Annotated in this window: 48 protein-coding genes and 2 tRNA genes (1 of these 50 running past the window's edge); 18 read left to right on the forward strand and 32 right to left on the reverse strand. The window is 71.7% G+C overall.

The features are described 5' to 3' along the window. Positions 1–409: the 5' end (the start) of an ATP-grasp domain-containing protein gene (locus ACFY6S_RS15525; protein WP_388817979.1), read on the reverse strand. It extends 1,046 nt beyond the left edge of the window; 409 of the gene's 1,455 nt are visible here — the first part of the coding sequence; it begins with the start codon at positions 407–409; the stop codon falls past the left edge of the window. Positions 410–611: 202 nt separating this feature from the next. On the opposite strand from ACFY6S_RS15525, the gene ACFY6S_RS15530 reads away from it, so the two are divergent. Beyond that, complete coding sequence (locus tag ACFY6S_RS15530; protein ID WP_388816386.1) at positions 612–1,910, forward strand: glycoside hydrolase family 26 protein; 1,299 nt, start codon at positions 612–614, stop codon at positions 1,908–1,910. Positions 1,911–1,979: 69 nt separating this feature from the next. Here ACFY6S_RS15530 and ACFY6S_RS15535 read toward each other — a convergent pair whose 3' ends face one another. The 9 genes from ACFY6S_RS15535 to ACFY6S_RS15575 form a co-directional block, all read right to left on the reverse strand. After that, on the reverse strand, positions 1,980–3,239 hold the full coding sequence (locus ACFY6S_RS15535; protein ID WP_388816389.1) for a GNAT family N-acetyltransferase: 1,260 nt from the start codon (positions 3,237–3,239) through the stop codon (positions 1,980–1,982). Further along, positions 3,239–3,943: a lipopolysaccharide biosynthesis protein gene (locus tag ACFY6S_RS15540; RefSeq protein ID WP_388816392.1), complete on the reverse strand. Its 705-nt coding sequence runs from the start codon at positions 3,941–3,943 to the stop codon at positions 3,239–3,241. The genes ACFY6S_RS15535 and ACFY6S_RS15540 overlap by 1 nt, the downstream gene beginning before the upstream one ends. After that, positions 3,940–5,136 (reverse strand): glycosyltransferase, encoded by a 1,197-nt coding sequence (locus ACFY6S_RS15545; protein WP_388816395.1) that lies wholly within the window; start codon positions 5,134–5,136, stop codon positions 3,940–3,942. The genes ACFY6S_RS15540 and ACFY6S_RS15545 overlap by 4 nt, the downstream gene beginning before the upstream one ends. Continuing rightward, entirely contained in the window at positions 5,133–5,921 is a 789-nt protein-coding gene (locus ACFY6S_RS15550) for a polysaccharide deacetylase family protein (protein ID WP_388816397.1), read from the reverse strand. Before ACFY6S_RS15550 ends, ACFY6S_RS15545 begins: the two co-directional genes overlap by 4 nt. Beyond that, complete coding sequence (locus ACFY6S_RS15555; protein WP_388816400.1) at positions 5,911–7,866, reverse strand: lipid II flippase MurJ; 1,956 nt, start codon at positions 7,864–7,866, stop codon at positions 5,911–5,913. The genes ACFY6S_RS15550 and ACFY6S_RS15555 overlap by 11 nt, the downstream gene beginning before the upstream one ends. Next, on the reverse strand, positions 7,863–9,284 hold the full coding sequence (locus ACFY6S_RS15560) for an O-antigen ligase family protein (RefSeq protein WP_388816403.1): 1,422 nt from the start codon (positions 9,282–9,284) through the stop codon (positions 7,863–7,865). The genes ACFY6S_RS15555 and ACFY6S_RS15560 overlap by 4 nt, the downstream gene beginning before the upstream one ends. Continuing rightward, entirely contained in the window at positions 9,284–10,975 is a 1,692-nt protein-coding gene (locus ACFY6S_RS15565) for a sugar transferase (protein WP_388816406.1), read from the reverse strand. Before ACFY6S_RS15565 ends, ACFY6S_RS15560 begins: the two co-directional genes overlap by 1 nt. Then, positions 10,972–12,282: a glycosyltransferase gene (locus ACFY6S_RS15570; protein WP_388816408.1), complete on the reverse strand. Its 1,311-nt coding sequence runs from the start codon at positions 12,280–12,282 to the stop codon at positions 10,972–10,974. Before ACFY6S_RS15570 ends, ACFY6S_RS15565 begins: the two co-directional genes overlap by 4 nt. An 80-nt stretch (positions 12,283–12,362) precedes the next feature. Further along, positions 12,363–13,466 carry a DUF3344 domain-containing protein gene (locus ACFY6S_RS15575; RefSeq protein ID WP_388816410.1) on the reverse strand — a complete coding sequence of 368 codons (1,104 nt, stop codon included), beginning with the start codon at positions 13,464–13,466 and terminating at the stop codon, positions 12,363–12,365. A 401-nt stretch (positions 13,467–13,867) separates the two neighbouring features. On the opposite strand from ACFY6S_RS15575, the gene ACFY6S_RS15580 reads away from it, so the two are divergent. Together ACFY6S_RS15580 and ACFY6S_RS15585 are read left to right on the forward strand one after the other, a co-directional pair. Further along, complete coding sequence (locus ACFY6S_RS15580) at positions 13,868–14,107, forward strand: chaplin (protein WP_114623804.1); 240 nt, start codon at positions 13,868–13,870, stop codon at positions 14,105–14,107. Between the two features lie 287 nt (positions 14,108–14,394). After that, a complete protein-coding gene (locus tag ACFY6S_RS15585) occupies positions 14,395–14,712 on the forward strand; it encodes a hypothetical protein (protein ID WP_388816413.1) in 318 nt (105 codons plus the stop codon). Between the two features lie 278 nt (positions 14,713–14,990). Here ACFY6S_RS15585 and ACFY6S_RS15590 read toward each other — a convergent pair whose 3' ends face one another. The 10 genes from ACFY6S_RS15590 to galU all read right to left on the reverse strand — a co-directional run bounded on the left by ACFY6S_RS15590 (position 14,991) and on the right by galU (position 25,878). Beyond that, positions 14,991–15,614, reverse strand: coding sequence for a vitamin K epoxide reductase family protein (locus tag ACFY6S_RS15590; protein WP_388817981.1), 624 nt, complete (start codon positions 15,612–15,614; stop codon positions 14,991–14,993). 109 nt (positions 15,615–15,723) lie between these two features. Further along, positions 15,724–16,230, reverse strand: a complete 507-nt coding sequence (locus ACFY6S_RS15595) for a DUF5949 family protein (RefSeq protein ID WP_388816416.1) — start codon at positions 16,228–16,230, stop codon at positions 15,724–15,726. 268 nt (positions 16,231–16,498) lie between these two features. After that, complete coding sequence (locus tag ACFY6S_RS15600) at positions 16,499–19,975, reverse strand: DUF4132 domain-containing protein (protein WP_388816419.1); 3,477 nt, start codon at positions 19,973–19,975, stop codon at positions 16,499–16,501. Between the two features lie 287 nt (positions 19,976–20,262). Further along, positions 20,263–20,336 (reverse strand) — tRNA-Ala (locus ACFY6S_RS15605). A gap of 105 nt (positions 20,337–20,441) precedes the next feature. After that, positions 20,442–21,602 (reverse strand): gephyrin-like molybdotransferase receptor GlpR, encoded by a 1,161-nt coding sequence (glpR, locus tag ACFY6S_RS15610; RefSeq protein WP_388816422.1) that lies wholly within the window; start codon positions 21,600–21,602, stop codon positions 20,442–20,444. A gap of 137 nt (positions 21,603–21,739) precedes the next feature. Continuing rightward, complete coding sequence (locus ACFY6S_RS15615; RefSeq protein ID WP_388816425.1) at positions 21,740–22,369, reverse strand: GNAT family N-acetyltransferase; 630 nt, start codon at positions 22,367–22,369, stop codon at positions 21,740–21,742. Next, positions 22,366–22,962, reverse strand: a complete 597-nt coding sequence (locus tag ACFY6S_RS15620; protein ID WP_388816428.1) for a molybdenum cofactor biosynthesis protein B — start codon at positions 22,960–22,962, stop codon at positions 22,366–22,368. The genes ACFY6S_RS15615 and ACFY6S_RS15620 overlap by 4 nt, the downstream gene beginning before the upstream one ends. After that, entirely contained in the window at positions 22,959–23,411 is a 453-nt protein-coding gene (gene moaC, locus ACFY6S_RS15625) for a cyclic pyranopterin monophosphate synthase MoaC (RefSeq protein WP_388817984.1), read from the reverse strand. Before moaC ends, ACFY6S_RS15620 begins: the two co-directional genes overlap by 4 nt. Positions 23,412–23,637: 226 nt before the next feature. Beyond that, positions 23,638–24,972, reverse strand: coding sequence for a gephyrin-like molybdotransferase Glp (glp, locus tag ACFY6S_RS15630; RefSeq protein ID WP_388816431.1), 1,335 nt, complete (start codon positions 24,970–24,972; stop codon positions 23,638–23,640). A gap of 3 nt (positions 24,973–24,975) precedes the next feature. Continuing rightward, a complete protein-coding gene (gene galU, locus ACFY6S_RS15635) occupies positions 24,976–25,878 on the reverse strand; it encodes a UTP--glucose-1-phosphate uridylyltransferase GalU (protein WP_388816434.1) in 903 nt (300 codons plus the stop codon). 117 nt (positions 25,879–25,995) lie between these two features. Between galU and ACFY6S_RS15640 the strand changes: the two genes are divergently transcribed. Next, positions 25,996–26,589 carry a 5-formyltetrahydrofolate cyclo-ligase gene (locus tag ACFY6S_RS15640; protein ID WP_388816437.1) on the forward strand — a complete coding sequence of 198 codons (594 nt, stop codon included), beginning with the start codon at positions 25,996–25,998 and terminating at the stop codon, positions 26,587–26,589. A 25-nt stretch (positions 26,590–26,614) separates the two neighbouring features. Here ACFY6S_RS15640 and ACFY6S_RS15645 read toward each other — a convergent pair whose 3' ends face one another. Then, positions 26,615–29,536: a penicillin acylase family protein gene (locus ACFY6S_RS15645; protein ID WP_388816440.1), complete on the reverse strand. Its 2,922-nt coding sequence runs from the start codon at positions 29,534–29,536 to the stop codon at positions 26,615–26,617. A gap of 305 nt (positions 29,537–29,841) precedes the next feature. Here ACFY6S_RS15645 and ACFY6S_RS15650 point away from each other — a divergent pair, with 305 nt between their 5' ends. The 6 genes from ACFY6S_RS15650 (at position 29,842) to mscL (ending at position 36,085) form a co-directional block, all read left to right on the forward strand. Beyond that, positions 29,842–31,464 (forward strand): potassium/proton antiporter, encoded by a 1,623-nt coding sequence (locus tag ACFY6S_RS15650; protein WP_388816443.1) that lies wholly within the window; start codon positions 29,842–29,844, stop codon positions 31,462–31,464. Between the two features lie 286 nt (positions 31,465–31,750). Then, positions 31,751–33,043 (forward strand): MFS transporter, encoded by a 1,293-nt coding sequence (locus tag ACFY6S_RS15655; protein WP_388817987.1) that lies wholly within the window; start codon positions 31,751–31,753, stop codon positions 33,041–33,043. A 208-nt stretch (positions 33,044–33,251) separates the two neighbouring features. Then, complete coding sequence (locus tag ACFY6S_RS15660; RefSeq protein ID WP_388816446.1) at positions 33,252–33,626, forward strand: FmdB family zinc ribbon protein; 375 nt, start codon at positions 33,252–33,254, stop codon at positions 33,624–33,626. A 126-nt stretch (positions 33,627–33,752) separates the two neighbouring features. After that, a complete protein-coding gene (locus tag ACFY6S_RS15665; protein ID WP_388816449.1) occupies positions 33,753–34,586 on the forward strand; it encodes an S-methyl-5'-thioadenosine phosphorylase in 834 nt (277 codons plus the stop codon). A 194-nt stretch (positions 34,587–34,780) separates the two neighbouring features. Continuing rightward, positions 34,781–35,407 (forward strand): hypothetical protein, encoded by a 627-nt coding sequence (locus tag ACFY6S_RS15670; protein ID WP_388817990.1) that lies wholly within the window; start codon positions 34,781–34,783, stop codon positions 35,405–35,407. A gap of 168 nt (positions 35,408–35,575) precedes the next feature. Next, positions 35,576–36,085: a large conductance mechanosensitive channel protein MscL gene (gene mscL / locus ACFY6S_RS15675; protein WP_388816452.1), complete on the forward strand. Its 510-nt coding sequence runs from the start codon at positions 35,576–35,578 to the stop codon at positions 36,083–36,085. Positions 36,086–36,137: 52 nt separating this feature from the next. On the opposite strand, the gene ACFY6S_RS15680 is transcribed toward mscL, so the two are convergent. After that, complete coding sequence (locus tag ACFY6S_RS15680) at positions 36,138–36,320, reverse strand: hypothetical protein (protein WP_388816455.1); 183 nt, start codon at positions 36,318–36,320, stop codon at positions 36,138–36,140. Between the two features lie 116 nt (positions 36,321–36,436). Here ACFY6S_RS15680 and ACFY6S_RS15685 point away from each other — a divergent pair, with 116 nt between their 5' ends. Then, positions 36,437–37,468 carry a P1 family peptidase gene (locus ACFY6S_RS15685; protein WP_388816458.1) on the forward strand — a complete coding sequence of 344 codons (1,032 nt, stop codon included), beginning with the start codon at positions 36,437–36,439 and terminating at the stop codon, positions 37,466–37,468. 146 nt (positions 37,469–37,614) lie between these two features. Then, positions 37,615–38,520, forward strand: coding sequence for a DUF6227 family protein (locus ACFY6S_RS15690; protein WP_388816461.1), 906 nt, complete (start codon positions 37,615–37,617; stop codon positions 38,518–38,520). Positions 38,521–38,642: 122 nt separating this feature from the next. Here ACFY6S_RS15690 and ACFY6S_RS15695 read toward each other — a convergent pair whose 3' ends face one another. The 3 genes from ACFY6S_RS15695 to ACFY6S_RS15705 form a co-directional block, all read right to left on the reverse strand. Beyond that, positions 38,643–40,922, reverse strand: a complete 2,280-nt coding sequence (locus tag ACFY6S_RS15695; RefSeq protein WP_388816464.1) for a fructose-specific PTS transporter subunit EIIC — start codon at positions 40,920–40,922, stop codon at positions 38,643–38,645. 103 nt (positions 40,923–41,025) lie between these two features. After that, positions 41,026–42,171, reverse strand: a complete 1,146-nt coding sequence (locus tag ACFY6S_RS15700; protein ID WP_388816467.1) for a 1-phosphofructokinase family hexose kinase — start codon at positions 42,169–42,171, stop codon at positions 41,026–41,028. A gap of 11 nt (positions 42,172–42,182) precedes the next feature. After that, positions 42,183–42,944, reverse strand: a complete 762-nt coding sequence (locus tag ACFY6S_RS15705) for a DeoR/GlpR family DNA-binding transcription regulator (RefSeq protein ID WP_388816470.1) — start codon at positions 42,942–42,944, stop codon at positions 42,183–42,185. Between the two features lie 256 nt (positions 42,945–43,200). Here ACFY6S_RS15705 and ACFY6S_RS15710 point away from each other — a divergent pair, with 256 nt between their 5' ends. Beyond that, positions 43,201–43,500 (forward strand): hypothetical protein, encoded by a 300-nt coding sequence (locus ACFY6S_RS15710; protein ID WP_388816475.1) that lies wholly within the window; start codon positions 43,201–43,203, stop codon positions 43,498–43,500. A 296-nt stretch (positions 43,501–43,796) separates the two neighbouring features. On the opposite strand, the gene ACFY6S_RS15715 is transcribed toward ACFY6S_RS15710, so the two are convergent. Next, positions 43,797–44,804 carry an RNA polymerase sigma factor RpoD/SigA gene (locus ACFY6S_RS15715; protein WP_388816478.1) on the reverse strand — a complete coding sequence of 336 codons (1,008 nt, stop codon included), beginning with the start codon at positions 44,802–44,804 and terminating at the stop codon, positions 43,797–43,799. Positions 44,805–44,951: 147 nt separating this feature from the next. On the opposite strand from ACFY6S_RS15715, the gene ACFY6S_RS15720 reads away from it, so the two are divergent. Then, on the forward strand, positions 44,952–45,482 hold the full coding sequence (locus tag ACFY6S_RS15720; RefSeq protein ID WP_388816481.1) for a GNAT family N-acetyltransferase: 531 nt from the start codon (positions 44,952–44,954) through the stop codon (positions 45,480–45,482). 140 nt (positions 45,483–45,622) lie between these two features. On the opposite strand, the gene ACFY6S_RS15725 is transcribed toward ACFY6S_RS15720, so the two are convergent. After that, complete coding sequence (locus tag ACFY6S_RS15725) at positions 45,623–46,405, reverse strand: dioxygenase (protein WP_388816485.1); 783 nt, start codon at positions 46,403–46,405, stop codon at positions 45,623–45,625. A 149-nt stretch (positions 46,406–46,554) separates the two neighbouring features. Here ACFY6S_RS15725 and ACFY6S_RS15730 point away from each other — a divergent pair, with 149 nt between their 5' ends. Further along, entirely contained in the window at positions 46,555–47,112 is a 558-nt protein-coding gene (locus tag ACFY6S_RS15730) for a MarR family winged helix-turn-helix transcriptional regulator (RefSeq protein WP_388817993.1), read from the forward strand. Positions 47,113–47,356: 244 nt separating this feature from the next. Here the strand turns inward: ACFY6S_RS15730 and ACFY6S_RS15735 are convergent, their stop codons facing one another. Together ACFY6S_RS15735 and ACFY6S_RS15740 are read right to left on the reverse strand one after the other, a co-directional pair. After that, entirely contained in the window at positions 47,357–48,898 is a 1,542-nt protein-coding gene (locus ACFY6S_RS15735; RefSeq protein ID WP_388816488.1) for an MFS transporter, read from the reverse strand. Positions 48,899–49,014: 116 nt separating this feature from the next. Next, on the reverse strand, positions 49,015–49,707 hold the full coding sequence (locus ACFY6S_RS15740; RefSeq protein ID WP_388816491.1) for a TetR/AcrR family transcriptional regulator: 693 nt from the start codon (positions 49,705–49,707) through the stop codon (positions 49,015–49,017). Between the two features lie 865 nt (positions 49,708–50,572). Between ACFY6S_RS15740 and ACFY6S_RS15745 the strand changes: the two genes are divergently transcribed. Further along, positions 50,573–51,652 (forward strand): M6 family metalloprotease domain-containing protein, encoded by a 1,080-nt coding sequence (locus tag ACFY6S_RS15745; RefSeq protein WP_388816494.1) that lies wholly within the window; start codon positions 50,573–50,575, stop codon positions 51,650–51,652. Positions 51,653–51,710: 58 nt separating this feature from the next. Here the strand turns inward: ACFY6S_RS15745 and ACFY6S_RS15750 are convergent, their stop codons facing one another. Genes ACFY6S_RS15750 through ACFY6S_RS15760 form a run of 3 tightly spaced genes read right to left on the reverse strand, consistent with a single transcriptional unit; the run spans position 51,711 to position 54,431 of the window. Continuing rightward, on the reverse strand, positions 51,711–52,718 hold the full coding sequence (locus tag ACFY6S_RS15750) for a hypothetical protein (protein WP_388816497.1): 1,008 nt from the start codon (positions 52,716–52,718) through the stop codon (positions 51,711–51,713). Then, entirely contained in the window at positions 52,700–54,115 is a 1,416-nt protein-coding gene (locus ACFY6S_RS15755; protein ID WP_388816500.1) for a hypothetical protein, read from the reverse strand. The genes ACFY6S_RS15750 and ACFY6S_RS15755 overlap by 19 nt, the downstream gene beginning before the upstream one ends. A gap of 1 nt (position 54,116) precedes the next feature. Continuing rightward, on the reverse strand, positions 54,117–54,431 hold the full coding sequence (locus ACFY6S_RS15760) for a chaplin family protein (RefSeq protein WP_388816503.1): 315 nt from the start codon (positions 54,429–54,431) through the stop codon (positions 54,117–54,119). 384 nt (positions 54,432–54,815) lie between these two features. Between ACFY6S_RS15760 and ACFY6S_RS15765 the strand changes: the two genes are divergently transcribed. Together ACFY6S_RS15765 and ACFY6S_RS15770 are read left to right on the forward strand one after the other, a co-directional pair. Next, positions 54,816–56,093, forward strand: coding sequence for a PLP-dependent cysteine synthase family protein (locus tag ACFY6S_RS15765; protein WP_388816506.1), 1,278 nt, complete (start codon positions 54,816–54,818; stop codon positions 56,091–56,093). Positions 56,094–56,372: 279 nt separating this feature from the next. Next, a tRNA-Arg gene (locus ACFY6S_RS15770) sits at positions 56,373–56,445 on the forward strand. Positions 56,446–57,156 lie beyond the last annotated feature (711 nt).

Below are 57,156 nucleotides of genomic sequence, written 5' to 3' on the forward strand. Positions count from 1 at the left end.
CGAGCCGGTCGCCGAGGCGGGCCACGGCGATCGCGCTGAGGTCGTCCATCGGCACGAGGACGGCCGGGGCGGTCAGCCCGCCCGCGATGTCGATCAGCAGCCGCGCGGTCTCCGCGAGATCCGGAACCCCGCCGGAACCCGGAGCGCTCGTCGGACGCGGAGGCGCCGTCAGATCCCGCGCTCCCGGCACATTCGGAGCCCCTGTCAGATACGGGGACGCCGTCAGATGCCGAGCCTCCGTCAGATCCGGCGCGGCGCACGGCCGTAGGTGGGCCCGGCTCAGATAGCGCGAGCGCATCACCGGACTGCGGCCCGCCTCGATCACCGCGTGGACCTCGATCCCGGCCCTGCCGAGGGACCGTACGGCTCCCAGCGTGCCGTGGTGGAAGGGGTTCCGGTCGAGCCTCATGAGGACGGCGGGGACGCGGGTGTCGTAGCTCGGCACGGTGAGGGTCCTTCAGATCGATAACCCAAGCGGGGGATGAAAATCACGGATGGACTACTGGAGCACCGGGCCAGGTTCCCGATCGGCTTATTAGAAATACTTTTAAGCTCACACGTGACTCCGAGTCGCGACCGCCGGAAACGGGTTCGAATCACGAGGAGCTGACATGTCCCCTAGACGTCGACGGCTGACGACCACCTGCCTGGGTGTGGTCACGGCCGGTCTCCTTGCCACCGGTGCCGTGCCGCCCGTTCCGCATCACGCGACCACCGGGAAATCCTCTCCGGAACCGGCGAAGGGCCCCGAAGGCGCCACCGAGAAGCCGAAACCGCCGGCGGCCACCGCGCCCGCAATCGGCGCGTATCTGGATTACGGCCCGAAAGGCGTGGAGCGCATCGCGGCCATGGAGAAATGGCTGGGGGGTACGGAGCTGCGTGTCGGTCATACCTATCTCCCCGGGGACGTGTGGTCCAACATCGAGGGCAGCCCGGGTTTCCTGGAGGACTGGGCCGCGTGGCGCAAGGCCGATGAGGACCGGATGTTCGTCCTCAATGTGCCCATGCTGGAGCGCAACGAGGAACAGGTCCCCGACCGGGACGTCCGCCGTGAGCTGCGCAGAGGCGCGGCCGGACAGTACGACGGCCACTTCACGACGCTCGCGCGCCGGCTGGTGGATCTCGGTGTTCCCGACACGGTGATCGTCCTCGGCTGGGAAATGAACGGCATCACGTACACATCTCGTTGCGGGCCCGATCCGCAGGCGTGGAAGAGATACTGGAGCCGCATCGTGACGGCGATGCGTGCGGTGCCAGGACAGAAATTCCGTTTCGACTTCGCTCCGAATCGGGGACGGGACGCCGTTCCGTGGACCATGTGCTATCCCGGCGACCGGGTCGTGGACATCATCGGCATGGATTCCTACGATCAGCCGCCGGGCCGGACTTTTGACGAACAGGTGAATGAGCCCTACGGGCTCCAGGAACACGTGGACTTCGCCGCTGCACACGGGAAGGTTATCTCTTATCCGGAGTGGGGCCTCTTCCGCAACGGTGACAACCCGGAATACATGCGGCGCATGCTCCAGTGGATGGACACGTACAAGCCGCTGTACAACACCGTCACCGACTACTGTCCGCACGGAATCTGGCTGTGCGAGGAGAATCCCGAGTCGTCGAAGGTGTTCCGCGCCGCGCTGTACGGGCGCCCGACCGAGCCGGTACCGACACCGACCCCCACTCCCACCCCCACACAGGAGCCGACACAGGAGCCGACCCCGGAGCCCACACAGGAGCCGACCCCGCAGCCCACTCAGGAGCCGACGCCCGCGCCGACCACGCCCGTACCCACACCCCGGCCCACGCGCCCGCAGGACTGCACCCCGGTCCCGCTCGGCCCCTGGGTCGAGAAGCTGCTCGGCGGCAGGGTCTGCGTCCGTCTCGACTGGTTCGGGCACCGGCCGAAGTGAGGGCACGCGCCGGTGGCTCATGTGACGTGACGCCACGTCACCGAGCGCGGCGGGGAAGGCGGCGGCTCGTCATCGCTTGTCGCCCCCTTCCCCGCCTTCCCTCCCGCGCAGCCGCTTGACGAGCGCCGCCACCCGCTCCCGTCCCGCCGCCCGCGCGAACAGCAGCCACAGGAGGGGCGCCAGCGCGGGCCCGGCGAGCAGCAGCCGCTGGTTGCGCAGCGTCTCCGGGCGCCAGTGGTGCTTGTACGGCTCGTTGCCCCGCAGCATGCTCAGCGTCGTACGGCCGTCCCCGCCGCTCTCCCGCGCCCCGCGGCGCAGCAGCATGGTGGCGACATCGACCTTGCGCGCGCGCAGCGCCGGGTCGGCCCCGTACAGATAGCCGCCCGCCAGCCCGCCGGACACCAGGGTGAGATCCGCGGCGACCACCGCGCCCGCGAGCCGGAACTCGGTGAGCCGGGCGTCGCCGGTGGCGACCATGGACCGCGCGGACCGGGTCAGATGCTCGGCGAAGCGCGCGCTGAGGTGCTCGGGGGTGATCCCGCGCCCCTCCCACTGGAGCCGGTGCAGCTCCAGCATGCGGCTCACGGCGGCGGGGACCTCGGCCGGGGGCACCGCCCGCTCCTCGATGCCGAGCGCGTCGAGCTTGCGCAGCTTCGCGCGGAACCGCTGGGCGCGTGCGGCGGGAAGCCTGGCGAGCAGCGCGTCCATCGGTACGGCGGGCAGTTCGAGGCAGGTCGAGTCGGCGAGCCGCCGCCGGGGCCCGGTCCAGCGGGCGCGGACGCGTTCGGCGGCGGCGCCCGGACGCACCTCGCGCAGGTCGATCACCGCCGTGCGGGCCAGCTCGGCGAGGGCGCGGGTCAGCGCGTCGGCGCAGGCGTCGGTCTCCTCCTCGGTGCGGCTGTCGTCCAGCAGGACGTCGGAGAAGTCGGAGATGGTGCCGCCGAGCGGCACGAGGACGGGGAAGGGCCGGCGGACCCGCATGAGGGCGGCCGCCGCGACCAGCTCCCCGCGTCTGCGTACGAGCACGACCCGCAGCCGGCCTGGCCCGCTCCCCCGCGCGCCCGTACGCCCGCCCGTGCCGTACGAGAGCCACCAGGAGTACAGCCACGCGTGGCTCTGGAACGGGGTGGCCGTCCGGGAGGCGCGGTGGAGGGCGTTCCACTCCGGGGCGATCGCCGAGAAGCGCGCGGTGTCCGTGCACAGCTCCGTCGTGAAGTCCGTGACGGCCCTGGATCTGGACGCGGTGAGCAGGGCAGGCACCGGTACGGACGACACCGGGGCGCGCAGGGGCCGGGCGCGCCCGGCCCGCGTCCGCGTGGGCGACGCCATCAGAACGTGTCCGACCACGGTGGGGCGGCGGAGGCCGCCGAGGCGGTGGCGGTGGCCGGTCCCGGTACGGTGCCGGTCGCGGCGGTCGCGGCGGTCTGCCCCTGGCCCGCTTCGGCGCGCCGGAGCTTCGGGCGCACCAGCAGCCCGAGTCCGCCGATCAGACCGCCGGCGCTGCCGCCGACGAGGGCGGCCAGCGAGGCGGAGGGGGTGACCGGATCGGTCGGCTCGATCGCCCGGGAGAACTGGAGCACCCGTACGTTCGTACTGCCTTGCAGGTGCGATCCGTTGACGACGAGGGCCCGCGCGACGCCGTTGGCCATGGTGACGGCGGTCGGCGCGTCGGGCGCGGTCGCGGTCACGGAGATCATCGGGGCGTCGGGCGAGGTCGCCGTCCGCACGTTCTTCTTGAGCGTGTCGGCGGACACCCCCGCCCAGGTCGGCGCGTCGCCGATCAGCGCGAGCTGCGGGGCGACCCGGCCGTACGCCGTCGCGAAGCCCAGCGCGGCGGCCGGCTCCGAGGTGTCCAGCGGGACGACGACGACGTAGCTGGTCGCCGCGTACTCCGGGGTGCGCAGCAGGCCGTACATGCCGCCGCTCAGCGCGCCGACCGCGACGGCCGCCGGCACGATCCACCGGACGGACAGGGTTTTCGGGGTGATCTTCGGGAGCCGGGCCCACCGGTTCCGAAGTCTGTGCTGGGTCATGGGCAACTCACTTCTCGGATGGGGACTTTCGTGCCTCGGGCGGCACGCTCGTAGACGGCCATCAGCTGTTCGGCGCTGTGGGAGATGTCGTAGTGGCGCACGGCGGACGCCACCGGCCGCAGGGTCCGCTCCCCGTCCGCCCCGTCGCCGGTCTCGCGGCGGCCCTCGCGGTGTCTCTCCTGGAACTGCCGCAGCTCGTCGACGAGTCCGGGCACGGAGCCGCTGATCCGGCGGGCGCCGGGCGCGGCCTCGGGGGGCAGGTCCTGGAGCGCGGGGCAGGTGACGTACAGCACCGGCAGCCCGGCCGCGAGGGCTTCGAGCGAGGCCAGTCCGAACGCCTCGTCGTGGGAGGTGGAGACGGAGACGTCCATGGCCGCGAGCAGCGCGGGCAGGTCGGGCAGGCCGCCGGTGCCGGCCGCCGGGGGCGGGTCCTGGCACGCGCCGGGCAGCAGCACCCGGCCGGCCGCGCCGCGCTCCTCGGCGAGCCGCAGCAGCCGCGCGCGCTCGGGACCGTCGCCGACCAGGAGCAGATGGGCATCGGGCAGTTCGGCGACGGCCCGCACCAGCCGGTCGAAGCGCTTGCCGCTGGTCAGCCGGCCCACCGCGCCGGCCACGAAGGCGTCCTGCGGCAGTCCCAGCCGGGCGCGGGCGGCGCGGCGCGCGGCCGGGTCGAAGGCGAAGCGCCCGGCCTCGATGCCGTTGGGGACGACATGGATGCGCTCGGGACGCACCCCCCAGCGCTCCAGCCGCCGTGCGACGGTGGCGGAGACGGCGACGGTCGCGGTGCCCAGGCGTTCCCCCGCGAGATAGAGGCCGCGGGCTCCGGCGGTCAGCGGCCGTCCCTCGATCTGGACGGCGCCGAGGGAGTGTTCGGTGGCGACGATGGACCGCACGCCCGCGAACCTGGCCGCGAACCGCCCGTACAGGCAGGCCCGGTAGAGGTGGGTGTGCACCAGGTCGTACCGCCCCTGCCGGACCAGCCGGGTGAGCCGGGGCAGCGCGCCGAGGTCACGGTTGCCGGTCATGGCGAGGTTTCGGACCGAGCCGCCGTCGGCGACGATGCCCTCGGCGACGGCGCCCGGGTCGGTGAGCGTGATGACATCGCTGTCCACCGGCAACTTCCGCAACAGCAGGCGCAGTTGCTGCTCGGCGCCACCGATGCCCAGCCCGGTGATGACATGGAGGACCTTCACCGGGTGCCCGCCCCCGCGCTGACGGCCGCGTACGCGGCGTACTCGGCGGCCGGTACGGGCTCGCGGCGCCAGCGGTGCAGCCGTCGCTTGAGGTGGAGCCGGGCGCCGGTGTCCCGCTCACCGATGTGGATACGGGGCAGGGCGAGGACGCCGGTGAGCGGGCCCGGGCTGATGGCGCAGGCGTACGCGTATCCGGCGGCCCGCACGGCCTCGACGGCGCGCGCGTCGACCGTTCCGTACGGATAGCAGTAGCCCGCCACCTCCTGGCCGGTCATGGCGCGCAGCAGGGCGCGGCTGTGCGCGGTGTCCCTGGCCAGCACGTCGTCGTCGGCGGTGGTGAGGTCGGTGTGCCACAGCCCGTGCGAGCCGATCTCCATTCCGGCGTCGGCGGCGGCCCGGACGCCGTCCTCCGTGAGGAGGGGCTTGCGGGGGCCGAGGCCGTCCCATTCGTTCGTCCCGCCGAGCCGGCCGGGCAGGACGAAGACCGTCGCCGTGAATCCGAACCGGTGGAGCAGCGGTACGGCGCTCTCCAGGAAGTCGGCGTAGCCGTCGTCGAAGGTCAGTCCCACGAGCCCGGCGCCCCGGCCTGCGGCGCGGGCGTGCAGCAGTTCCTCCATGGCCACGCCGGTGAGCCCGCGGCGGCGCAGCCAGCGCAGCTGCCGTTCGAGCCGGCCGGGCGAGACCGTCACCCGGTAGGGGTCGTCGGTGGGGTCGGCCACCGAGTGGTACATGAGGGCCCACAGGGGGCCGGGCGGGAGCGCGTCGGCGGGTGTGTCAGCGGGCATGCGCGAGCCTTCGTGAGACGGGGCGGAGGACGGTGTCGATCTCGGGCGCCCGCAGGGCGCCGGCGACGACGAGGAAGACCGCGACGATCACCTCGCAGGCACAGACGGCGCCCGCCACGGGTGAGTCGACGAGGGTGCCGCAGAGCCACCCGGCGCCGGCGGCGGTCGCGGCGGCGGCGCCGAGTCGGGCCAGCCCGCCGAGCATGAAGCGGGGGTCGAGGGCGATGGTGTGGCGGGCCAGGCCGTGCAGTATCAGGGCGGCGGTGGCGGTGATGCCGAGGGCGTTGGCCGCGGCGATGCCGAGCACCCCCCAGAACTGCACCAGGAGGGCGCCCGAGACGGTGGTCAGCGCCAGCCCGAAGACCATGGCGAGCGCCGGGAACCACAGCGGGCGCGCTGCCGAGAAGTAGCAGCGTACGAGCGTCCCGACCAGGGTGTGGCCGAGCAGCCCGAGCGCGTACACCCGCATCACGGCGGCGGTAGCGGCGGTGTCGGCGGCGGTGAACTGGCCGCGCTGGAAGAGGATTTCGATGAACTGGGGCGCGCAGGCGATGATCGCGGCGGCGCCCACCAGCACGATCATCGCGGCCAGCGCGAGGTCCCGCTCGACGCGCCGCCGCGCCCGGCCGGTCTCGCCGGCCGCCATGGCGCGGGCGACCACGGGGAAGGTGACCGTGCAGAGCATCAGGGAGAGCGTCATCGGGATCTGCGCGACCTTCTGCGCGTAGTTGAGGTGCGAGATGGCCCCGGCGGGCAGCGGCGCGGCGAGGAACCGTTCGATGAGGACCTGGGACTGGCGGCTGAGCGCGAAGGCGATGACGGGCGCCAGCAGCCCGAGGGCCACCGGGGCGACGCGGGCGGCGGCCACGTCGGTGGCGGTGTCCGGGGCCGGGTCGGGGTCGGGGTCGGTACGGTTCGCTGCCGCGCCCGGTTCCGCTCCGGGCCCCGGTCCCGTACGGTCCGGCCCGGATGCCGGGGCGGCCGTACGGCTCTCGCGCAGCCTGCGCCAGAGGGACGGCAGTTGGATCAGCACCATGAGGACGCCGCCGACACCGACCCCGGCCGCCGCGACCGTCACACCGCCCCGGTCGCGTACGGCGAGCATCGTGCCGATGATGCCGATGTTGGACGCGACGTAGATCGCGGCGGGTGCCACGAAGTTGCCGTGCGCGCGCAGTGCGGCGCTGAAGTAGCCGGCCAGACCGTAGGTGAAGACCGAGGTGGCCGTCAGCCGGGTGCACGCGACGGCGAGGTGGGTCTCCGGCAGCCCGGGGGCCAGGACGGCCACCGCCCAGGGCGCGGCCAGCGCCAGCAGGGCGGCGGCGGCGCTGAGGGCGAGGAACAGCCGGGGCAGCGTCGAGCGGGTCAACTGCCGTACGGGGTCGGGCTCCGGCGCGGACCGCGTGGCGCGCCGCGCCAGGGCCAGGCTGAACGCGGGTACGAGGATGAGCGCCATGGCGTCCTCGATGAGGAGCGTGGCGGACACCTCGGGGACGGTCCAGGCGACGAGGAAGGCGTCGGTGTCGGGCCCGGCGCCGTACAGGTGCGCGATGGTCTGGTCGCGGAGGAGGCCGAGGGCGGAACCGGCGGCGGTCAGCAGCGCGGTGAGGAGCGCGGCGCGGGCGAGGAAGCGCCCCGATGACGCCGACCCGGGGCCGGCTGCCGCTTCGGCGCCGGACTCCCCGGCATCGGGCTCCACGACTGCGGACTCCCCGGCACCGGGCTTCCCGGCACCGGGCTCCACGGCGCCGGGCTCCACGGCCGCGGACACCGCGGCACCGGGCTCCCCGGCACCGGACGCCGCCTCCGCCGGGGGCGGCGAGGTCGGCGGGGGCACCACCGGAAGCGCCGCCGGGGGCGGGGCCGGAGAGGACGGCGCCGGGTGCGGCGGGGGTACGGGTCCGGGCGGCGGTTGAGGGGGCGGCGGCTGCCTGGTATCGGTCATGTGGCGACGGACCCGCTCCCGGTACGGCCCGGCGCCAGCGCCCACCAGGCCGCGAGGCCGAGCATCACGGCCGTCAGCACGGTGGAGGGCCCGCCGATGTCCGCGTACCCGAAGTCCACCAGCTGCCAGACCAGCAGCCCGGTGACGACCAGCCCGCAGTCCGCGCCGGTGCCGCGCCCGAGGTGCCCGGCCCGCCAGGGACGTCCGTGGCCGGCACGCGCGGTCCGGGTGCGGCCGGCGCCCGCCTGCCCGCGCAGCGCGAGCACGAGCAGCGCGGCCCAGCTGCCCACCAGCGTGAGGACGCCGAGCAGACCCTGTTCGCTGAGCACGAGCAGATACATGTTGTGCGGGGAGAGCAGCGGCTGGCGCTGGAAGCCGAGTCCCGCGCCCGCCGTGTCGCTGCCCGAGGAGAGCGCGAGCGAGGCATGGCTGTCGCGGTGGGCGGGGAAGCCCTTCAGCCCGACGCCGGTGACCGGCCGCGTACGCCACATGTCGGTGGCGGCGGCCCACATCGTGTACCGGTCGGTGACGGACTGGTCAGGCGCGTCGGCGACCTCGGCGATGGAGCCGAGCCGGTCGGTGACCAGCTGCGAGCCGAGGCCGAGGCCGCCGACGAGGACGACCCCGAACGCCCCGGCGGTCAGCACGGCGACGGCCGCCCTGCGCGGCCCCGACAGCACCAGTTGGAGCGCGACGGCCGCCGCCGTGGCGATCCACGCGCCCCGGCTGAAGGAGAGCACCAGGGGTACGGTCAGCAGCCCGGCGCAGACCAGGCCCGTCGCCCGCTGTCCGCGCGGCGACCCGTCCGTGGCGCCCAGCGCGAAGCCGACGGCGAGGACCACTCCGTACGACACGACGGTGGCCATGCCCATCACATCGGTGGGCCCGAAGGTGCCCACCGCGCGGATGTTCTCGCCCCGGTACGAGGCGCCGGTGCCGGTCAGATACTGGACGGCGCCGATCGCCCCCTGGACCAGCGCGAGGGCCACCACGGACCCGGCGAGGAAGCGGAAGTCCCACCGGTCCCGTACGAGCAGCAGCAGCGCCGCCGGTACGAGGACGAAGATCTGGAGATAGCGCGCGGCCCCCGCCAGACCGGCCGCCGTGTCGTCCGAGCTGAGCACGGCGACGCCCACTCCGAGCACCGGCAGCCCGAGCACGAGCGCGGCCGTACGGGTCAACGGGCGGGCCCGCTCGCGCACGACGCGGACCAGGCAGTACAGGACGAGCAGCGCCGACGCCGCGTCGGCCACGCTCCCGGACCCGGCCGTACCGTCCCCGGCCGGTGCGGACGGTACGGCCAGCAGTGCGACGACCGCCACGGCGGGCAGCAGCGGCGCGGCCCTGCGCAGCGCGGCCCGCGCCGCCGCCGGCGGCGCCGGGTGCGGCCGGGCGCCGAGAGCCTCGGCGGTGGCCATCAGCTGCCCGCCGGGCGGACGAGGGAGAGGGCGGTACGTACCAGAATGCACACGTCCTGCCACAACGACCAGTGGTCGATGTAGTGATTGTCGAAGCGGGACCGCTCCTCGATGGAGGTGTCCCCGCGCAGCCCGTGGACCTGGGCGAGACCGGTGATGCCGACGGGCATCCGGTGGCGGGCCGCGTACCCGGAGTGGGTCCTGCTGAAGTTCGCGACGAAGAAGGGCCGTTCCGGCCGGGGGCCGACCAGGCTCATGTCGCCGCGCAGCACGTTCCACAGCTGCGGCAGTTCGTCCAGCGACGTACGGCGCAGGACGTTGCCGACCGGGCTCATCCGCAGGTCGCCCGCGATGTTCCAGCGGGTGGCCGACTCGTTCTCGTCGGACGGGCGCAGGGTGCGGAACTTCAGCAGGGTGAAGGGCCGGCCGTGCTGCCCGACGCGCTCCTGGCGGAACAGCACGCCCGGGCCGTCGCAGAGCCGGACCGCGAGCGCGCAGAGCAGCAGTACGGGGGAGACGGCCAGCAGGACCGGTGCCGCGATCAGCAGGTCGAGCAGCCGCTTGGCGAGAGCGCCCCGGTGGCGCCCTCCGGCGGCGGGCGGCGCGACCCGGTGGTAGGCGAACCCCCACAGGTGACGTTCCATGGGGGCGGGCGCGGCGGCGAGGCGCAGGGCCCGGGGGCCGGTGGAGACGAACCAGGTGGCGCAGCCGTACTCGTGGAACAGCGCGACGAGGTCGGTGGAGCCGGACCGGTCGGAGCGGGCGTCCGGGTAGCCGCCGCAGTCGATGAACAGGGCGTCCTGGACGCCGTTCTGGATGACGGCGCGGTGGATCTCCTCGGTGGTGGTCAGCACGGGCAGGGCGGGCGCCTCTGTACCGAGGCCGCCGTCCCCGGTCCCCTCCCTGGTGTCGCGCGCGTCCTCCGCCGCCTCGGTGTCCGGCGGGTCGGCGGCGGGGCCCGCCGCCGACCCGCCGGGGGCGAGCGCCGCCGGTGAGGCGACGCCGACGGGCCGCAGGCCGTACTCCGGGTGCTGGGCGAGCAGCGCGGTCAGCCGGGGCGCGGCCGTCGCCGTACCGACGACCAGGGCCGAGCGCAGGCGGTTACGGGCCGAGGCGCGGCGGCGGGCGTGGAGGAGGGAGCGGCAGCCGCAGGAGACGGCGAGCTGTACGGCGATCGCGCTCGCCAGGGCGGCGAAGCCCAGGGCGTGCGCCGGGGCCAGCGCGGCGAGGGCCGCAGCCGCCGCGCACCAGGCCGCCGTGATCCGGGCGGCGAGGACGGGCAGTTGGCCGAGCCCTGACAGGACGGCGCCGGGGCGGTAGAGACCCGCGAGCGCGTTGAGGGCGACGACGGAGAGGACGAGCGGTACGAGCAGCGCGGGGGTGCGCTGGGCGTCGGTGAGGGGGATGGTGGCCGGCAGCGCCGCCAGCGAGTCCGCCGCCACCAGCGGCAGTCCGAAGCGCGGCGCGCCGGCGGCCGGGCGCGGGCGGGCGGGCGACGTGACGCGGTCGGGGAGGTCGCGGGTGTCGCGGGGAGGCGCGATGGAGACGCGCCCCACTGCGGCCGTCGCCCGTACGGCCTGCTCCAGAGCCGTCTGCCCGGCGCCGGTCCCGCGCCCGGGGCGCCCCGGGGTGTGTCGCGCCGTCCTCGCGCGCCGGGACGGCGGAGGGACGCTGGTGCTTTCCGTGGTCACTGGAGAATCGGCTCCCTGCGCTCGGTGCGCGGCACGGCGGCGGCCACGCGGCCGGTCACCTCTCGGTACACATCCGCGACGGCCCGCGCGGTCTGCCGTACGTCATAGGTGCTGAGTACGTGGTGATGGCTCTCGCGCCCGATCGCCTCGCGCAGCGGGGCGTCGTTGAGCAGGACGCCCAGGGCGGCGGCCAGCGCGGCCGGGTCCCCCGGCGGGGTGAGACAGACGCTCTCGCGGCCCGGCGGCAGGGATTCCCGCGCGCCGTCCACATCGCTGAGGACGACGGCCCGGCCGCCGGCCATGGCCTCCAGCGGCGCCACCGCCATGCCTTCCCAACGGGAGGCCAGGACCACCAGGTCGGCCGCCCGGTACCAGGGCGCGGTGTCCGCCACGGCCCCGGCGAACAGCACGGAGTCGGGCGCCGTGCGGCGCAGCGCGGCGGCGTCGGGGCCGTCGCCGACGAGGACGAGCCGGGCGCCCGGCAGTTGCCGTACGACCTGCCGCCAGGCGCGCAGCAGGATGTCCTGCCCCTTCTGCCGGCACAGCCGGCCGACGCACACCACGACGGGGGTGGCGGGCGGGAGCGCGGCCAGCATCGGCAGCGCGGCGCGGGCCCGCGCGGTGTCGGCGAGCCCCTCCCCCGGCGCGTCGCCGAGGGAACTGGAGTACGAGCCGGCGTAGGTACCCGCGCACGCCTCCTCGAACGAGCCTTCGCACGAACCGTCGAACGGGGGTGGGAACAGAGCGGCGGCGGGGGCGAACCTCGCCGTCTCGACGCCGTTGCGGACGACCGACCAGCGGGCGTCGATCCCGGCACGCTCGCCGGTGCGGCGCTCGGCGTCACTGACGCAGATGACGCGGTCGGTCCAGCGGACCGCCAGTCGTTCCCAGCGCGTGGCCAGCCGCCCGGTCACGCCGCCGACCGCCTCGAACGACCAGGCGTGCGGCTGGAATACGGTCGGCACCCGGCCGCGTACCGCGAGGCGTCCGGCGAGTCCGGCCTTGGCGCTGTGGGCGTGGACCAGGTCGGGGCGTACCAGCCGGACCAGCCGGGCGGCCTGCCGTACCTCCCGCACCAGGGCGGGGCCGGGGGCGCGCGTGGCCCGCCAGTCGTGGACCTCGGCCCCCCGTCGGACCGCGGCCGGGGCGAGCGGCCCCTCCTCCGGACAGCCCACAACAACCCTTATTCCCGCGGCTACTTGTGCTCCGACGAGGTCGAGAACCACCTGAGCCACTCCACCGTCGACCGGCTGGACGAGGTGGAGCGCGGTGAAGCCGGACCCCGGCCGGTCCTGTCGTGGCTGCACGCGCGACTCTTTCCACTCGTGGACAAAGGAAAATTTAGGCAAGGAAATCAGGAGCGGGGGCACCCGGGGCACGCTCGCGCTCAGTACCGCGCATCCGCCTCTACGAACAGCACGCCCACCCGGAGGGGATCTTTCTCGGAGCTGATTCGAACAGTGAGGCGGCGGGCTCCGGAAGCCAGGGCACCACGCAAGTCGAAAACATCCGAGTCGTACCCGAGGGTGTTCGGGTAGGCGGGCTGCCGCTTGAGCGGCTCGGAATCGAACTCCGTGACGCTGGAATTCATCACATCGGTGGACGGGTTGCTCTTGTTGCCGAGGAGCACGCCTTTTCCGTTTCCGGTCTCCACCGCGATCGAGTCACCGGTGACGCCGCGGTGCCCGTTATACGCGACCACTCCCAGCCGGCCCGTGGCGTGTTCCGGAACACGCGGTCCACCCAACTCGACATTTTCTTCCATACGGCGCGCATCGAGCGTCTCGAATCCGTCCCAGATGGAAAGTCGGCGCAGCGGGGCATCGTCTTTCCGGTACGCGACGACCAGGGTCCAGCCGCCCCAGGCGCCCACGGCGGAGCGCCCCATCGCGACATTGATCTGCGCCACCGTGTACATCCCCGAGCCGCTGGCACGCACGAGCGGCGTCACATCCGCCGACGCCTGGAAGGCGTCCGCGCCCCCGCCCGCCCGGTGCCCGATCGGGGTGTCCGCCAGCACTTCCTTGTACCGTCCGCCCGGCTCGGCGAGGAGCACCCGGCCGCTGGCGGCCGGCGGTTTCTGCTCGCCGACGCGCAGGTTCGCGCCCCAGTACAGGCGCGCGTAATTGACGCGGGCGCGGTCGGGGAGGCGGAGTTCGGCCCGGGTGGAGTTGTAGGTGAGCGGGTCGTCGTCGACATCCGAATAGAACATGTCGAATTGCCGGCTGTCCGCTTTCCCGCCCGCCCGCGCCGCCGCGCACGCCGCGTCGCGGCGCGGCCCCTCGGCGCGGCAGCTGACGGCCGAGTTGGCCGCCCGCACGATGCCGCCGTGCTGCACGGCGTCGAAACGGATATCGAAGGGGATACGTGACCTCTCGGCACCGCTCGCCGGCGCAACGGCCGCCGACGGGTATACGGCGACGGACCACACGAGTGCGACCAGCACGCACAGCACACCGCGACGCGCGGCATGAAACGCCGAATTACCCATACGGACTCTCCGCCTCCAAAACCGAAACCAGAAGGCACCATTACAGAGCGCGGACTGAAAATCACGCCAGACGCGCTCAAACCTGTTGAAAGTACAGTTGGATGTATATGACGGACTGCCCGGTAAACGTTCAACTTGATTGCCCGTACTCCACCGTCCGCCAAGGGAATTGACCGGGAATCGCGGGGTGCGCGGGGCGACAGCGGGGTACGGGAACACGCCGCCACCACCGGCCGCGCCCGGCCTTCGCGGCCGAGTCCGGCCCTCTCCCGCAGTGACGCGAAGCGCGGATTCACCCGTTTGGGCCCGCAACCTACGGGCGTGCTGGCCGTTGATGCATGAGTCGGGGCAATCACGCCCGGCGCTCATGTCATCTTCATACGACCGAGGAGCCCTTCCCCATGTCGCGTATCGCCAAGGCCGTCGTTCTCTCCGCCGCGGCCGCCGCCGCCGTCGCCGGTGCCTCCGGCGCCGCCTTCGCCGACTCCGGCGCGGAGGCCGCGGCTGTCGGTTCCCCGGGTGTCCTGTCCGGCAACGTCGTCCAGGTCCCGCTGCACGTTCCGATCAACCTGTGCGGCAACACCATCGACGTCATCGGCATCCTGAACCCCGCCTTCGGCAACGTCTGCGTCAACAACTGACGTCATAGCCGTCGGCTTCACGCGAACGAGCCGTCCTGCCCTTCGGGGCGGGGCGGCTCTTTCCTGTCCGCTCACGCTTTCCCGTCTGCTCATTCGAGTGGCCTGCCCAGAATTCCCCCGGTACGGAGTTTCCGCCACGCCGAGAAATCGTTAGGGATGTCGAGGCCGGGCGGCAGGGAGACCTCCGTCAACGAGCCTGTGCGGGATCCGAGTTGTTCCCGTACCCACATGTCCGGGACGCCGAGACAGTCCCAGAGATCCGAGAGATCCGAGAGAAGGACGCACCGATGAAGACCACGAAGGTCGCCGCCACCGTCGTCGCCGCCGCCGGTTCCGTGCTGGCCCTGGGTGCCGCCGCCGCACCCGCGCTGGCCGCCGCACCCGCCCCGGCCGGCCAGCCGCCCCAGACCTCGATCAACCTGAACAACGGCGTGGACCAGCTGCTGCGCGAAGGTCTGCGCGACCCCAAGCCGCTGGACAGCAACATGCTCGACACCGAGCGCCCGGGCTCCGTCCTCCACGCGGTGAACCAGGTCACCAACGAGCTGAACAAGCCGAAGCCGGGCGGCGGTCAGCTCCTCGGCGGACTCCCGTTCGGCCAGTAGTCCCGCGTTCCTGGACTCCGGGAAGAACCGCCACCGCCCCTCACGGTCTCCTGATTCAGGGCCTTGAGGGGCGGGCGGGCGGCTGGAGCGTCGGACGCGCGGAGTGCGGGTTGTACGGCTGCCTCGCGCGACGCGCGTACCGCGATGGCTCGCCCGCGCGACACGCACGCCTCTTCAGTTGATTTCCGCAGCTGATTTCCGGTGCAGACCCAGCCAGTTGATTCCGCCCACTGATTCCGAGGGCTGATTCCGAGGGCTGATTCTGCCGGCTGATTCCGTCAGCTGGTCCAGAAGTCCCACCAGCGGGTCAGGATCAGCATCCCGATGATCCCGATGTGCAGCACCGGCAGCGTCCAGGTGAACTCGTCCAGGAATCCGCGCACCGCGCCAGGGGCGGGCAGCAGGCCGGCCCGGATGTTGTGGGACGTGACGTACCAGAACATGACGATCGTGCCGACCCACGCCAGACAGCACCACAGACACAGCGAATTGATGCTGTACAGCGACTGGTACTGGAGCCAGGCGCAGAACCCCACCCCGAACAGCGTCCCCGCGTTCAGCCCCAGCCAGAACCACCCCCGGTAACGCGCCCCCGCCAGCAGCCCCACCCCGATACAGACCACCACCCCGTAAGCCACCAGACCCAGCATCGGATTGGGAAACCCGAAGACCGACGCCTGAGCGCTCTTCATGATGTTCCCGCACGACACCACCGGATTCAGACTGCACCCCGGCGTGAAACCCGGATCCTCCAGCAACCTGAACTTGTCGATGGTGATCACCCAGGCGGCCAGCACCCCCGCCGCGCCCGTGATGATCAGCAACAGCGCGAACGCCCGGCTGCCGCCCCGTACACCGCCGACGCCGTCCGCGGTCTTCTCGGTTGACGCGTCCTCGACCAGAGTCGTTGCCACGACATCCGCTCCTCTCGCTGTTCTCGCCGCCTGAGCCGCTACCTGTGCCTGAGTCTGTGCGCCGCGTTCCTCGAACCCGGCGTCGACCGGCTGAGCCTCAGCCGCGCAGGCTGCGGACCGGCAGCAGGCAGTGCGCGGCGGCGGCGAGCATCTCCGGGTCGCCGGCGAAGGCGCGCAGCTGGTCCTCGGTGACCGGCTTGCCCGGCGTCGCCTCGGCCCACGGCCGGGTGGCGACCACGAAGTAGACCTTGCCGGTCTCCCGGGCGTCGCGCTCCCACTCCGGGGGTACGGGGCACTGCGCGTTGAGGTACGGCATCGTGAGCACGGCGCGGCCCGCCTCCACCAGCAGCTTGATCGACACACCGGGCGTCTCGGACGCGTCGACCAGCTCCTCGCCGGGCCGCAGCCCGACCTCGGCGAGAACGGCGCGCATGGTGTCCTCGACAACACCGGGGCCGCCCCGCCCGTCACCGAGCGAATAGGCGAGCAGATAAGGCGCGTTGCGTTCGCTTTCGCTCGGGTCGCTCGTCCAGGGGATCACCGAGAGAGTGCCCAACTGGGAAGCGTACTGGGCACTGTTCGAAGCGGTATTGGTAGTGGTCATGTTGGGGCACAGTAGTGGCCGATGGCGAATATCCGTGAGCCCGCGTCACTCGACCGGGTTATGGCGAAGACCACTTCCCGCTACACCTCCCCCATTTTCGCTTATCAGTGCGAAACATATTCAGGCGTCCGTATGATTTCGACCCGAATTCCCAGCGGGAGGACAGGGAGGAGGAACAGGGAAGAGGAACGGGGAGGGAGAGCAGCGGCCGTCGCTCCCGGCCCTCCCCGGGCTGTGCGCCGCGGTGGGGTGGGGCTTCTGGTCGTCATCAGCGCGCCACCAGCTCCGCAAGGTCGGAGAGCAGCTCGGACACGGCCACCGGGTCGAGTTCGGCGAAGGCGAGCCTGGCCGGCTCCCCGGGCTGGTCCCACGCGCTGGGCCGCACGGACAGCCCTATGTGAAGCAGCGACTGCTCGGCGGAGAGATCGACGGCGCCGATCTTGAACCCGTCCGACGGAATGACGATGACCCAGCGGTCCTTCGCGACCCGCTTGGACATCCAGCACTGCACCCCGGCGAACATCGGCTCGTCGCGCTCCCAGCCGCGCCGCTCCAGGCCGAGCAGTGCGGCGGTCGGCACGGTGACGTTCTCCCACCGCTCCAACCGGTCGCCGGCCGCCTCGTCGTCCGCGAGCCGGTGCACGGCACGGTCCAGCTGCGGGAAGGGCTGTCGGAACTCGTGGTCGGCGAACAGCTTCGCCCACGCCGTGAGTTCCCCGCCGAGGTGGAGCGGGTGTGCCAGCCGCACCGAGGCGTCCTCCGGCAACGTGAACTCCTCGCCCCGTACGTCGACGAAGGTGCGGTCCGCCCACACCCGGAACGCCGTCACCCCGCCGGTGCCGCTGAGCCCCGGGGTCTCGGACGGGGCCGTCTCGGCGGCTCCGGCCGGGACGCACAGCCACACCAGTCGCCGCACCGGATGCCCCAGCAGGGGATGGGAGACCAACAGCTCGCGGAACTCACCGGTGGTCCAGAGGCGGCCCGCGACCATCGCGTCCTCCAGTCGGCGTACCTGGTCCGAGGCCACCGCCCGCACGTCCTTCTTCAGCGCCGTGAACCGCTTTCGTTCCGCCGGGGCCAGCTCGGCGTCGTCGCGTGCGCCCGGCTTGGGCAGGTCCTTGCGCCGCTTGCCGTCCTGGTCCAGGACGTACGGGCGCAGTTGCTCGTCGAAGCACACGGTGAAGCGCCGGGGCCCGTAGTCCACGACGGTCGTGCCATCGGCGTCCAGCCCGAAGTCCGGCACCATCCGGTCGGCGAGCTGCTCGCCGGACAGCCCCAGATCGGCTGCCAGCTGCTCGACCTTCTCCTGGGCACGCGTCTTGAGGGCCTTGAATCTCACCCGCTGCGACACCCCGTGCAGCTGCGTCAGGGCCACGTCGCTGCCGATGGCCACCAGCACGTCCAGGCCCTCCACCGCCCGCTGGTGCGCTCCCTCGCCGGGCCAGCTTCGCAGGACCGGCGCCAGCCGACGCGCCGTCTCGTCGTCGCCGAGCCACCCCAGGGCATACAGCGCCCAGCTTTCCTTGGCCGGCATCCCGGACAGCCGCCACTGCTCGAACAGGGACCAGGCGAAGGAGGCCAGCGACTCGGGATCGCACGCCTCCTTCACCACCTCCACGCCCGTATAGACCGCGCCCGGCCGGGAGATGGCCAGCATGGTCAGCAGATGGCGCACGGACTCGGCCGACAGCGCCGAGGTCCGGCCGCGCAGCAGCACGCGCGGCAGCAAGCGGGGGGCCGCCCAGGCGGCGGGTTCCGGCATCCTCGACGGCAGCGCCAGCTCCAGACGACCGGCCGACAGCAGGTCACGGACGATCGCGACCGCCTCGGGACCGTGGCCGGCCGCCGCGTCGAGTACGGCCTCCTTGCCGTGGGTGACGGCGATGGCCCGCAGCGCGTGCTCGGCGCTGTGGCGGGCGGCGCCCGCCGGACCGGCCGCATCGGGCACCAGCAGCGCGGCGGCGTCCGCGCCGTGCCGGGCGAACCAGGCACGGGCCGTGGCCGCGACGGACTTCAACCGCACGAACCAGTCGGCCATCAGCCGCGCGACCTCCAGCTGCCGATAGGGCAGGAGCAGCCCGCCGGCCATGGCGGGCTGCCGCGTCGCGGCATGCAGCAGCGGCGGCAGCGCGTCCTCCTCCCACCGGGCGGCCACCGGCCTCAACTCCTCGACGATCTCCCACATGTGCTCGGGGGTCCACTGCGCCAGCAACGGGCGGTACGTGTCAGGGCCGTCGACGAACAGGGCCGCCAGCCGGTAGTTGTCGAGGTCGGCGAACTGCTCCCGCAGGGTTGGGACGTCGGGATACGGCTCGTTGTGCCAGCGCCGCGCCCGGCGCTCGGACTCCTCGACAGCGGCGGCCCATGCCTCGCGCTCACCGGGCTGCCACAGCACGCGGGTCTCCTCCCCGGCGGCGAGCCCCTTGACGGTCCTCGGCTTCGGCGCGGTCCGCCTGCCCGTCCACGGCGGGTTCACCAGCAGTTCGGGCAGCGCGTCGGCCGAGGCGTCGGCGACAGCCGGGTGCAGCAGCCCCCGCACCACCTCGGCGGCCCTGGGCGGGAACCGCGCGAGCCGCGATTCCAGCAGCTCGCCGTGCGTGGCGACGTGCGCGGTGAGCAACTGGCCCAGCAGGAAGGAGTTGCGGCCGGGGGCGGGCGCCGCCCGGCCGGCCAGCAGGCGAGCCGCGCGCACCGGATATCGCCGCACCGCCTCCAGCAGCGCGGGACGCACCTGCTTGTCGTCGGCGTGGGACATCAACAGCGCGAAAGCCTCGTCCGTCGGCAGCTCCGCCAGGATCGCCGCCTGTTCTTCCGCCGAAGCCCCGTTGGCAGGTGTACGGTGCCGCCAGATCTCCGCGATCAGCGCGGCGACGGCGGGCCCGACGCCCTCGGCGACCGTGGCCGCGGTGGAGAGTCTGCCGTTGTAGGCGGACACGCCGCCCGCCCGCAGCAGGGCTCGCAGCTGCTCCTCGTCGTTCAGCGACTCGAACAGCATGGCGCGTATGACGCGGTCCTCCCGCCCGCTCTCCCCGGGATCGGCACAGCACTCCGCGACCCAGTCGGTCTCGCCCGGGACCAGATACGACACCACGATGCGGCGCCGCGCACCACCGCGGTGCGCGGCCAGAGCCGCCACCACCTCGCGGTAGCGGTCCTCACCGACCGTGGACAGCAGCGTCCGCACCCGGTCGGCGGCGCCCCGGCGCAACCACAGCCGCTGCGGCGCGTCACCCTCGGGCAGGACGGCCAGCCTGGTGGTCCTGCCCTCGTCGCTGTCGTGGTCCAGCTCGAACAGCTCCACCGTGGCGCGGGCCGCGAAGACCCGCCCGTGCCGCAGATCCCAGGCGTCGACGACCTCGCTGTACACCAACTTCCCCCGGTCGGTGGCCACGGCCAGGACCGCCGCGCCGACCGGATCCGCCGTCCCCTCCAGATAGCGGCGTGCGGCGGCTGCCCGCTCAGGGTCGATGCCCGCGACGGCCCCGTCGAGGACCGGGCCGGTCCACTCCGCCTTCGCCGCCGCGAGCCGCCTGTCCCAGGAGTCGAGGGCCGACCCGTGGGGGTAGTGCGTGTTCCGGCTGACGCCGCCCCAGCGCGGCCGGAGCGTCTGCCGCCAGGCGGCGGGCAGCGTGAAGGAGTCCTCGTCGGGGGCCGCCACGGCATCCTCGGCCCTGCCGCCATCCCCGGCGTCCGGCATGCGACCGGCACCCACCGCCACGTATCCCTCGCGTCCCCTGTCCCGCACGGCCGCCCCTTCCCCGGACCACGCCGACCCCAGGTCGGCGCTCCTGTGACGAACTCCGCCCGCGACACGGGCGATCGACGGAACTCACAGTAGGTCCGACCACTGACAACGCCCGCTGACCTGCACCGAACCCGCCCCGGCGACGGCACGGCCCGGCGACGACACGGCCCGGCGACGACACGGCCCGTCGCCCGCCACGAGACGGCGTCCCGTCCGAGCAGCGCCGAAGTCCGAGCAACACCAAAAAGCCCCTACCGGGTTTCCCCGGTAGGGGCTTTGAGCTGCGGTGGACCTGAGGGGATTTGAACCCCTGACCCCCTCGATGCGAACGAGGTGCGCTACCAGTCTGCGCCACAGGCCCTTGCAACGAGTGAAACTTTAGCACCCCTGGGGCCGTGCTCAAAAATCCGTCCGTGGCTGGTCACAGGTGGAGCCGTGACGCCCCCGAGGACCCGGGGCCCGGATGTCACTCGTTGGCCGCGCGGGGGCGGTCGTCTTCGTCGTACTGGTCGAAAAGGGGGGTCCTGCCCCGGTCGCGGGCGCGGCGGGGGGCCGGAGGGGACGGGGCAGGGAGGGGTTCGGGGGCCGGCTCGGCGGTGGACGAGCGGGCCGCGCTCCAGGTCTCCGGGTCGGTCACGTCCACGCCGCCGGTGGCCCGTGGCGCGACCGGGGCGGTGACGTAGGTGGGCAGCGGGACCGGGACCGGTTCCCAGCTGTCGCCTCGGCCGGGACCGCGTTCGCGCTGCTGGTCGACCCACTCCGCGTGGTCGGTCTGCTCGACCAGGGCGCGGCGGCCCGCCTCCTGGGGCGAGACCGCGGGGGCGGGCTCCGGTTCGGGCTCGGGGTGGGGTTCGGGCTCCTGTTCCGGCTCGCCTACGGCGGCCGAAGCGGGCTGGTGGCGGCGCGGGCGGTTCTCGCGGAGGCGCTGGGCGGCGGCCTCGGCCCTGCGCCGGTCCATCGTGAACGCGAAGCGACGCCGTTCCTGACCGCGCAGATGCACGATGTACGTGCTCAGCAGGACGGCGGGAACCGCCGGCGCCCAGAGGAAGCCCAGTCCGCCGACCGCCGCGACGATCGCGCCGAGCGTGAAGGCGAGGAAGAGGACGACGGTGGTACGGCGTCGCCGTGCGAGGACCTGCGAGCGCTGCGCGCGCCGGGCGCGTTCCGCCGCCGTACCCGAGGGCCGCGCGCGCCTTTCACGCCGGGCGCGCCGTTCGGGTGACGGCTCGGGCGGGGCGACGCGCTCGGGACGCGCCGGAGATGCCTCGGGGCGTACCGGAGAGGGTTCGGGCGCGGGGCGGGGCACCGTACGCGAGGGCGGGTGGATCTCCATCCGTACCTCGGTGTGCTCCCGGGGCGCGGAGAAGGCCCGGACGTCCACGGAGCTGATCGATTCCGTGCGCCTGTCCGGTTCCGCGTCGGTCCCCGCCTCCTCGGCCCGTCCCTGAAGCTCCTTGGCGTAACGGCGCTCCATGGCCGCCCTTCCGGACAGCAGCCGGATGGCGGTGCTGAAGCGTTCCGTCGGACGCGCCTCATTGAGCTCGTCCTGCCTGCGGAGCCACATCGGCACCAAGTAGGCGGCCCAAGCCCCGACGATGACTGCGTAGATGAGGCCGCTGCTGCTCACGGTTCACACCGTAGAGGGGTTCGCACGGCGGCATCCGCCAATTGAGCCGGTGTGTCGCACGATCTGGCTGATATCACTGACTTTTTTTATGATGTTTCGGATCGTTTGATGTCCATATCGGAAAGAATATCGAACATTTATTTCATTTTCTGATTGTTCTCGGGTCGCCTCTGCCGCCACCGGTGGAGCAGCCCCTCCGGCACCTCTTCCGCCGTGAGCGCGTAGACGAGGTGATCCCGCCACGCACCGTCGATGTGGAGGTAGCGCGGGCGCAGCCCCTCCTCGCGGAATCCGAGCTTGTCGACCACCCGGCGGCTCGGCCCGTTCTCGGGCCGGATGCAGACCTCGACGCGGTGCAGCCCCACCGTCCGGAAACAGTGATCGACGGCGAGGGCGACGGCCGTCGGCATGACGCCGCGCCCCGCGACCTCGCGGTCCACCCAGTAGCCGACATGTCCCGAACACATCGAGCCCCAGGTGATCCCGGCGACCGTCAACTGCCCGACCAGCCGCCCCTGGTACTCGATGACGAACGGCAGCATCCGGCCGGCGGCGCCCTCGGCGCGCAGGTGGCGGACCATCTGGCGGTACGTGGGGCGCCGGGCACCGGGCGCGCCGGGGGGCGGCGGCGGAATCGTCGCCTCCCAGGGACGCAGCCAGTCGCGGTTGCGCCGGTTCACCTCGCGCCAGGCGGCCTGGTCGCGCAGCTTTATGGGGCGCAGAACGACATCGCCGTTCGCCAGGATCACGGGCCAGGCCGGGTTCATCCGGACGTACGGGGGTGATCGCCGCCGTGGATCTGGTCCACGGCATGCACGAGCAGCCGGTCGAGCACGGCGAGGCCGTCGCGCACGCCGCCGGTCGAGCCCGGCAGATTCACGATCAGCGTCCGCCCGGACACGCCCGCCGCGCCTCGGGACAGCGCGGCGGTGGGGACCTTGGGTACACCCTCGGCACGGATCGCCTCGGGGATGCCGGGGATCTCGTAGTCGACGACGCGCCGGGTGACGTCCGGGGTGCGGTCCGTGGGCGACAGACCGGTGCCGCCGGTGGTGAGGATCACGTCGTACCCGGCGGCCACGCCTTCGCGCAGCGTCCGCTCGACCGGATCACCGTCGGGGACGACCCGCGGTCCGTCGACCGCGAAACCGAGCGCGGCCAGGCCCTCGGCCAGGATCGGGCCGCCGCGGTCGGCGTAGACGCCGGCCGACGCGCGGTTGGAGGCCGTGACGACCAGGGCCCGGTACGGCGCCGCCGTGTCCGCCCCTGGGTCCCTGGGGTGTCGGGGTTCCGGTGTGCCGTCGGGGGCTCCGGGTTCGGTGCCGGCCGCGGCCGTCCCGTGTCTCTCCGGTCCGCTCATGCCGTACCACCCCCGGCGCCCGCCGGGCGGGTCCACGTGCCGGACCTGCCCCCGGTCTTCTCCTCGACCCGTACGTCGGTGATGACCGCCCCCTTGTCGACCGCCTTCACCATGTCGACCACGGTCAGCGCGGCCACCGACACCGCGGTCAGGGCCTCCATCTCGACGCCCGTACGGTCGGTGGTCCTGACCGTCGCCAGGATCTCGACGGCGTCGTCCGCGACGCTGAGGTCGAGCGTCACGCCCGAGACGGCCAGCGGATGACAGAGCGGGATCAGGTCGGGGGTCCTTTTGGCCCCCATGATGCCGGCGATACGTGCCGTGGCGAGGACGTCGCCCTTGGGCACTCCCCCGCCCCTGAGCAGTTCCACGACGCGTGGCGAGACGAGCACCCGGCCGCTGGCCCGCGCCGTGCGCGCCGTGATGTCCTTCGCCGAGACATCGACCATGCGGGCCGCGCCCGACTCGTCGATGTGCGTCAGGCCGTCGAGACCGTCACGTGAGTCACTGCCGCCGATGCCGTCGCTTCTGTCGCTGTCGTCACTGCTGTCGCTGCCCTGCTGATGGGGTCCGGGGGTCTCCCCCCGGGAAAACACGGTCATTCGCTGCTGGCGCTCCCGGTCCGGGCCCGACAGGGCCTGTGTGGGCAGACACGGTACCGCCACCGCCCGGCGCTCAGCCGATCAGGATCACGTCAACCTCCGTACCGGGTTCCACGGAGACGGTCTCCTCGGGGACCACGATCAGCGCGTCGGCATGGGCGAGCGCGGCGACAAGATGCGAGCCGGCGCCGCCCACCGGGGCGATCGTGCCCGCCTCGGCGTCGTACGTGCCGCGCAGGAACTGCCGGCGGCCCGCCGGTGACGACACCGCCCCTTCGGTCGCGAGTGTCGCGCGGACCACCGGGCGGTGGACGTCCTTGAGCCCCATCAGCGCGCGGATCGCCGGGCGCGCGAACAGCTCGAACGAGACGTACGACGACACCGGGTTGCCCGGGAGGGCGAGCAGCGGGGTGTGTTCGGGGCCGATCGAGCCGAACCCCTGGGGCTTGCCGGGCTGCATCGCGAGCTTGCGGAAGTCGATACCGCTGCCCTCCTCGTCCTCGTCCCCGACCGAGGAGAGCGCCTCCTTGACGACGTCGTACGCACCGACGCTGACGCCGCCCGTGGTGATGACGAGGTCGGCACGGATCAACTGATCCTCGATGGCGGCACGCAGTTCGTCCGCGTCGTCGGTGACGGCGCCCACGCGGTAGGCGATGGCGCCCGCGTCCCGGGCGGCGGCGGTGAGGGCGAAACTGTTGGAGTCGTAGATCTGGCCCTCGCCGAGCGTCTCGCCCGGCTGGATCAGCTCGCTGCCGGTGGAGAGCACCACCACGCGCGGGCGCGGGTGGACCCGGACCCTGCCCCGGCCGATCGCGGCGAGCAGGCCGATCTGGGGCGGCCCCAGCACCGTACCGGCCTCCAGGGCGAGGTCACCGGCGCGCACGTCGCTGCCGCTCTCGCGGACGTGGGCACGGGGTTCGGCCGGGCGGTGGACCCGCACCTCGCCGCTCGACCCTTCGCGGAACGCGCCCGCCGGGCGCATCGAGGTGACCGCTCCGCCACCCACCCCGCCGTCGGTCCACTCCACCGGCACGACGGCCTCGGCGCCCGGCGGCAGCGGAGCGCCGGTCATGATGCGGGCGGCCTGGCCGGGGCCGACCTCGGGCAGCGAGCCGCTGCCCGCCGCTACATCCCCGATGACGGTCAGCACGGCCGGAAACTCCTCGGTGGCGCCCACCAGATCGGCCGTACGGACGGCGTAGCCGTCCATGGAACTGTTGTCGAACGGTGGCAGGGCCACCGGCACCGTGACGTCCTCGACGAGGACGCAGCCCTGGGCGTCGGGCAGTTGCAGTTCGATGGGGTCGAGCGGACGGACCGTCGCGAGGATGTCCGCCAGATGCTCCTCCACCGACCAGAACCGGTCGCGGACGGGTGTGAGTGCCGGGTCTGCCGTGCTGCTCAAGTGCTACATCTCCTCGCTGACGTAACCGCGGAGCCAGGTGCGGAAGTCCGGGCCCAGGTCTTCACGTTCGCATGCGAGTCTGACAATGGCACGCAGATAGTCGCCCCGGTCACCGGTGTCGTAGCGGCGGCCCTGGAAAATGACGCCGTGGACCGGCCCGCCCACCTTCTCGTCGGCGGAGAGCTGCTGGAGAGCGTCGGTGAGCTGGATCTCACCCCCGCGGCCCGGCTCGGTTTTGCGCAGTATCTCGAAGACGGCCGGGTCCAGCACATAGCGGCCGATGATGGCGTAGTTGCTGGGGGCGTCGGCGACGTCGGGCTTCTCGACCAGATCACGGACCTTGAAGACGTCCGCGTCGTCCGTGCCCTCGACGGCGGCGCATCCGTAGAGGTGGATCTGCGCCGGGTCGACCTCCATGAGGGCGATGACGCTGCCGCCCTCCCGCTCCTGGACCTCGACCATCCGGGACAGCAGCGGATCGCGCGGGTCGATCAGGTCGTCACCGAGCAGGACGGCGAACGGCTCGTCACCGACGTGCGGGGCGGCGCAGAGCACGGCGTGGCCGAGGCCGCGCGGGTCGCCCTGCCGCACGTAGTGCATGGTGGCGAGGTCGCTGGACTCCTGGACCTTGGCGAGACGTTCCCTGTCTCCCTTGAGGGTGAGCGCCTGCTCCAGCTCGTAGTTCCGGTCGAAGTGGTCCTCAAGGGCGCGCTTGTTGCGGCCGGTGACCATGAGGACGTCGGAGAGCCCGGCGGCCACCGCCTCCTCCACCACGTACTGGATCGCCGGCTTGTCGACGACCGGCAGCATTTCCTTCGGAGTGGCCTTGGTGGCGGGCAGGAAGCGAGTGCCCAGGCCCGCGGCGGGAATGACAGCCTTGGTGATCCTTGAGGACGAATGAGTCATGCGGAGAACCCTATCCGGCCAGTATGCGCGGAAGATGATACTTCAGTGAACTTTCGCCTCATACGCTCTCATATATGGGGTTTGTGATGGCTTTTGAACCGGAAAGCGGGCCGTGAAGTGAGCCAGAACACGTCCGAGAAGGCGGCCGTACGCGGTGAACTCCTCGCCGCGCGAGCCCTGCTGTCCAGTGAAGACGTACGGAGGGCCGAGTCGGTTCTGTCGGCGCGGGCGCTGGATCTGCCGGAACTCGCCGGCGCCCGTACGGTCGCCGCCTACGTCTCGGTCGGGCGGGAGCCCGGCACCCGCGCGCTGCTCGACGCGCTGCGTGCGCGCGGGACCCGCGTCCTGCTGCCGGTGCTGATGACGGACAACGACCTGGACTGGGCGGAGTACGAGGGCGCCGAGCACCTGGTGCGTGCCGGGCGCGGCCTGTTGGAACCCGGAGGCGAGCGGCTCGGGCCCGGCGCCGTCCTGGCGGCGGAAGCGGTCCTGCTGCCCGGCCTCGCGGTGGACGGGCGCGGGATGCGGCTGGGGCGCGGCGGCGGCTCGTACGACCGGGTCCTGGAGCGGCTGCTGCGCGCCGGGGCGAGCCCCGCGCTGCTGGTACTGCTCTACGAGAACGAGGTGGTCGCGCGGGTCCCGGAGGAACCGCACGACCACCCCGTACAGGCGGTGATCACCCCGGAGGGTGTCAGGCGCTTCGGCCGCTGAGGGCCGCTGTCGCGCGCCTCGCCTCCTACTGCTGCTGCTTCTCCTCGGTCAGGGTCAGCGTGTCCCGGGTGGCGCGTTCGACGGCGTCGGAGGTGTAGGACCAGTCGAGCAGCTCGCCCCTGGACCACTTGTCGGTCTGGTCCGTGTAGTGCGCGCTGTAGGCGTGTCCCGAGGCGCCGGTGAGATTGATCCAGCGGGACTTGTCCCAGTCGCCGACGTTGACGACCATCCGCATCGACGGGACCCAGATGACCTCGTAACCGCCCGCCGCGTTCCAGCCCGTCGCGTTGACCGCGGCCTCACCGCCGCCGAGGTTCCAGGGCCCCCGGTTGAGCATCTCCTTCAAGATGCCGGGGCCACTGGTGCCCAGGGTCTGGTTCTTCAGCTGGAGCTGGTGGAGGCGGCCCCAGCTCCAGCTGGAGACGTCCTTGCCGAGCTTGGCGGTCAGCTCCCAGCGCGCGTCCGCCATGGCGCGGCCGAGCAGCTGGTCACGGGTCTTGGCGGCGGGGTCCTTGCGGGTGGCGGGGGCGCTCCACCATTCGTTGCCCTCGTCCTTGATGATGTTCCGCACGACCTCGTACCAGCGGTCGCCGCCGTCCGGCTGCGCCTGGTCGGGGGCGCGCTGGCCGCACTCGCGCACCAGCCGCTGGTCGTCGTCCACCGGGCCGGAGCCGTTGGCCGGGCGCACGTTGAGACATTCGCCCTGGGCCCGCAGCTCCTTGGGAAGCTTGTCCCCGAAGGCGAGCTTGAGGACGTTGCGCCAGACCGCGTTGAAGTAGGCGGCGGGCCCGGAGTCGGCGTCCTGGGTGTAGTCCCAGCCTTCGAGAAGCTTCTGCGCCTCGCGCACGGCGGGGTCGGAGACATCGATCTTCAGCAGGTAGGGCATCAGCAGCTTGGCGATCTGGCTGCTGTTGTCCAGCTGCATGCTCTGCATGTCGTCGGTCGAGATCTTCCCGCCGTCCTTGATCTTCGACTCGATCAGGTCGGTGATGCGCTGGCTGCGGGCGCCGTAGCCCCAGTCCTCGGTCAGCGTGTACGGGTACTTCTCGGCGTCGACGACCGCCTGGTTGGCGGTGACGATGTAGCCGCGCTTCGGGTTGTACTCGTACGGCAGCTTCTCGAAGGGGACGTACCCCTCCCACTTGTACTTCGGGTCCCAGCCCGGCGCCGGCGTCCTGCCGTCGAAGCCGTCGGAGCGGACGGGGATCCTGCCCGGCGCCTGGTAGCCGATGTTGCCCTTGGTGTCGGCGTAGATGAGGTTCTGGGAGGGGACCTCGAAGTGCTCCGCGGCCTTGCGGAACTGGGTGAAGTCCTTGGCCTTGTTGATCTCGAAGACCGCGTCCATGGAGTTGCCCGGTTCGAGCGCGGTCCACTGGAGGGAGACCGCGTAACCGTCACCGCGGTCGGGCGCGACATTGCCGACCGGGGCCTTCTCGCCGACCTTCTTCAGCTCGCTGTTGCGGTCGGAGACCACCGGGCCGTGGCCGGTGGAGCGGACGGTGATCTTCTTGCTGGAGCCGCCGGCGACCTTGATCGTCTCCTCGCGGGTCTTGAACGGCTTCTCCTTGCCGTCGTACAGGTACGAGTCGCCGCTGACCTTCTCCAGGTAGAGGTCGGTCACGTCGGCGCCGAGGTTGGTGAAGCCCCAGGCGACGTCCTGGTTGTGCCCGATGATCACACCGGGCATACCGGCGAACGTGTAGCCCGCGACGTCGTACTGGCAGTTCGCGGAGACGCTGCGGCAGTGCAGACCCATCTGGTACCAGAGGGAGGGCAGCTGGGGCGCGAGGTGCGGGTCGTTGGCGAGGAGGGGCTTGTCCGTCGTCGTGTAGCGGCCGGAGACGACCCAGGAGTTGGAGCCGATGCCGCTGCCGCTCGGGCCGAGCAGCGCGGGGATCTCGTCCAGGGTGCCGGAGAGCGCTCCGAGCTGGGACTCCAGGCCCTCGGTCGCCTCGGAGGCGCTGTAGCCGATGTTGCTGGCGGTGCCGGTCCCCCCGGTGGCGGTGTCCGTACCCGTGCCGGTCAGGCCGGTGGTGCCGGTTCCGGTACCCGCGTCGGTACCGGTGCCGCCGGCCCCGAGGCCGGTACCGGTGTCGCCGGTCCCGAGGCCCGTGCCGGTGCCGTCGGTCCCGAGGCCCGTGCCCGTACCGTCACCCGTCGCGTCGCCGCTCGGCTCGGCCTTGGGGTCGTACTTCCCGGTGAGCGGGTCTATCCCGCCCTCGGAGACGATCGGCTTGTTACGGCTGTACGGATACGACGGGTACAGCTCGTCGATCTGCTTGTCGCTCAGCCGGCTCGTCATCAGCGAGCGGTCGATCTCGTCCTGCATGTTGCCGCGCAGGTCCCAGGCCATCGCCTTGAGCCAGGCCACCGAGTCGACCGGGGTCCACTTCTCGGGCCGGTAGCTGTTCGTGAGGTTCAGCGTGGCGTACTCGACCGAGATGTCCTTGCCCGAGCGGCCCTTGAGGTAGGAGTTCACTCCGTCCGCGTACGCCTGGAGGTTCTTCTTGGTCTCCGCCGAGAGCTTGGTGTCGTACTCCCGCTGCGCGACTCCGTGCCAGTCCAGGGTGCGCAGGAAGGTGTCGGTCTTGACCTGTCCCTTCCCGAACATCTCGGAGAGACGGCCGGAGGTCATATGACGGCGGACGTCCATCTCCCAGAAGCGGTCCTGCGCCTGGACGAAGCCCTGGGCGCGGAACAGGTCCTGGTCGCTGTCGGCGTAGATCTGCGGGACGCCGTAGCCATCGCGTCTGACCTCCACGGAGCCCGACAGGCCCTGGAGTTCGACTGTCCCCGTGGTCTGGGGGAGAGAGGCACGGACCGTACTGACGCCCCAGTACGCGCCGTAGCCGACACCCGCGACAAGCGCCAGCACCAGAACGATCACGATCAGACGGGCGCGTCGCCCCTTCTTTTTGCCGGAAGGGGGGGCTGTGTTGGCGGGCATCGCTGTCCTTCGAGGGGCAGGGTGGTCCTGGAAATGCTGGAGCAACCATAGGCGCAGCGCTTCGCCGCGCCGGACGCGGTGTCATGTAGTGCGGCTCATCCGACGATCACTTCCTGATTCACACGGGGGTTTATCGGTTGATTCGCTCCGTGATCGCGACGGAAATCACACAGCGGCCCACCCCGGAAGCGCTCCGGAGTCACGGCGACGAGCGCGATCTGCTCGTACTGACGCTCGAGGCGTCAAGAAATCGTTAAAGATTAGGTAAGGTAACGAAGTACCGGCTGCCGGAGAAACGATCCGGTGTGCGCGAGGGGAAGGATCGGCCGCTGACTGTCCACCATCTCAATGAACTTCTGCTGATCAGCTCCCTCGTCCTGCTGATCGCGGTCGCCGCCGTCCGGATCTCCTCGCGGAGCGGGCTGCCCAGCCTGCTCCTGTACCTCGGCATCGGGGTCGTCATAGGGCAGGACGGCCTGTTCCACGTGAAGTTCGACAACGTCGAGCTGACGCAGGTGATCGGCTATGCGGCCCTTGTGGTGATCCTGGCCGAAGGCGGTCTGGGCACCAAGTGGAAAGAAGTGAAACCCGCGCTGCCCGCCGCCGCCGCGCTGTCGACCGCGGGTGTCGCGGTCAGCGTGGGCGTGACGGCGACGGCCGCGCACTATCTGATCGGCCTGGAGTGGCGGCAGGCGCTGATCATCGGGGCGGTCGTCTCCTCGACGGACGCCGCCGCGGTCTTCTCCGTCCTGCGCAAGGTGCCGCTGCCCTCCCGGGTGACCGGGGCGCTGGAGGCGGAGTCCGGATTCAACGACGCCCCCGTGGTCATCATGGTGGTCGCCCTCTCCGCCGCCGGACCCGTCGAGCACTGGTACGTGCTGCTCGGCGAGATCACGCTGGAACTGGCGATCGGCGCCTGTATCGGGCTGGCGGTCGGCTGGGCCGGCGCCTTCGGACTGCGACGGGTGGCCCTGCCCGCCTCCGGGCTCTACCCGATCGCCGTGATGGCCATCGCGGTGGCCGCTTACGCCATCGGCGCCGCTGCCCACGGCAGTGGCTTCCTCGCCGTCTATCTGGCCTCGATGGTCCTCGGGAACTCCAAACTGCCGCACGCCCCCGCCAACCGAGGCTTCGCGGAGGGGCTCGGCTGGATCGCCCAGATCGGCATGTTCGTCCTGCTCGGTCTGCTGGTGACACCGCACCAGCTGGGCGACGACTTCCTGCCCGCCCTGATCGTCGGCCTCGTACTGACGGTGGTGGCGCGCCCCCTGGCGGTTCTGGTCAGCCTGCTTCCCTTCCGCATCCCCTGGCAGGAGCAGGCGCTGATGTCCTGGGCAGGGCTGCGTGGCGCGGTGCCCATCATCCTGGCGACCATCCCGATGGTGTCGGGCGTCGAGGGCAGCCTGCGGATCTTCAACATCGTCTTCCTGCTGGTCGTGGTCTACACGCTGGTCCAGGGCCCGACACTGCCCTGGCTGGCGAAGGCCCTGCGGCTCGGCTCCTCCACCGACACGGCGGACCTGGGCATCGAGTCGGCCCCTCTGGAACGGCTGCGCGGGCACCTCCTCTCGGTCGCGATCCCCGACGGGTCGAAGATGCACGGCGTGGAGGTCGGGGAGCTGCGCCTTCCGTCGGGATCCGCGGTGACCCTGGTCGTCCGGGACGACAAGAGTTTCGTACCGCAGCCCGCGACGGTGCTGCGCCGCGGCGACGAGCTGCTGGTAGTGGCGACGGATCCAGTACGGGACGCGGCGGAGCAGCGGCTGCGCGCCGTCGCCCAGGGCGGAAAGCTGGCCGGCTGGCTCGGAACGGGCCGCGGCGGAAGCAGAGGTACGGGCGGCAGGAGCACAGGCGGCGGTTCGGGTTCGGGTTCGGGTTCGGGTTCGGGTTCGGGCAGAGGCTCGGGCGTGGCCGGGAAGGTCTCGTAATCGGAGGCGGGTGCGGGGAGCACGCGGGTCTTTCCCAGGTGTGGCAGCGGTCAGTGCCTGTACGATAAAGGCGCACTTGATCGAACCAACTCTGCCTGACGCAGTGCTGGCGCGACCCGTATGGCGGCCGTGGAGTTCCCCTGGTGGGCCCTGGCATCTACCGCAGTTCCGCGCAAGAGGACAGCTCTCGGCCACGCCCGGCCATCCGGGACGCGCGCTACCAGGCGGCAGAAAGGCAAGGACCGTGTCCCGCAACACGGTCAGCCGGGCCGACACGGCCGGCACCATCGAGGACTCCCCGGCGCCCCGCCCCGGATACGGGCGGCTTCTGCGCACACCCGGAGTCTGGTCGTTCCTGATCCCCGGCTTCGCCGCGAGACAGCCCTTCGCGATGCTGACGATCGGCATCGTGCTTCTGGTGCAGCACACCACCGGCTCGTACGGCAGCGCCGGCGCGGTCGCCGCGGTCACCGGCGTCTCCATGGCGCTCTGCGCGCCGCAGGGCGGAAAGCTCGCGGACCGGTTCGGGCAGCGCGCGGTGTTGGTACCGGGCGTGCTGCTGCACAGCGCGTCCGTGGCCGCCCTGATCACGCTCGCCCTGGCCGGCGCGCCCTTGTGGGCGCTGTTCGCGGCCGCCGTGCCGACAGGTGCCTCCGTCCCGCAGATCGGGCCCATGGTCCGGTCCCGCTGGGCGGCGGTACTGGGCGGCGACCGGTCCGGAGCACGAGCCGCCCTGCTGCCGACGGCCGCGGCCTTCGAATCCGTGACGGACGAGTTCACCTTCGTGATCGGGCCGGTGATCGCGACCGCTCTGTGCACCGGCGTGCATCCGGCGGCCGGACTGATCGCCGAGGGCGCGCTGACGCTGACCGGCGGCCTGATCTTCGCCGCGCAGCGGAGCAGCCAGCCTCGGCCGAGCCGGAACGACGAGGGCGCCTCGACCGAGCCCCGCACCTCGGCGCTGTCCGTGCCGGGGGTTCGGGTGCTCGCGGTGGCCTTCCTGGGGATCGGTTCTGTCTTCGGGGGCATGCAGGTCTCCCTCACTGCCTTCGCCGAGGAGCTGGGCAACCCCGGCGTGAACGGACTGCTGTACGGGATCTTCGCGGCGGGCAACATGCTCGCCGGGATCGTGTGCGGCGCGCTCGCCTGGAAGATCGGGCCCAGGCGCAGGCTGCTGATCGGCTACTCCGCGCTGACGCTGACGGCCTCCGCCCTCTGGGCGGTGCACTCGGCGCCCCTGCTCGCCGGCCTCGGGCTGCTGGTCGGCCTCTGTATCGCGCCCGCGCTGATCACGGGCTACACCCTGGTCGACTCACTGGTGCCCGCCTCGGCGCGCACCGAGGCGTTCACCTGGCTGACCGGTGCCGTCGCGCTCGGACAGGCCGCGGCGGTCACCGTCGCCGGGCAGTTGGCCGACGCCTTCGGCTCGCGCGCCGGATTCGTGGTGCCCCTCGCGGGCACGGCACTGGCGCTGATCGTCCTGGTGGCACTGCGTTCACGGCTGGCGCCGTCGCGCGGGACCAGAACGGTCACACACGGCTCGGCGTATCGCGATGATGCCGCGATCAGCAAGACGTGACGTGTTGAACTGTTCACACCCTGCGCGGAATACGTTGCCGTGACCCCGCCGCCCGAGGGCTTCTCACATGGACACTGAGGTCCTCGGGGCGGTCAAGCCCTGACCGCTGCCTGTGAGCATGGTCATGGACGCTACTCCATTCGCAGGCGACACAGGTTAGTATGGACGATCGTTAGCACTCATCGAGTCAGAGTGCCAGGAGGAATCAGTGCCGACCTACCAGTACAAGTGCACCGAGTGCGGCGAGGGCCTAGAAGCGGTGCAGAAGTTCACCGATGACGCCCTCACTGTGTGCCCGAGTTGCGAGGGACGCCTGAAGAAGGTGTTCTCCGCGGTCGGTGTTGTCTTCAAGGGCTCCGGGTTCTACCGCAACGACAGCCGCGGCTCGTCGTCGAGCAGCGCCCCCGCCACGACGAGTTCTTCGAGCGCGAAGTCGTCCTCGTCGTCCGAGTCCAAGGCAGGCGCGTCCGCCTCGTCCTCGGCTTCAGGCTCCGGATCTTCGTCGGGTGGGTCGAGCGCCGGGTCGAGTTCCAGCGCCGGCTCCAGCTCGTCGAGCAGCTCCAGCGGCTCTTCGGCCGCCTGACCGGCCGCTCCGCTCGTCTCGAAGTTCTTCCTGCATTTTCTGTGTGCCTTTCTTCGCCAGGACCCCGTCGTCTCCACGGTCGGGGTCCTTCGCGTATACCGGTACGGCGACGGCTAGTGTGATCGGATGGCGAACGCAGAGATCGGCGTGATCGGTGGCTCGGGCTTCTACTCCTTCCTGGAGGATGTGACCGAGGTCCGGGTGGAGACTCCTTACGGGCCGCCGAGTGACTCCCTGTTCCTCGGCGAGATCGCCGGGCGTCGGGTGGCGTTCCTGCCCCGGCACGGGCGGGCGCACGGTGTCGCCCCGCATCGCATCAACTACCGCGCCAACCTGTGGGCGCTGCGTTCCGTCGGGGTGAAGCAGGTCCTGGGACCGTGCGCCGTGGGCGGGCTGCGGCCGGAGTACGGGCCGGGCACTCTGCTCGTCCCCGACCAGCTGGTGGACCGGACGAAGGCGCGTGCGCAGACCTACTACGACGGGATGCCGCTGCCGGACGGAAGCGCCTCCAAGGTCGTACATATCTCGCTCGCCGACCCGTACTGCCCGGAGGGGCGGAAGACCGCGCTGGCGGCTGCGCGCGGACACGGCTGGGAGCCGGTGGACGGCGGAACGTTGGTGGTCATCGAGGGCCCCCGGTTCTCTACTCGGGCGGAATCGCGGTGGCACGCCGCGATGGGCTGGTCGGTGGTCGGGATGACAGGGCACCCCGAGGCCGTACTCGCTCGTGAACTCGGTCTCTGCTACACCTCCATGACGCTCGTGACGGATCTGGACGCGGGAGCCGAGACCGGCGAGGGGGTGTCCCACGAAGAGGTCCTCGCGGTCTTCGCCTCCAATGTCGACCGGCTGCGCACCGTGCTCTTCGACGCGGTGAGCGGATTGCAGCCGAGCGGGACGCGGGACTGTCTGTGCTCGCATGCGCTGGACGGAATCGATACCGGGCTTCGACTGCCCTGATCACGAGTTGCCCCCTGCCCCCGCGAGCCATGCGCCGGAAATCCGGAATTCCGCCGACGCGAGCGTGAACCACTCGCGGGGGTGAGGAAGTTGTCCACAACCGGGAGCTGATCCACAGGGCGCGGCAGGATCGGGCCAGGACGTGGATCGTGAGGAGCGATCGCAACAGCTCCTCACGTCAGGTGGTGGTCGTCATGTCCCATGCCTTCGCCCATGATCCGTCCTCTCCCCCGCCTTCCGCTTCCGCGGCTCCACCAGCCCCGTGCCCCTCGTTTCCGCCCCTGCCCCCTCCAGCGGCGCCCGAGCCGCTCGGGGTGCCGCCGTTCGCCCCGCTGCGTGTGCGGGGGGCCAAGCAGCGGTGGCGCCGGGCCGTGCTCAGGCGGCGCCGGGCGACGGCGGCGGGGCTGGCGATGACGGCGGCGGCGCTGGCCACCGCCGGGGCGGGCGGCGCCGTCGGCGCGGCCGGATCCGGCGGCGATGCCAGGGCGGAGGCCGCCGCGGGCGCCGTGGCGGCCGGTCCACCGGCGGTCCGGCGCCGGGCTCAGCGCCCACCGGGCACGGTGTCCGCTCCCGTGCGCATCGCGGATGCGGCGACGGTGCGCCTGCTGCGCCGGGGGGATCGGGTCGATGTGATCGCCGGGGTGGGTGGCGAGACCGAGGCGCGCGTGGTGGCCTCGTGTGTGCGAGTGGAGGAGATTCCCGTGGCTCAGGAATCGGCTGCGGACGGCGGGGCACTGATCGTGCTGTCCGTGCCGCGGGACACCGCGGCGGCGCTGGCCGGAGCGAGCGCCACAACACGACTGGCGGTGGCGGTGTGTTGAGCGTTTCGACGCGAGGGCGCCCGGCGCTGAGCGTGATCCTCCGCCTTCGAACTGGCGCTCAGTGGCGTCGCCTGATCGCGTACGCGGATTGGACAGCGTGGGGACACGCTGCCGTAGGTTGCGCAGCGGATTGTCATTCGTACGGCACATGTGAAGAAAGGCTCACCCGTGAGCAAGGAGAAGGAGAGCGTGCTGGCGGGCTTCAAGGCCTTCCTGATGCGCGGCAACGTGATCGACCTCGCGGTCGCGGTGGTCATCGGCGCGGCGTTCACCAACGTCGTGAACTCCCTCGTCAAGGGTGTGATCAACCCGCTGGTCGGCGCCTTCGGCACACAGGACCTGAACCAGTACAGCTCGTGCCTCAAGTCGCCGTGCGTGATGAAGGACGGCAGGGTGATCAAGGGCATCCCGATCATGTGGGGCACGGTGCTCAGCGCCGTCCTCACGTTCCTGATCACCGCGGCCGTCGTCTACTTCCTGATGGTGCTGCCGATGGCCAAGTACCTGGCCAGGCGGGCCAGGCTCCAGGCGGCCAAGGAAGAGGTGCAGGAGGTCATGGAGGTCAGCGAGCTGGAGGTCCTCAAGGAGATCAGGGACGCCCTCGTGGCTCAGCGCGGCGCCGCCGGACCGGGGCAGACCAACCCCGGGCAGAACGGCCCGGGGCCGAGCGCTCCCTGATGCGGGGCCCCGCCCGGCGGCTCGCCGGGTGGTTCGCCGCGCGGTGGTGGGGTCAGATGTGGTGGGGCGGCTTCTCGTCGAGGAACCGGGCGAGATCGGCGGCGCTGTCGCCGCTCGCGGCGGGCCGCTCTCCCCAGCCCCGGTCCGTGTCGTCCGAGGACGGCTGGTCCAGCGGGTCGTCGAAGATCAGCGCCGGGCCGGGACGCGGCGGCAGGGGTTCGGGGACGGTACTCATACCTCCAGAGTACGGGCGCGTGCGGCGCGTCCGTCCGGCCAGGGCCCGCGCCCCTTGACCCGGCCCCGGGTCCGCCCTCGCGTCCGGCCCGGCCGCGCGTGGTACGGATGGGCGTCATGGCGAGCAATGACGCACTGACCGATGTGACGGGACTGCGGGTGGGCCACGCGCGTGTGGCCGGGGACGGGGCGCTGAGCGGGACCACCGTCGTCCTCGCCCCGGAGGGCGGAGTCGTCGCCGCCGTGGATGTACGAGGCGGCGGGCCGGCGACGCGGGAGACCGATGCGCTGGATCCGCGCAATTTCGTCCAGCGGGTCGAGGCCATCGTTCTCACGGGCGGCAGCGCGTTCGGGCTGGACTCCGCGTCGGGTGTGGCGGCGTGGCTGGAGGAGCGCGGGCGCGGGATACGGGTCGGCGCCGATCCTGCCCAGGTCGTGCCGGTGGTCCCAGCGGCGGGCATCTTCGATCTCGGGCGCGGTGGCGACTGGCGGGCACGCCCGGACGCGGCGACCGGGCGGGCGGCTGTGGAAGCCGCGGCCGGTACGGAGAGCGGGGCACCTGTCGTGGAGGGCTCGGTGGGCGCGGGCACGGGCGCCGTCGCCGGTCAGTTCAAGGGCGGGGTGGGTACGGCGAGCACTCTGCTGGATTCCGGGGTGACCGTGGCCGCCCTGGTCGTGGTCAACGCGGCCGGTTCGGCCGTCGACCCGCTCACGGGGGTGCTGTACGGGCGCTACTTCAGCGGCCGTCCGGAGTATCCGGCGGCCGAGGTCCACGAGGCCGCCCGCAGGCGCCTGGCCGAGCTGCGCGAGCTGAACGGTCCGGCTCCGCTCAACACCACGCTCGCCGTGGTCGCCACCGACGCCGACCTGTCCCGTGCGCAGGCGCAGAAGCTCGCGGGCACGGCGCACGACGGTATCGCGCGCGCCGTCCGTCCCGTGCATCTGCTCAACGACGGCGATACGGTTTTCGCGCTCTCGACCGGCCTGAGAACGCTCCGCGAGAAGGGACAAGACGCCCTCAACGAGGTGCTGGCGGCCGGTGCGGACGTGGTGACCAGGGCAATTGTCTCGGCCATGTGCGCCGCCGAGAGTACGGACCGGCCCGGCGGGGCATTCCCTTCGTACCGCGATTTGTATGGGCTCGACTGAGGGGCGTACCCGGCGAGTTGACCGGGGGCGTGAGGGAACTTCATGTACGCCCCCTTCGTTTTCTCAAACTTGGGACGCGATGTCAGCCCTAGGCGCTACGTTATGCAATCACCAAGTGACATGTGGCGACGGCCTGGAGACCCATCTTGAACGATCCCTACGAGACAACCGAGACGCACCTCGAGCGACTCCTGGGTCGGGCACTCAACTCCTTCGACCTGCCCGACGCAGTGGTCGACCGAATTGACCGCGCGCTGGCGCACGCCAGCTCGCTGTGTTCCGCGCACCACAGTGCGGGGCTGCACCGCGAGACGTACCGGCACACCTATCTGCTCGCGGATGGCGGGTCGCTCAGCCTGTGGGAGCTGGTGCACAACACCGGCCGGGACGGCGCGCGACTGCACGAGCTGTACGCGGACGAGGCCGGGGCGCAGCTCGCCGCGGCCCGCCTGTGCCGGCCCGGCAGTCCGGAGGCACCGAGGCTCTCCCCCTTCGACGGCGACTACGGCGATTACCGGGAGTACGGCGAGAGCCGGGCGCGCGCGGTGGACCCGGCCGATCCGGAAGCGGTGTCCCCGGCCGGGGAGCCGTCGATGGATGACGTCGCCGCCGGGCTCCTCTCGGAGCTGGAGTCGGAGCGCACGGCGGAGATCGATGCCCATCTCGCTCTGCTCCGCGCGCTGCGGGCGCTGCCCGCTCCCGCACCGGCGCCCCGGCACCGGATGTACTCCCCGGACAACTCCCCCGACCACGCCCGTCGGGTGCTGCGCCGGGCGGAGAACGACGACCGGCCGGGAGAGGCGACCGGGCTGCTGCTGAAGACGGCTTTCGCGCATCACATCACTCAGGTCTTCGGCAGACAGTGCCAGGTCGAGGGCAAGGAGGCCGGGTTCATGCTCTATGAGCACGCGTTCCTGCTCATCGACGGCAGCGAGACGAGCCTCTGGGAGGTCGAGCACACCGCGACGCGGGACGGCCGTCATATGTGCGAGGTGTACGAGACGCAGAGCGCCGCGCGCGAAGCCATGGAGCTTCGCGCGCGGGTGAGATGAGCGGCTGAGGGTGAGCGGGTGCGACGAGCCGGTGGTCGAGCCGACGCGGGCGGGTGCTGAGAGAGCGTGACGGGGCGTGCGTCCACCAGGGGTGGGCGGACGCACGCCCCTGGTGGACGCGCTCAGACGGTGGCCGGCACCTTGGCCTCCGTCGCGGCCCCGCCTTCGGTGGCGGCCGAGGCTTCCCCGGTCTGGTCGGGACGGCCGGTCCTGCGGGCGCCCTTGAGCAGGATGACCAGTCCGGCGCTGACCGCCGTACCCGCCGCGATCGCGACCAGGTAGAGGAAGGGGTGGCCGATCAGGGGGATCACGAAGACGCCGCCGTGCGGGGCGCGCAGGGTGCACTCGAAGAGCATCGAGAGCGCGCCGGTGACCGCTCCGCCCGCCATGGCCGACGGAATGACCCGTAGCGGGTCGGCCGCGGCAAACGGGATCGCGCCCTCGGTGATGAAGGAGGCGCCGAGGACCCAGGCCGCCTTGCCGTTCTCCCGCTCGGTACGCGTGAACAGCTTGCCCCGCACGGTCGTGGCGAGCGCCATCGCGAGCGGCGGGACCATGCCCGCCGCCATCACTGCGGCCATGACCTTGAGGCTGCCGTCGTTGGGGTTGGCGAGGCCGCCGACCGCGAAGGCGTAGGCCACCTTGTTCAGCGGGCCGCCGAGGTCGAAGCACATCATCAGGCCGAGGATGACGCCGAGGATGATCGCGTTGGTGCCGGAGAGGCCGGACAGCCAGTCGGTCAGGGCCCTCTGGAGTTCGGCGATCGGCTTGCCGACCACCAGGAACATCAGGAAGCCGACCACCGCGGAGGAGATCAGTGGAATCACGACCACCGGCATGATCCCGCGCAACGGCGCGGGCACCCGGACACGTTGGATGGCCATCACCGTGCCACCGGCGATCAGACCACCGGCCAGCCCGCCGAGAAAGCCGGCGTTGATGGTGAGGGCGGTGGCGCCGCCGACGAAACCGGGGACCAGCCCCGGACGGTCTGCCATGCCGTAGGCGATGTAGCCCGCGAGGATCGGCACCAGGAAGCTGAAGGCCAGTCCGCCGATCTGGAACAGCAGAGCCGCCCAGCTCATGTGGTCCCCCCAGGCGAAGTGCTCGGCGACGGAGGGGGCCTTGTCGACGGTGTAGCCGCCGATGGCGAAACCGAGGGCGATGAGGAGCCCGCCCGCGGCCACGAAGGGAACCGTGTAGCTGACCCCGGACATCAGCCACTTGCGGAGCTTGGTGCCGTAGCCCTCGCCGGGCTCCCCGGCGTCCTCCACCGGTGTGGTGCGGCCGTCGGCGGTACCGGTCACCTCGCCGCGTTCGGCCTTGCCGCGTACCTCGGCGATCAGTTCGGCGGGCCGGTTGATGCCGGCCTTGACGCCGACGTCGACGGTGGGCTTTCCGGCGAAGCGTTCCTTCTCCCGTACAGGCACGTCGTGCGCGAAGATCACGGCGTCGGCGGCCGCGACAACCGCGGGGTCGAGCCGGTTGAACCCGGAGGACCCCTGCGGCTCGACGACCAGTTCGACACCCGCCTGCTGCCCGGCCTGCTCCAGGGCCTCGGCGGCCATGTAGGTGTGGGCGATACCGGTGGGGCAGGAGGTGACGGCAACGATACGGAAGACCTCGGCCCCACCGCTGGCCCCGCCCTCGGCCCTGTCCCCGGCCCCGGCCCCGGCCCCGGCAGAGGAGGCGGCGGAGGTGGAAGCGGAAGCGGGCCCGGCAGCAGACGCGGGGGCGGGCGTCGAGGTTTCCGCCGTGCCGGCCGGAGTGGCCGTGCCGGCCGGAGTGGCCGTGCCGGCCGGAGTGGCCGTGCCGGCCGGAGTGGCCGTGGCGTCCTCCGAAGCCGTCGGGGCGGCCTTCCCGGCTCCCACGCCCTCCGGAGCCGCAGCAGCCTCGGGAGCCGCCTGCGCGGGCTCCTCCGGGCTCTCCTCGCCGGTGTCCCCGTTGCCCTCGGCGCCGGCTTCCTCGCCACGGATCAGCGCGGCCGCCGCCGAGGCGTCCGTCACCGACCGCAGTCCCGACGTGAACTCCTCGTTCATCAGCCGCCGGGCCAGAGCCGACAGGATCGTCAGGTGCGCGTCGTCGGCGCCGGCCGGCGCGGCGATCAAAAAGATCAGGTCGGCCGGACCGTCGGGGGCGCCGAAGTCGATGCCCCGTGCCGAGCGCCCGAAGGCGAGGGTCGGCTCGCCGACGTGCGCGCTGCGGCAGTGCGGGATGCCGATGCCGCCGTCGAGGCCGGTCGGCATCTGCGCCTCGCGCGCCGCCACATCGGCCAGGAAGCCGTCCAGGTCGGTGACCCGGCCCAGGGTCACCATCCGTTCGGCCAGCGAGCGGGCCGCTGCTTCCTTGGTCTCGGCGGCCAGGTCGAGGTCGACCAGGTCCGCGGTGATCATGTCGCTCATCGCGGGCTCCTTTGCTCGCTTATCGCGCAGGTCAGAGGGGTGGTGGGGACAGCGGGAAGAGAAGAGGCCAGAGAAGGGGGAAGGGAGTGCGGGACGGAAGGGCTCATGGGGCGGGCTCCGTGAGAGGGCGGTCCAGCGGTACATCCGCGGTCACCGTGACCGCCGACGGATCCAGATCCCCCGGCGACGGCATCACGCTGCCCGGCAGCTGTACGGCCGCAGCGCCGTGCGCGACGGCGGACGCGAGCGCCGCCGGGCCTTCACCGCCCGCCGCCAGGAAGCCGGCGAGCGAGGCATCGCCCGCACCGACGTTACTGCGGACCGAGGCGACCGGGGCCGAGCCGAAGTACGTCCCCTCCGCCGAGACCAGCAGCTGGCCGTCCGCCCCGAGACTGGCGAGAACGGCCCCGGCGCCGTACGCCCGCAGCTCCTCCGCCGCCTTGACCGCGTCCCCCACCGTGGTGAGGGGGCGGCCGACTGCCTCGGCCAGCTCCTCGGCGTTCGGCTTGACGACGTCCGGGCGCTCGCGCAGCGCCGCCAGCAGGGACGGCCCCGAGGTGTCGAGCGCGATCCTCGCCCCGGCACGGTGGGCGCGGGCGACCAGCTCGGCGTACCACTCGGGGGCGAGGCCGCGCGGCAGGCTGCCGCAGCAGGCGATCCAGGTCGGCGCGGATGCCTCGGCGCCCGGAGCGCCCCTCCTCGGTGCGCCCCTCTCCGGAGCACTCATCCCCGGTGCGCCCCTCTCCGCCCCGGCAGCCTCCACTCCGGCCGCCTCGGCTCCGGCCGTGTCCGCTCCGGCCGTGTCCGCTCCGACCGCGGCCCTTCCGGGAGAGTCCGCCCCGGAGGCGTCAGGCCGGGCGCCCGTAGCGCTGATCCGCTCACGGATCGTGGAGAGCAGCGCTTCCGACTCGGCCGCCGTCAGCTCCGGACCGGGCGCGTTGATCTTGGTCAGCGTGCCGTCGGGCTCCGCGAGCGCGATGTTGGACCGGGTCGCGCCCGCGACCGGCACCGGCACGACCTCGATGCCCTGCTCCGCGAGCAGCTCCGCGACGAGCGCGCCGGGCGCCCCGCCGAGCGGCAGCACGGCGACCGTACGGCGGCCGGCCGCCGCGACGGCCCGGGAGACGTTGACGCCCTTGCCGCCCGGGTCCATGCGCTCGGCCGTGGCCCGCAGCACTTCGCCCCGGTCGAGCGCCGGAACCTCGTACGTACGGTCCAGACTGGGGTTGGGGGTGACGGTGAGGATCATGCGGCGCGCTCCTAAACGCTCAGCACTTCGGTACCCGCGGCCTCGACCGCCGCGACATCCGAAGGGCCGAGCCCGCTGTCGGTGATGAGCAGATCGACATCGGCGAGCGTGCCGAAGCGCGCGAAGTGCTCCTGCCCGTGCTTGGCCGAGTCCGCGAGCAGCACCACGCGCCGGGCGGCACCGACGAGCGCGCGCTTCACGGCCGCCTCGGCGAGGTCCGGGGTGGTCAGCCCGCCATCGGGGGAGAAACCGTTGGTGCCGAGGAAGACGACATCGGCGTTGACCTCGCCGTACGCCCGCAGCGCCCAGGCGTCGACCGCGGCCCGGGTGCGGTGCCGCACCCGGCCGCCGACCAGATGCAGATCGATCCCCGGGTGGTCGGCGAGCCGGGCGGCGACGGGCAGCGCGTGGGTGACGACGGTGAGTCCGCACTCCAGCGGCAGGGCCCCTGCCAGCCGCGCCACGGTCGACCCGGCGTCCAGGATCACGCTGCCGTCCACCGGCAGCTCGGCGAGCGCCGCGTGCGCGATCCGGTCCTTCTGATCGGCCGCGGTGGACTCGCGCTCCGCGAGATCCGGCTCGAAGTCCAGCCGCCCGGCCGGGATGGCCCCACCGTGCACGCGCCGTACGAGCCCGGCCCGGTCCAGGGCCTTGAGATCACGCCGTACGGTCTCGGCGGTGACCTGGAACCCCTCGGCCAGCGCCAGCACGTCGACCCGGCCGACCTCGCGGGCCAAGCGCAGGATCTCCTGCTGACGCTCCGGTGCGTACATGTGGTTTTACGTCCATTCCGTGCCCGAACCTGTGGTTTCGACGGAAGGCTACGCCCGCATTTCCATAAAGTAAACAGATGTGGGCCTGGTTCGGACACGAACGGGCATCGATCAGCAGAGATCAATGGGGATCAGCAGAGATCAATGGGTACTGATCGGCGGATACCGATGGAGAGGGTTCCGAAACCGGAGCTGTGTCATCATCGGCGTCCATCCATCCCCGGGGGGGGTGTGGAACGGGGAGGGAGAACGGACCATGAGCTGGTACACCTTGGCACCGTGCGCGGGCATGGCGGTGTGCATGACGGTGACGGGAGCCGCTGCCATCAGGACGGGGTGGCTGTTCCCGTGGCTTCGCGGGCGGCTGTTCCGGCCGGGGCTGTTCGGCGGCGCGCTGCTGGTTATGGCGGCGACCTTCGTCCTTCAGCTGGCCGGTGGCCTGTTCGTGGACGATCCGGAAGCGCGGCTTCTGTTCTTCGACGCACCCGGAATCACCGGCCTGGTGATCGCGCTGGGAATGATCACATTCGCCCAGCACCCGGTCCGCGACCGCTGATCGGCGCGACGGCACGCCTCGAACACGTCGGCCACGTCGGCCACGTCGGCCACGGCACGGTCTCGACGACCTCGGCCGCGCGCGACGGCGGTGTCAGCCGTCGACCCGGCCGCATCGGCGGGCCCGGACAGTCGGCGGGCCCGGCCGCATCGGCGGACCCGGACAGAGGAGAGCCCCGGCACCTGGGGGGGGTTGGTGCCGGGGCTCGTCATCGGCGGCCGACGCATCGGCCGTCCCGTACCGCCGGGAAAGGCGGTACGAGTCAGAAGAGACACTACGGGCAGAGAACGGCGGCGTCACGCCGCCGCGTCGAAACCGGTGTCCCTGGCCATCTTTTTCAGCTCTATCAGCGCATGCTTCTCGATCTGCCGGATCCGCTCGCGCGTCAGGCCGTGCTGCTTGCCGACCTCGGTCAGCGTGCGCTCCCGGCCGTCCTCGATGCCGTAGCGCATCTTGATGATCGAGGCGGTGCGCTGGTCGAGCCTGCCGATCAGGTCTTCCAGCTCCTCGCTGCGCAGCAGCGTGAGCACGGACTGCTCGGGCGAGACCGCGGAGGTGTCCTCCAGCAGGTCGCCGAATTGGGTGTCCCCGTCGTCGTCCACCGACATGTTCAGGCTGACCGGGTCACGGGCCCAGTCCAGCACGTCGGTGACGCGCGCCGCGTTGGAGTCCAGCTCGGCGGCCACCTCGGCGGGCTCGGGGTCGCGCCCGTGCTCCCTGTTGAACTCGCGCTGCACACGGCGGATCCTGCCCAGCTCCTCCACCAGGTGGACGGGGAGCCGGATCGTACGGGACTGGTCCGCGATGGAGCGCGTGATGGCCTGGCGGATCCACCATGTCGCGTACGTCGAGAACTTGAAGCCCTTGGCGTAGTCGAACTTCTCCACCGCGCGCACCAGGCCCGCGTTCCCCTCCTGGATCAGGTCCAGCAGAGGCAGGCCGCTGCGCGGATAGCGACGGGCGACAGCCACCACGAGACGGAGGTTGGAGCGGATGAAGACGTCCTTCGCACGCTCACCCGCGGTGTAGAGCGCTTCCAGCTCCTCGGGCGAGGCGCCGGCGCCCTCGCTCTCGACTTCGCCGTCGAGTATCTTGCGGGCGTAGACACCGGCTTCTATGGTCTGCGACAGCTCGACTTCCTTGGCGGCGTCGAGCAGCGGTGTGCGCGCGATCTCATCGAGATACATGCCGACCAGGTCGCGGTCGGCGATCTCCCCGCCTACGGCGCGAACACTGCTTGCCGCTTTCGTCCCGCTGGAGCCGGAGGCGGCGGCGGAACGACGGGCGACGGCACGGGTTGCCATGCGAGCTCCCTTACTGAGTAGGTCGCGACACCCTCCCGGGTGCCCTGCATCCGTTGGAAACAACGACTGGAATCCGGACAGAATTCCCATGCGGTGCGGGGATTTTCTGATCATGCAGTACCCTGTGCCGCGATCCGGGGAGGACAGATGTCGCACACATGTACAGAAGTGCAGGTCAGAGCGGGAACGGAGGCCGACCTCACAGCCCTGACCGACATCTACAATCACTACGTCCGAGAGACGGCCATCACCTTCGACACCGTGGCGTTCACCCCCGAACAGCGGATTCCGTGGCTGCGTTCTCATCCGCAAGACGGCCCGCACCGTCTTTTGGTTGCTCAGGATGTCCCTTCTGCCCGCGTTCTGGGGTACGCAACCAGCAGCCCGTTCCGACCGAGGCCCGCGTACTCGACCTCGGTCGAGGTATCCGTCTACTGCGCGCCCGAGGCCGGCCGGCGCGGTATCGGCACACTGCTCTACCAGGCACTGTTCGACGCCCTCGCGAGCGAGGACGTCCATCGCGCGTACGCGGGCGTCGCCCAGCCCAACGAGGCGTCGGACCGGCTGCACGCCAGGTTCGGCTTCCGTCACCTGGGGACGTACCAGGAGGTCGGGCGGAAGTTCGGTACGTACTGGGACGTGGCCTGGTACGAGAAGCGCCTCGGTGAGACCGGCTGAACGAGACCGCCGAACGAGACCGCCGAACGAGACCGGCCGATCGAGACCGGCCGATCGAGACCGGCCGAAACCGAACAGGCCCGATCAGCACCGAACGGGCCCGATCGGCGAAGGGGCCCGCAGCCCCCGAGAACACCGGCTCAGCCGAATTGCACGGACCTCTTCGCCAGCCCCAGCCAGAATCCGTCGATCACGCTCCGGCCGCTGTCCAGCTCCCCCTCCGAGGCGCCGAGCGTGACGAAGAGCGGCGCGAAGTGCTCCGTACGCGGATGGGCCAGCCGCCCCGCCGGCGCCTTGTGCTCGAAGTCGAGCAGCGCGTCGACGTCCTGAGCCAGCAGCGCCCGGGTCCCCCAGTCGTCGAACTCCGCCGACCAGCCGGGCACCCCGCCGCCGGTGTGGCGCAGCGCCGCGAGATTGTGGGTGAAGAAGCCGCTGCCGACGATCAGCACGCCCTCGTCCCGCAGCGGAGCCAGCTTGCGCCCGATCTCCAGCAGCTTCCGCGGTTCGAGCGTGGGCAGGGAGACCTGGAGGACCGGAATGTCGGCGTCCGGGAACATCTCCACCAGCGGTACGTACGCCCCGTGGTCGAGGCCCCGGTCCGGCACGTCCTGCACGGGCGTGCCCGCGCCGCGCAGCATCTTGCGTACGGATTCGGCGAGCGCGGGCGCGCCGGGGGCGTCGTACCGCACGCGGTAGTAGTGCTCCGGGAAACCCCAGAAGTCGTGGACCAGCGGCACGGTTTCGGTGGCGCCGAGCGCGAGCGGCGCCTCTTCCCAGTGCGCGGAGACCATCAGGATCGCCGTGGGGCGCGGCAGCGTCGCGGACCAGGCCGCCAGTTCGCCGGGCCAGACCGGGTCGTCCGCGAGCGGCGGGGCGCCGTGGGAGAGGTAGAGGGCCGGCATGCGCTCCGCGACACCATTCATGACAACTCCCCGGTCCAGGCACTGCACGCGCTATGTGAAGGCTTCCGCCCACTTGAATGCTTCTATTTGAAAGCTCAAGCACTCAATGTGACCGAGTTTACGCCTATCTATTTTAAGATTCAAGAATGAGTAGAGTGGTCCACATGACCATGGCATCCACCGACAGCGACGGCGCTGCGGACAGCGACTACGGCAGAGCCGGCGACGGTACCGATGGTGACGGCTCGCCGCGCTGGCTCAGCGACGAGGAACAGCGCGTCTGGCGGACGTATCTGGCGGCCACCACGCTTCTGGAGGATCACCTCGACCGCCAGCTCCAGCGCGACGCCGGGATGCCGCACATCTACTACGCCCTGCTCGTGCGGCTCGCACAGGCGCCGAGGCGGCGGCAGCGGATGACCCAGCTGGCCATGGACGTCAAGATCACCAGATCCCGGCTCTCGCACGCGATCGCCCGGCTCGAACAGTACGGCTGGGTGCGGCGCGAGGACTGCGACTCCGACAAGCGCGGCCAGAACGCGTACCTCACGGACGAGGGCAACGACGTGCTGGAGCGGTCGGCACCCGGCCATGTGTCCGCCGTGCGCCAGGCGATCTTCGACCGGCTGTCCGCGGAACAGGTGGAGCAGCTCGGGGAGATCATGCGGGTGATGGCCGAGGGGCTTCAGCCGGAGGGTACGGGCGCGGATCTGCCCTGGCGCCGCTGAGTCGCGGCGGCGCCAGGGCAGATCCCGTGCTCCGTAAGTGCGGGCCGTGCGTGCGGTCCGTACGTGCGGTCCGTGCGTGCGGTCCGTGCGTGCGGTCCGTGCGTGCGGTCCGTGCGTGCGGTCCGTGCGTGCGTCCCGTCGCCCGTACGTCCCTGTCGGCCGAAGCCTTCCGTACGCGCCTTACGTGCCTTACGTACGCGCCTTACGTACATGCCTTCCGTACGGAACCCGTCGGCGGTGGCCGTCAGTGCATCGCCACCGGCACCGGGACCTCGTCCGACGCGCCCTCGGCGGCGCCGCCCGAAGCGACCGTCGAGGTGCCGGGCCGGCCCGTGTTGATGAAGGTCAGCGCGATCGTCGCGGAGACGACCAGGATGCCGACCGCCCACCAGATGGCGCTGGAGAAGCCGGAGACCAGCGCCTGGAGCTGGAGCAGCTGCGGGTCGCGGGCGGTCGCCGCGTGCGAGGCGATGTACGACGTCGTCGCGGAGGCGGCGATCGTGTTCAGCAGGGCGGTGCCGATCGCGCCGCCCACCTGCTGCGAGGTGTTGACCATCGCCGAGGCGACGCCCGCGTCACGCGGCTCGATGCCGTGGGTGGCGAGCGACATGGCCGGCATGAAGGCCGTACCCATGCCGAGGCCGAGCAGCAGCTCCGCCGGCAGGATGACCGTCGTGTACGAGGAGCCGATCTCCAGCTGCGTCAGCAGCAGCATGCCGATGGCCGCGACCAGGAAGCCCGGCCCCATCAGCAGCCGCGGCGGGACCCTGGTCATCAGCCGGGCGCCGATCTGGGTCGAGCCCGTGATCATGCCGACGATCATCGGCATGAAGGCGAAGCCCGTCTTGACCGGCGAGTACCCCTCCACGACCTGGAGGTAGTACGTCAGGAAGAGGAAGAGGCCGAACATACCGATGACGGCGAGCCCCAGCGAGAGGTAGACACCGGCACGGTTCCGGTTGGTCACCACGCGCAGCGGGAGCAGCGGGGTCTTGACCTTCGACTCGACGAGGGCGAACAGGCCCAGCAGAGCGACGGCGGCGATGAAGAGGGAGATCGTCGTGGTGTCGCCCCAGCCGTCGGACTCGGCGCGCGTGAAGCCGTACACCAGCGAGACCAGGCCCAGCGTCGACAGCAGCACGCCGGGGATGTCCAGCGCGGAACGGTTGCGTCCGCCCGCGGGCTCGCGCACGACGAAGTAGGCGCCCAGCGCGGCGACGACGGCGAACGGGATGTTGACGAAGAACGTCCAGCGCCAGTCCAGGTACTCGGTGAGGAAGCCGCCGAGGATCAGGCCCACGGCGCCACCGCCACCGGCGATCGCACCGAAGATGCCGAACGCCTTGGCCCGCTCCTTGGGGCTGGTGAAGGTCACCGCGAGCAACGACAGCGCGGCGGGCGCGAGCAGCGCGCCGAAGACGCCCTGGAGCGCGCGGGCCCCGAGGAGCATCGCCTCGCTGTTGGCGGCGCCGCCGATGGCGGAGGCGGCGGCGAAACCGACCAGGCCGGTGACGAAGGTGCGCTTACGGCCCCACAGGTCGGCGATGCGACCGCCGAAGAGCAGCAGCCCGCCGAAGGCGAGCGCGTAGGCCGTGATGACCCACTGCTTGTTGCCGTCGGATATGCCCAGGTCCTGCTGGGCGGAGGGCAGGGCGATGTTCACGATGGTCGCGTCGAGCACGACCATCAGCTGGGCGAGGGCGATGAACACCAGCGCTTTCCAGCGGTTCGGATCGGGAAGCGCGGCTCCCGTCGCGGGGAGCCCCTTCTCGGCTGTTTTTGACATGGAGGTATCCACCTATTGGTACGGAAGGACGGAAACGTACGTAAGTACAGGCGACGCTGCGGGACTTACGGAGTCATTGCGGGGCTATTGCGGGTCGATGAAGTCGTGGGGGCGCGTCACGAGGCGGGGCGACGCAGTGCCTCCAGGGTGGCGGCGGAGCCGGGCAGCGCGGAGCGGGCCGGGGCCTCCAGGCCGTCGAGGAACAGCTGGAGATGGCGGTGGATGAAGCGGTCCATGTTCAGACAGCCGGTCCCGGGCAGCGGCCGGGTGAGCTGCGACAGGGCGATCATCAGATCGCCGACCGCGACATCCGTACGCAGCCGTCCCGCGCTCCTCGCCCGCTCCATCAGCCCTTCCACGGCGCCTTCGAGGCGTTCGCGTTCGGCGTCCAGCCCGGGGCATTCCCGGTCGAACGCCTCGGAGAGCATCGGGCAGAGCGCCCCGATCCGCTCGTCGGCCGCCATGTGCACGAAGCGGCGCAGCGCGGCGAACGGGTCGGGGTGCCCGGCGGCCGACTCCTCGGCGGTGATCCGCTCGGCGCGGTCGGCGACACGGGCCATGACGGAGAGCACGACGTCGTGGATGAGGGCATGACGGTCGGGGAAGTGCCGGTAGAGCGTGGCGTTGCCGATCCCGGCGCGACGGGCGATCTCGTCGAGCGGGGAGTCGGGGCCGTACTCCACGAACATCTCGCGGGCCGCCGTCACGATCCGCTCCCGGTTGCGCAGCGCGTCAGCGCGCGGACGCGGCGCGCGGGGCGCCGGCCCGCACGCGGTGACGTCGGCGGGGGCGGAAGCGGGGGCGGTCACGTCGGGCCCTTCTTTCGGTCGGTCTGAGGTCGGTCTGGGGTCGGTCTGAGGTCGGTCTGGTCTCGGTCCGAGGTCGGTCCGAGGTCAGCCCGAGCTCGATCTGTCACGGCTTGTTCGCCGCGCGTCGTTCGGTCTTGGGGCGCGCGCCTCGGGAGCGCGCTTGGGGGGCTTCGGGGTCTTTCCGGAGGGACTGCCTGCCGTAAGCGGGGAAGCTCTCCCCGCTTAGGAGACACAGGTGCAAACGGGGGGAGCGTCCCCGGTTATTTCAGCAGCGCACGTGACCTGACTCACAAGGGTGAATTGACCGGAAAAACCCGGAAAACCCACGATCGGCGCACCCGACGGGCGCCGACACGCCGACGGACGGAGGGTGATCGAACGGAGCGCAGTCACAACCGCCGACTGCCGCGCGACCGAAGGCGGCCGAATGCAGCAGGGGCGATGGATAGGCCGAGCCGGCGAGAGAGCCGGTCTCAAGCGACACACAGGAGTCAAGCCTCGCACGGGATTCACGTGGCGCACAGGATTCACATGGATCACAGGATTCACATGGAACACGGGATTCACGTGGCGCACGGGATTCACGTGGAACACGGGCTTCAGGTGGAAAAGAAGAAGCGGTGGCCACAGCGGCACCACCGGCTCGGAACCGGCTGACAGCACCGGCGCCCACCACGACCGCCCCGGCGGCGGCCGGGGCTCGCGCAAGCTCGGCGCGCTCGCCGGCCTCACGGCACTCGCCCTCGCCGCGCTCACCTCGGCGAGCGGCACCCTGTCGGCCCCCCTCCGGGCCTCGGCGGGCCCCGGGGGCACCACAGGATCCGCGCTCGGACCGTGCCGTATCGCCTCCGGCGTCACCGTACAGATGTCGGAGGGCCTGCCCACCCCGGCCGGCTACTCGCGTTCGACCGGTCGCATCCGCGCCCTCAATCTCATGATCGATTTCCCGGACGCGCCGGGCCCCGGCAAGGCGAAGGACCGGCTGGCCGAGTTCTTCCCGCAGACGTCGGAGTGGTTCAGGACCAGCTCCTACGGTCGGCTGGACTACCGCGCCGAAGCCCCGGTCCCGGACTGGCTGCGCATGCCGATGCCGTTCTCGGAGTACGGCATCGACCGCGGGTCCCCGTACGAGCCCGGCTACCGGCGGCTCGTCGAGGACATCGTGGACGCCGCCGACGCGGACGTGGACTTCAGCGCGTACGACCTGATCAACATCCTGGTCACACCGAACGCCGGTCCCTCGGCACTGGACACCGTCCTGTCCGTCACCTTCTCGGGCAACGCGGACGCCCCGCACGCGGACGGCGTCCCGCTCTCCAACACGTCGTTCGTCTACAGCCGCCAGGACGACGGCTCGGGTTCGTACACCGAGACCGGCTACCGGGTGCTGCCGCACGAGAACGGCCACGTCTTCGGCCTCCCCGACCTCTACACGGCCGAGGGCGGCGGCGCGGTCGGGCACTGGGACATCATGTCGGAGGACTGGGGCGCCAACAACGATCTGCTGGGCTGGCACAAGTGGAAGCTCGGCTGGCTCGACGACGAGCAGATCGGCTGCGCCGCCGCGCACGGCAGCAGCGACTTCCAGCTGGCCCCGCTGGCGACAGCGGGTGGCCCGAAGATCGCCTTCGTACCGATCTCCAAGGAGTCGGGGTACGCGGTGGAGGTACGGACCCGGGAGGGCAACGACGAGGCCGTGTGCCGGCCGGGCGTGCTGATCTACCGGGTGGACGCGGGCGTGGACACCGGGCGCGGTCCCGTGACGGTCTCGGACAGCAAGGAGAACAGCGGCGGCTGTACGCGCCGGCCCAATGTGCACGCGGAGCTGTCGGACGCGCCGTACGGTCCGGGGCAGTCCTTCGTGGACAAGGACAACCGCGTCCGGATCTCGGTGCTGTCACAGGAGTCGGACGACACCTTCAGGGTGCGGGTGACGAGGTCCTGAGCAAGGCGGTTGACAGGTCGGCGGGGACGCCCTCGTACGGGAGGCGGCGGTCCGGGAGTCACACCGCCTCACGGCAGGCGGCGGGCAGGTCGCCGTAGTGCCGGTCCAGGAGCCGTTCGTGCGCGGGGGTGAAGTGGCTGCGCCAGATGCCCACCGTCAGATCGCCGGCACCGCCGCCACCGGTACGGGCATCGGCACCGGGGGTGGGGGTGGGGTTCGGGAGGCGTCCGGGCGGCGGGTCGGTGCCGGCCGGTGACGGGTGGCCGATGGCCTCCCGGATGCGGCTCAGGGCCTGTTCACGGGCTTCAGCGGTGCCCCCGTGCGCGGGGCCCGCGAGGTCCTCGTGGGTGATCACCGTGACGGCGGGGTGGCGCAGCAGCCACTGGCAGCTCCGCGTCTCCGCCATGCCAGGGAAGTCCGGGTCGGTCAGCGCGAGTGTGATGCGGGCGTCCATGGTGGGCAGCGCGCCGACGATGTCGCGGTAGATGAGCTGATCGGGCAGCGTGCCGACGCGGTCGGCGGGTCCGGACAGCAGACGGATCAGACTGATGACGCGGTCGCGTACGTCGCGGTGGTGAAAGATGATCGGCGGTCGCGCGTCCGCGTGCCAGGCGCGCAGGAACCCGGCGTCGGCCCGCCCCAGGTCGAGACCGCTGACGTACCAGCAGCCCCGGCCCGGCAGGAGTCGGCGCAGTTCGGCGTCGGGGAGGCGGGCCAGTCGGCTCTCGGCGCCCGGGTCGACGGGTGAGGCCGCGGTGACCGGCTGCCCGAGGCGTGCCCACCACACACGCCACAGGGCGCTGACCGCCGTGTGGAAGGCATCGGTCAGCCCGGCGTGCTCCGGCCCCCGGCGGTGCAAGAGGCGGGCGGCGCGATCCTCGCCGTACGCGGCCGTCAGGAGCGCGTGGACCTCCCCCGGCCCCGGCTGATCCGGCCGGTCCGAGCCGTGCGGGACGTGGCCGCTCATCGTGCCGTACGAGGTGTGGCCGAGCCGGGTCATGGCGTCCGCGAGCAAGGGCGTACCGCTGCCGCGCGGCGAGACGACGATCACCTGGGGCGCGGGCATGGGGCATCTCCGGTGGCGAGGTGGGGCGGGGTGAGGACGGGGGCGGTGGCGGTGGCGGAGGCGGGGGCGGTGGCGGTGGCGGAGGTGATGATCGGGGCGGCGGAGATGAGCGGGGTCATCGGGGCTGCCGGGGCTGCCGGGGCTGCCGGGGCTGCCGGGGCTGCCGGGGCTGCCGGGGCTGCCGGGGCGAGGATGAGGTCCTCGTACGTGTGGTGGCGGCGGCCGGAGGTGCGGTGGTGCAGCAGCCGGGCCGCGCGGGCGTGCTCTCCCGTGCCGATCAGCGCGCGGGCGAGCGTGTCCTGCACGATCTCGCGCTCCACCCGTACCCCGCCGAGCCGCTCCGTGCGCTCACCCAGACCGGTCAGCAGGTCCACCGCAGCGCCGGCCCGGCCCCCGGTGATCTCGGCGAGCGCCAGGACCACCGGAGCGAGCACCTCCCGGTAGTCGGGGCGTTCGTCGCTGGCCGCCCGGGCGGCCAGGGCGCGCAGCTCGTCGGTGGCGGCCTCGACGGCCAGCGCGAGGGCGAAGTTGAAGGTGTGGAAGACCTCGGCCATACCGCCAGGACCGGCCAGCAGCTCCCTCACATGGGCGAGGTCGCAGCGGCGGGCCGGGGACTGCCCGGCGAGCAGCAGCCGCCAGTTCGTCGCCGCGCGCATGCCCACGTCCGCACGGTCCAGGGCTTCGTCGGCGCGCCGCCGTGCGTCCGCGAAGTCCCCGGCGGCCAGGGACTGGAGAGCGGCGTGCCAGTTGAGGTGCTTGAACTGGACGGCACGCGGGTCGGCGGCCAGCCAGCGGTCGAGGAAGGCGGTGGCCGCCGGGCCGGCCCCCCGTTCGTGGTCGGCGTGCGCGCGGGCGTGTGCGGCGAGCCCGGAGCGGGGATGCGCGGCCAGGGCCCGGTCGGCGAGATCGAGCGCCTCCTCGACGCGGCCCTGCTCCGCCCGTACCCAGGCGAGTCGGCTGGTCCAGGCCCAACTGTCCTGGCCCAGCAGCGCGTAGTGCCGCTCGGCCAGATCGTCGCCGCGTTCCCGGTAGGCGGGCTCACCGGTGGCGTGGAAGGCGTCGAACATCAGCCCCGCCACTTCGTCCCCCGGCCACCGTTCGAAATGGGCGAGGAGATGGTCGGCCGCGAGCCGGTACTGGCGGTGGGTGCTGAGGAACACGCCGTACACGAGGCTCACCGACCGCTCGTCGGCGCTCAGCGCGTCCCGGTGGGCGACCGTCAGCTGCTCGCGCAGCTCCGTATCGCTCATCCCGTCGCTCGTCACCAGAGCCAGCAGTGCCCGCGCCACTCCGTGCCGAGGCTCCCGCGCCACCCACTGCCGCACCAGCGGCAGGCCGCGCCCGCTGAGGGACGCCAACTCCCTTACGGGAGCGTCCTCCAGCGAGACGCCCTCCATGTCAGATCTGAGCCATGAAGACGGCGGTGCAGACGATGCCGCTGCTGCCGCAGTGGTTGCGCGGCAGGGAGAGCGGCAGCTGGGCGAGGTTCCCGCTCACCGCGCCGCTGCCGGCGGCGGTGCCGCCCACCGCCTCCGTACCGCCCTGGTTGACGCACGTGTTGCCGAATGTCGCGTTCCCGATGCCGATCACACTGGCGTGCGCCGCGCCGGCCGGCGCCAGCGCGGCCCCCAGCACCGCCCCCACGGCGGCGGCCCGCCGGCCCAACTGCCGGGTTCCGCCGCTTTCCTCGTCCCGTCGTACGTACTCGGTCACCGGTCGCTCCTCGCTGCTTCGGGTTCGCGCCCGGAACCGAGCGGTCCGGGGCATACGACCGTTCAACGACGACCCGGCTGTCCGGGCACGCCGACGTCGACGCCGTCACGAAACTCCCACCGTCGTCACCTGCTCGTCCGCGCACCGCCCTCCCCCCTGCCGCCTCGGGCCGGAAGGCGCCTCGACGGCGGGTCCGCTCGTCAGCCGCGACCGGATCATGTGCTGGTGCGACCATTCACCCTTTTCTTTGTGGGGCGTTGGGCCGCGTAGGTGGTCTCCGCGTGTTCGCTCCCGCTTCCGCGCGGTCGGCGGGTGGCCCGCTGTTAGACAAACCCGGCGACCCGGCACGGGTGGCGTCATGGACGGATACGTGGAGGCTTTCGGATGGGTGTGTCACGGCTGGGTGTGTCACGGCGGGCGGTGCTGTTCGCCGGTGCGGGAACGGCGGCCGGTACGGTCCTGACGACGGGCCCGGCCGGCGCGGCGGGCCCCGGAACGCCCGCCGGCGGGACGGACCGCGACGCGCGGGGCGAGGGCGTCGGCCAGGACGACGACCTGTCGGACCGCTACCCGGACGAGCGCGGCTGGGTCAACGACCGGATCCGGCGGATCCGGGCCCTGCCGTACGAGCCCACGCCACTGCTGGAGCTGGAGTTGCCGAAGCGGCTGCGCGGTTCGCGGCTGCTGGTGAAGAACGAGACGGTGCACCCTTCGGGCAGTCACAAGCACCGGTTGGCCGAGGCGCTGTTCCTCAACGCCCTGGCCAACGGGTGGCTGCGGAGGGAGAGTCCGGTCGTGGAGGCGTCCAGCGGATCGACCGCCATCTCGGAGGCGTGGTTCTGCCGGGAGCTGGACCTGAAGTTCGTCGCGGTGATGCCCTCCGGTACGGCCCCGGAGAAGAAGCAGGCCGTCCTCGACCTGGGCGGCGAGATCGTCGAGGCGACCGGCGCGACCATCTCCCAGCGGGCGCAGGAGGAGGCGGTCAAGCGCGACGGGCATTTCATGGACCAGTTCACCTACGCGGAGCGCGCCTACGACTGGCGCGGCGACCACGGGATGGCGGGCGAGATCCTCGGGGCGGTGGACCCCGACTGGTTCGTCATGGGAGCCGGGACCGGCGGCACGGCGGCCTCCCTGGCCCGCTACGCGCGCTACACCGGCCACCGGGTCCGGGTGTGCGTGACGGACCCGGAGAACTCGGCGTTCTACCCGGGCTGGCGCGACAACGACCGTACGGTGACGGCGAAGGGCTCGCGCATCGAGGGCATCGGCCGCCCGAAGGTCGAACCGTCGTTCCTCTTCCCGCTCGTCAACCGCATGATCCGCGTCCCGGACCCCGCCTCGATCGCCACCATGCGCGTGGCCGCCGAGCGGCTGCCGATCGCCCCCGGCGCCTCCACGGGCACCGGGCTGTACGGCGCCCTGAAGATCCTGCACGGCCTGCGTGAGCGCCACGAGAGCGGCACGATCGTCTCGGTGCTCTGCGACTCCGGCGACCGCTACCTCGACACGTACTACGACGACGCGTGGCTCGACCAGCAGGGGATCGACTTCCGGCCATGGCTGCCCACCGTGGAACGGTTCTTCGAAACGGGCCACTGGACGCCGCCCACCTCCTGGAAGAGGCCGCCCGCTCCGCGCGCCCTGATCTGGAACATGTGACGAGCGGGCCGGGGTCCGCCGGGCCGGTCCACTGTGTGCGGGGCGCTGGGTCAGGTGGACCCGACAACACCACCGGCCGCGCCCGCTCCACCGGGACCGTGCGCGACCGCTCCGGCGAAGAGTCCGGCTGCCCCCTGCGTTCGCGCAGAGGACCACCGCACCGCTACCCCCACGCCATCCGCTACGCTGTCCTGGGCTGACCTCAGCGGCAGTCCAGGACCTTGGTCACACGAGATGGATTACCACTCAACGTATTCCTTCTCGCTTCGCGCAAGGCCCGCCTTCGTAGCTCAGGGGATAGAGCACCGCTCTCCTAAAGCGGGTGTCGCAGGTTCGAATCCTGCCGGGGGCACAGTTTGACCAGGCGAGATGCCGGAGAAGGCCCAGGTCGGAGCGGGTTCCGACTTGGGCCTCCGTCGTTTCGGACGCTGGGAGTGCGCTGGGGGAACCTTGCGATTACGTCGGCAGTACCGAGCCGCACCTCCTGAATTCCCCCTAAACGATCATGGCGTCATTACGGGTGGGCGTTGAACGCGGCGCGACCCCTCCCTACGCGCCCCCTCCCTACAGAAGAACACCGCTCACCGCGGAGTCAGCACGTCCCGAGCAGCCGCCCACGCCCGTGAAGATCGCGGCTTCTCCGTGAGGCAGCCGCCCGCAGGGTGGCGTCGCCCTCCGCACGGCGGCTGAACGGCGTAGGGCGGCCGGGACGTGGGGAGCGGGGCGGCGTTTCCGCGCTCGGGCCGTCGCGTCGGGCGGCTGGGCAAGGGGCGCGCGACCCGTTCGGGATGCCCCCGCGTGAGAGCTCCACGGGAAATCGCGTTCGCGCGAATACTTCGAAAGTTTCGGCCGGTTGGGTTCACCGACGTTGATCTCTCGTTCGAGGGATCGGCGATTACCTTCAATCCGTCGGCACTGAATGGCCATTGGTCAGCCTTTTATCCATTGCTCAAGATCCATCGACGATGGAATGTTTCGCGATCATTACCGAAACTATTGACACTTGACGGGGCCAGATCAACACTGTCGCCGTCGGCAGGCTCAGCCAGCCACCGCCGACCGG

Origin of the sequence: Streptomyces sp. NPDC012835 (assembly GCF_042900885.1) — a bacterium.
Lineage (GTDB): Bacteria > Actinomycetota > Actinomycetes > Streptomycetales > Streptomycetaceae > Streptomyces.

Excerpts from the sequence above, each read along its gene's own strand:
- ACFY6S_RS15720 (WP_388816481.1), top strand. The coding sequence starts at position 44,952 with ATGTCGCACACATGTACAGAAGTGCAGGTCAGAGCGGGAACGGAGGCC.
- ACFY6S_RS15710 (WP_388816475.1), top strand. The coding sequence starts at position 43,201 with ATGAGCTGGTACACCTTGGCACCGTGCGCGGGCATGGCGGTGTGCATG.
- ACFY6S_RS15585 (WP_388816413.1), top strand. The coding sequence starts at position 14,395 with ATGAAGACCACGAAGGTCGCCGCCACCGTCGTCGCCGCCGCCGGTTCC.
- galU (WP_388816434.1), bottom strand. The coding sequence starts at position 25,878 with ATGACTCATTCGTCCTCAAGGATCACCAAGGCTGTCATTCCCGCCGCG.
- ACFY6S_RS15730 (WP_388817993.1), top strand. The coding sequence starts at position 46,555 with ATGGCATCCACCGACAGCGACGGCGCTGCGGACAGCGACTACGGCAGA.
- ACFY6S_RS15735 (WP_388816488.1), bottom strand. The coding sequence starts at position 48,898 with ATGTCAAAAACAGCCGAGAAGGGGCTCCCCGCGACGGGAGCCGCGCTT.
- ACFY6S_RS15750 (WP_388816497.1), bottom strand. The coding sequence starts at position 52,718 with ATGCCCGCGCCCCAGGTGATCGTCGTCTCGCCGCGCGGCAGCGGTACG.
- ACFY6S_RS15560 (WP_388816403.1), bottom strand. The coding sequence starts at position 9,284 with ATGGCCACCGCCGAGGCTCTCGGCGCCCGGCCGCACCCGGCGCCGCCG.
- ACFY6S_RS15715 (WP_388816478.1), bottom strand. The coding sequence starts at position 44,804 with ATGGCAACCCGTGCCGTCGCCCGTCGTTCCGCCGCCGCCTCCGGCTCC.
- ACFY6S_RS15755 (WP_388816500.1), bottom strand. The coding sequence starts at position 54,115 with ATGGAGGGCGTCTCGCTGGAGGACGCTCCCGTAAGGGAGTTGGCGTCC.
- ACFY6S_RS15530 (WP_388816386.1), top strand. The coding sequence starts at position 612 with ATGTCCCCTAGACGTCGACGGCTGACGACCACCTGCCTGGGTGTGGTC.
- ACFY6S_RS15550 (WP_388816397.1), bottom strand. The coding sequence starts at position 5,921 with ATGCCCGCTGACACACCCGCCGACGCGCTCCCGCCCGGCCCCCTGTGG.
- ACFY6S_RS15685 (WP_388816458.1), top strand. The coding sequence starts at position 36,437 with ATGGCGAGCAATGACGCACTGACCGATGTGACGGGACTGCGGGTGGGC.
- ACFY6S_RS15745 (WP_388816494.1), top strand. The coding sequence starts at position 50,573 with ATGTCGGAGGGCCTGCCCACCCCGGCCGGCTACTCGCGTTCGACCGGT.
- ACFY6S_RS15575 (WP_388816410.1), bottom strand. The coding sequence starts at position 13,466 with ATGGGTAATTCGGCGTTTCATGCCGCGCGTCGCGGTGTGCTGTGCGTG.
- ACFY6S_RS15615 (WP_388816425.1), bottom strand. The coding sequence starts at position 22,369 with ATGAACCCGGCCTGGCCCGTGATCCTGGCGAACGGCGATGTCGTTCTG.
- ACFY6S_RS15695 (WP_388816464.1), bottom strand. The coding sequence starts at position 40,922 with ATGAGCGACATGATCACCGCGGACCTGGTCGACCTCGACCTGGCCGCC.
- ACFY6S_RS15665 (WP_388816449.1), top strand. The coding sequence starts at position 33,753 with ATGGCGAACGCAGAGATCGGCGTGATCGGTGGCTCGGGCTTCTACTCC.
- ACFY6S_RS15555 (WP_388816400.1), bottom strand. The coding sequence starts at position 7,866 with ATGACCGATACCAGGCAGCCGCCGCCCCCTCAACCGCCGCCCGGACCC.
- ACFY6S_RS15725 (WP_388816485.1), bottom strand. The coding sequence starts at position 46,405 with ATGAATGGTGTCGCGGAGCGCATGCCGGCCCTCTACCTCTCCCACGGC.
- ACFY6S_RS15595 (WP_388816416.1), bottom strand. The coding sequence starts at position 16,230 with ATGACCACTACCAATACCGCTTCGAACAGTGCCCAGTACGCTTCCCAG.
- moaC (WP_388817984.1), bottom strand. The coding sequence starts at position 23,411 with ATGGTCGATGTCTCGGCGAAGGACATCACGGCGCGCACGGCGCGGGCC.
- ACFY6S_RS15705 (WP_388816470.1), bottom strand. The coding sequence starts at position 42,944 with ATGTACGCACCGGAGCGTCAGCAGGAGATCCTGCGCTTGGCCCGCGAG.
- ACFY6S_RS15645 (WP_388816440.1), bottom strand. The coding sequence starts at position 29,536 with ATGCCCGCCAACACAGCCCCCCCTTCCGGCAAAAAGAAGGGGCGACGC.
- ACFY6S_RS15540 (WP_388816392.1), bottom strand. The coding sequence starts at position 3,943 with ATGACCCAGCACAGACTTCGGAACCGGTGGGCCCGGCTCCCGAAGATC.
- ACFY6S_RS15765 (WP_388816506.1), top strand. The coding sequence starts at position 54,816 with ATGGGTGTGTCACGGCTGGGTGTGTCACGGCGGGCGGTGCTGTTCGCC.
- ACFY6S_RS15620 (WP_388816428.1), bottom strand. The coding sequence starts at position 22,962 with ATGAGCGGACCGGAGAGACACGGGACGGCCGCGGCCGGCACCGAACCC.
- ACFY6S_RS15700 (WP_388816467.1), bottom strand. The coding sequence starts at position 42,171 with ATGATCCTCACCGTCACCCCCAACCCCAGTCTGGACCGTACGTACGAG.
- ACFY6S_RS15680 (WP_388816455.1), bottom strand. The coding sequence starts at position 36,320 with ATGAGTACCGTCCCCGAACCCCTGCCGCCGCGTCCCGGCCCGGCGCTG.
- ACFY6S_RS15580 (WP_114623804.1), top strand. The coding sequence starts at position 13,868 with ATGTCGCGTATCGCCAAGGCCGTCGTTCTCTCCGCCGCGGCCGCCGCC.
- ACFY6S_RS15535 (WP_388816389.1), bottom strand. The coding sequence starts at position 3,239 with ATGGCGTCGCCCACGCGGACGCGGGCCGGGCGCGCCCGGCCCCTGCGC.
- ACFY6S_RS15670 (WP_388817990.1), top strand. The coding sequence starts at position 34,781 with ATGTCCCATGCCTTCGCCCATGATCCGTCCTCTCCCCCGCCTTCCGCT.